The organism is Endozoicomonas sp. SCSIO W0465 (genome assembly GCF_023716865.1).
In the GTDB taxonomy this organism is placed as follows: Bacteria; Pseudomonadota; Gammaproteobacteria; order Pseudomonadales; family Endozoicomonadaceae; genus Endozoicomonas.
This window is the reverse complement of sequence record NZ_CP092417.1, coordinates 2,288,786-2,346,456: the sequence shown is the minus strand read 5'-3', so window position 1 is coordinate 2,346,456 and position 57,671 is coordinate 2,288,786. Positions and strand designations below refer to the sequence as shown.

The 57,671-nt window shown below is 48.1% G+C and carries 50 protein-coding genes and 2 pseudogenes (2 of these 52 running past the window's edge); 21 read left to right on the top strand and 31 right to left on the bottom strand.

The features are described from left to right. From malQ to lamB, 4 genes are all read left to right on the top strand, one after another. Positions 1 to 415 carry the 3' portion of a 4-alpha-glucanotransferase gene (gene malQ, locus MJO57_RS10165; RefSeq protein WP_252025053.1) on the top strand. 1,802 nt of this gene lie to the left of the window's left edge, so only the last 415 of its 2,217 coding nucleotides appear in the window; its start codon lies off the left edge, out of view; its stop codon occupies positions 413 to 415. A 93-nt stretch (positions 416 to 508) separates the two neighbouring features. Continuing rightward, on the top strand, positions 509 to 2,455 hold the full coding sequence (locus MJO57_RS10160; protein ID WP_252025051.1) for a hypothetical protein: 1,947 nt from the start codon (positions 509 to 511) through the stop codon (positions 2,453 to 2,455). Positions 2,456 to 2,660: 205 nt separating this feature from the next. Then, positions 2,661 to 3,152 carry a DUF2244 domain-containing protein gene (locus MJO57_RS10155; protein ID WP_252025049.1) on the top strand — a complete coding sequence of 164 codons (492 nt, stop codon included), beginning with the start codon at positions 2,661 to 2,663 and terminating at the stop codon, positions 3,150 to 3,152. Between the two features lie 360 nt (positions 3,153 to 3,512). After that, positions 3,513 to 5,120, top strand: a complete 1,608-nt coding sequence (gene lamB / locus MJO57_RS10150) for a maltoporin LamB (protein WP_252025047.1) — start codon at positions 3,513 to 3,515, stop codon at positions 5,118 to 5,120. A 187-nt stretch (positions 5,121 to 5,307) separates the two neighbouring features. On the opposite strand, the gene ltrA is transcribed toward lamB, so the two are convergent. From ltrA to amrS, 5 genes are all read right to left on the bottom strand, one after another. After that, on the bottom strand, positions 5,308 to 6,702 hold the full coding sequence (gene ltrA, locus MJO57_RS10145; RefSeq protein WP_252024730.1) for a group II intron reverse transcriptase/maturase: 1,395 nt from the start codon (positions 6,700 to 6,702) through the stop codon (positions 5,308 to 5,310). An 824-nt stretch (positions 6,703 to 7,526) separates the two neighbouring features. Next, positions 7,527 to 7,955 (bottom strand): YkgJ family cysteine cluster protein, encoded by a 429-nt coding sequence (locus tag MJO57_RS10140; RefSeq protein WP_252027002.1) that lies wholly within the window; start codon positions 7,953 to 7,955, stop codon positions 7,527 to 7,529. Between the two features lie 38 nt (positions 7,956 to 7,993). After that, positions 7,994 to 8,119, bottom strand: a complete 126-nt coding sequence (locus MJO57_RS32715; RefSeq protein WP_256493266.1) for a hypothetical protein — start codon at positions 8,117 to 8,119, stop codon at positions 7,994 to 7,996. A 44-nt stretch (positions 8,120 to 8,163) separates the two neighbouring features. After that, positions 8,164 to 9,972 carry a hypothetical protein gene (locus tag MJO57_RS10135; RefSeq protein WP_252025045.1) on the bottom strand — a complete coding sequence of 603 codons (1,809 nt, stop codon included), beginning with the start codon at positions 9,970 to 9,972 and terminating at the stop codon, positions 8,164 to 8,166. Between the two features lie 149 nt (positions 9,973 to 10,121). Further along, positions 10,122 to 11,222 carry an AmmeMemoRadiSam system radical SAM enzyme gene (gene amrS, locus MJO57_RS10130; RefSeq protein WP_252025043.1) on the bottom strand — a complete coding sequence of 367 codons (1,101 nt, stop codon included), beginning with the start codon at positions 11,220 to 11,222 and terminating at the stop codon, positions 10,122 to 10,124. Between the two features lie 165 nt (positions 11,223 to 11,387). Here amrS and amrB point away from each other — a divergent pair, with 165 nt between their 5' ends. Together amrB and amrA are read left to right on the top strand one after the other, a co-directional pair. After that, positions 11,388 to 12,167, top strand: coding sequence for an AmmeMemoRadiSam system protein B (amrB, locus tag MJO57_RS10125; RefSeq protein ID WP_252025040.1), 780 nt, complete (start codon positions 11,388 to 11,390; stop codon positions 12,165 to 12,167). Positions 12,168 to 12,364: 197 nt separating this feature from the next. Then, entirely contained in the window at positions 12,365 to 13,144 is a 780-nt protein-coding gene (amrA, locus tag MJO57_RS10120) for an AmmeMemoRadiSam system protein A (RefSeq protein WP_252025038.1), read from the top strand. A gap of 109 nt (positions 13,145 to 13,253) precedes the next feature. Here the strand turns inward: amrA and tyrS are convergent, their stop codons facing one another. Beyond that, the gene (tyrS, locus tag MJO57_RS10115; RefSeq protein WP_252025036.1) at positions 13,254 to 14,561 is read right to left on the bottom strand and encodes a tyrosine--tRNA ligase; all 1,308 of its coding nucleotides are present in this window, start codon (positions 14,559 to 14,561) and stop codon (positions 13,254 to 13,256) included. Between the two features lie 343 nt (positions 14,562 to 14,904). Here tyrS and MJO57_RS10110 point away from each other — a divergent pair, with 343 nt between their 5' ends. The 3 genes from MJO57_RS10110 (at position 14,905) to MJO57_RS10100 (ending at position 18,717) form a co-directional block, all read left to right on the top strand. Next, the gene (locus MJO57_RS10110) at positions 14,905 to 15,831 is read left to right on the top strand and encodes a hypothetical protein (protein WP_252025034.1); all 927 of its coding nucleotides are present in this window, start codon (positions 14,905 to 14,907) and stop codon (positions 15,829 to 15,831) included. Between the two features lie 212 nt (positions 15,832 to 16,043). Further along, positions 16,044 to 17,489 carry an OapA family protein gene (locus MJO57_RS10105; RefSeq protein ID WP_252025032.1) on the top strand — a complete coding sequence of 482 codons (1,446 nt, stop codon included), beginning with the start codon at positions 16,044 to 16,046 and terminating at the stop codon, positions 17,487 to 17,489. A gap of 115 nt (positions 17,490 to 17,604) precedes the next feature. Continuing rightward, positions 17,605 to 18,717: an anhydro-N-acetylmuramic acid kinase gene (locus tag MJO57_RS10100; protein WP_252025030.1), complete on the top strand. Its 1,113-nt coding sequence runs from the start codon at positions 17,605 to 17,607 to the stop codon at positions 18,715 to 18,717. 37 nt (positions 18,718 to 18,754) lie between these two features. Here the strand turns inward: MJO57_RS10100 and MJO57_RS10095 are convergent, their stop codons facing one another. Further along, entirely contained in the window at positions 18,755 to 20,122 is a 1,368-nt protein-coding gene (locus MJO57_RS10095) for a hypothetical protein (RefSeq protein ID WP_252025028.1), read from the bottom strand. Between the two features lie 325 nt (positions 20,123 to 20,447). Here MJO57_RS10095 and MJO57_RS10090 point away from each other — a divergent pair, with 325 nt between their 5' ends. Continuing rightward, positions 20,448 to 21,386, top strand: coding sequence for an L-lactate dehydrogenase (locus MJO57_RS10090; protein WP_252025026.1), 939 nt, complete (start codon positions 20,448 to 20,450; stop codon positions 21,384 to 21,386). A 117-nt stretch (positions 21,387 to 21,503) separates the two neighbouring features. Here the strand turns inward: MJO57_RS10090 and erpA are convergent, their stop codons facing one another. From erpA to MJO57_RS10075, 3 genes are all read right to left on the bottom strand, one after another. Continuing rightward, entirely contained in the window at positions 21,504 to 21,857 is a 354-nt protein-coding gene (gene erpA / locus MJO57_RS10085) for an iron-sulfur cluster insertion protein ErpA (protein WP_252025024.1), read from the bottom strand. 89 nt (positions 21,858 to 21,946) lie between these two features. Beyond that, complete coding sequence (locus MJO57_RS10080; protein ID WP_252025022.1) at positions 21,947 to 22,363, bottom strand: polymer-forming cytoskeletal protein; 417 nt, start codon at positions 22,361 to 22,363, stop codon at positions 21,947 to 21,949. Between the two features lie 4 nt (positions 22,364 to 22,367). Continuing rightward, positions 22,368 to 23,138, bottom strand: coding sequence for a DUF6776 family protein (locus MJO57_RS10075; RefSeq protein WP_252025021.1), 771 nt, complete (start codon positions 23,136 to 23,138; stop codon positions 22,368 to 22,370). A 452-nt stretch (positions 23,139 to 23,590) separates the two neighbouring features. Here MJO57_RS10075 and MJO57_RS10070 point away from each other — a divergent pair, with 452 nt between their 5' ends. Continuing rightward, positions 23,591 to 24,232 (top strand): CDP-alcohol phosphatidyltransferase family protein, encoded by a 642-nt coding sequence (locus tag MJO57_RS10070; protein ID WP_252027001.1) that lies wholly within the window; start codon positions 23,591 to 23,593, stop codon positions 24,230 to 24,232. A gap of 145 nt (positions 24,233 to 24,377) precedes the next feature. Here MJO57_RS10070 and MJO57_RS10065 read toward each other — a convergent pair whose 3' ends face one another. Further along, positions 24,378 to 25,337 (bottom strand): hypothetical protein, encoded by a 960-nt coding sequence (locus tag MJO57_RS10065; protein WP_252025019.1) that lies wholly within the window; start codon positions 25,335 to 25,337, stop codon positions 24,378 to 24,380. Positions 25,338 to 25,687: 350 nt separating this feature from the next. Between MJO57_RS10065 and MJO57_RS10060 the strand changes: the two genes are divergently transcribed. Then, complete coding sequence (locus MJO57_RS10060) at positions 25,688 to 26,746, top strand: transposase (protein WP_252017920.1); 1,059 nt, start codon at positions 25,688 to 25,690, stop codon at positions 26,744 to 26,746. Positions 26,747 to 26,932: 186 nt separating this feature from the next. Here MJO57_RS10060 and MJO57_RS10055 read toward each other — a convergent pair whose 3' ends face one another. The 3 genes from MJO57_RS10055 to ylqF all read right to left on the bottom strand — a co-directional run bounded on the left by MJO57_RS10055 (position 26,933) and on the right by ylqF (position 29,211). Next, positions 26,933 to 27,508, bottom strand: coding sequence for a disulfide bond formation protein B (locus MJO57_RS10055; protein ID WP_252025017.1), 576 nt, complete (start codon positions 27,506 to 27,508; stop codon positions 26,933 to 26,935). 65 nt (positions 27,509 to 27,573) lie between these two features. Further along, positions 27,574 to 28,218 (bottom strand): hypothetical protein, encoded by a 645-nt coding sequence (locus tag MJO57_RS10050; RefSeq protein ID WP_252025015.1) that lies wholly within the window; start codon positions 28,216 to 28,218, stop codon positions 27,574 to 27,576. A 96-nt stretch (positions 28,219 to 28,314) separates the two neighbouring features. After that, positions 28,315 to 29,211, bottom strand: coding sequence for a ribosome biogenesis GTPase YlqF (gene ylqF, locus MJO57_RS10045; RefSeq protein ID WP_252025013.1), 897 nt, complete (start codon positions 29,209 to 29,211; stop codon positions 28,315 to 28,317). A gap of 198 nt (positions 29,212 to 29,409) precedes the next feature. Here ylqF and MJO57_RS10040 point away from each other — a divergent pair, with 198 nt between their 5' ends. Continuing rightward, positions 29,410 to 32,610, top strand: coding sequence for an SET domain-containing protein-lysine N-methyltransferase (locus MJO57_RS10040; protein WP_252025011.1), 3,201 nt, complete (start codon positions 29,410 to 29,412; stop codon positions 32,608 to 32,610). A 16-nt stretch (positions 32,611 to 32,626) separates the two neighbouring features. Continuing rightward, positions 32,627 to 32,770 (top strand): hypothetical protein, encoded by a 144-nt coding sequence (locus MJO57_RS10035; RefSeq protein ID WP_252025009.1) that lies wholly within the window; start codon positions 32,627 to 32,629, stop codon positions 32,768 to 32,770. Positions 32,771 to 32,789: 19 nt separating this feature from the next. Here the strand turns inward: MJO57_RS10035 and MJO57_RS10030 are convergent, their stop codons facing one another. The 6 genes and pseudogenes from MJO57_RS10030 to MJO57_RS10005 all read right to left on the bottom strand — a co-directional run bounded on the left by MJO57_RS10030 (position 32,790) and on the right by MJO57_RS10005 (position 37,459). Next, positions 32,790 to 34,301: a sodium:solute symporter family protein gene (locus tag MJO57_RS10030; protein ID WP_371924875.1), complete on the bottom strand. Its 1,512-nt coding sequence runs from the start codon at positions 34,299 to 34,301 to the stop codon at positions 32,790 to 32,792. Between the two features lie 99 nt (positions 34,302 to 34,400). Then, positions 34,401 to 34,883, bottom strand: a complete 483-nt coding sequence (locus MJO57_RS10025; RefSeq protein ID WP_252026893.1) for an IS1595 family transposase — start codon at positions 34,881 to 34,883, stop codon at positions 34,401 to 34,403. Then, positions 34,852 to 35,340: a transposase gene (locus MJO57_RS10020; protein ID WP_252018121.1), complete on the bottom strand. Its 489-nt coding sequence runs from the start codon at positions 35,338 to 35,340 to the stop codon at positions 34,852 to 34,854. The genes MJO57_RS10025 and MJO57_RS10020 overlap by 32 nt, the downstream gene beginning before the upstream one ends. Positions 35,341 to 35,342: 2 nt before the next feature. Beyond that, positions 35,343 to 36,767 carry an IS66 family transposase gene (locus MJO57_RS10015; protein WP_252025005.1) on the bottom strand — a complete coding sequence of 475 codons (1,425 nt, stop codon included), beginning with the start codon at positions 36,765 to 36,767 and terminating at the stop codon, positions 35,343 to 35,345. Between the two features lie 91 nt (positions 36,768 to 36,858). Next, positions 36,859 to 37,233 (bottom strand): annotated as a pseudogene (locus MJO57_RS10010) (cation acetate symporter); the annotation flags it as partial. 1 nt (position 37,234) lies between these two features. Then, a complete protein-coding gene (locus MJO57_RS10005) occupies positions 37,235 to 37,459 on the bottom strand; it encodes a DUF4212 domain-containing protein (protein WP_252027000.1) in 225 nt (74 codons plus the stop codon). A 217-nt stretch (positions 37,460 to 37,676) separates the two neighbouring features. Between MJO57_RS10005 and istA the strand changes: the two are divergent. The 3 genes and pseudogenes from istA (at position 37,677) to MJO57_RS09990 (ending at position 41,864) form a co-directional block, all read left to right on the top strand. Further along, positions 37,677 to 39,244, top strand: a pseudogene (gene istA / locus MJO57_RS10000) (IS21 family transposase). Positions 39,245 to 39,256: 12 nt separating this feature from the next. Next, the gene (istB, locus tag MJO57_RS09995; RefSeq protein ID WP_252017309.1) at positions 39,257 to 40,012 is read left to right on the top strand and encodes an IS21-like element helper ATPase IstB; all 756 of its coding nucleotides are present in this window, start codon (positions 39,257 to 39,259) and stop codon (positions 40,010 to 40,012) included. Positions 40,013 to 40,574: 562 nt separating this feature from the next. Beyond that, positions 40,575 to 41,864 carry a hypothetical protein gene (locus MJO57_RS09990; RefSeq protein ID WP_252025003.1) on the top strand — a complete coding sequence of 430 codons (1,290 nt, stop codon included), beginning with the start codon at positions 40,575 to 40,577 and terminating at the stop codon, positions 41,862 to 41,864. A gap of 195 nt (positions 41,865 to 42,059) precedes the next feature. On the opposite strand, the gene MJO57_RS09985 is transcribed toward MJO57_RS09990, so the two are convergent. Further along, positions 42,060 to 43,964, bottom strand: a complete 1,905-nt coding sequence (locus tag MJO57_RS09985; RefSeq protein ID WP_252025001.1) for a hypothetical protein — start codon at positions 43,962 to 43,964, stop codon at positions 42,060 to 42,062. Here MJO57_RS09985 and MJO57_RS09980 point away from each other — a divergent pair. Continuing rightward, positions 43,959 to 44,999 carry an IS1595 family transposase gene (locus tag MJO57_RS09980; protein ID WP_252017335.1) on the top strand — a complete coding sequence of 347 codons (1,041 nt, stop codon included), beginning with the start codon at positions 43,959 to 43,961 and terminating at the stop codon, positions 44,997 to 44,999. The genes MJO57_RS09985 and MJO57_RS09980 overlap by 6 nt on opposite strands. Here MJO57_RS09980 and MJO57_RS09975 read toward each other — a convergent pair. From MJO57_RS09975 to MJO57_RS33220, 6 genes are all read right to left on the bottom strand, one after another. Then, on the bottom strand, positions 44,996 to 45,967 hold the full coding sequence (locus MJO57_RS09975; protein ID WP_252024999.1) for a hypothetical protein: 972 nt from the start codon (positions 45,965 to 45,967) through the stop codon (positions 44,996 to 44,998). The genes MJO57_RS09980 and MJO57_RS09975 overlap by 4 nt on opposite strands. Continuing rightward, positions 45,940 to 46,980 (bottom strand): IS1595 family transposase, encoded by a 1,041-nt coding sequence (locus MJO57_RS09970; protein WP_252017335.1) that lies wholly within the window; start codon positions 46,978 to 46,980, stop codon positions 45,940 to 45,942. The genes MJO57_RS09975 and MJO57_RS09970 overlap by 28 nt, the downstream gene beginning before the upstream one ends. A 60-nt stretch (positions 46,981 to 47,040) precedes the next feature. After that, positions 47,041 to 47,595, bottom strand: coding sequence for a hypothetical protein (locus tag MJO57_RS09965; protein ID WP_252024997.1), 555 nt, complete (start codon positions 47,593 to 47,595; stop codon positions 47,041 to 47,043). A gap of 196 nt (positions 47,596 to 47,791) precedes the next feature. Further along, a complete protein-coding gene (locus MJO57_RS09960; RefSeq protein ID WP_252024995.1) occupies positions 47,792 to 48,541 on the bottom strand; it encodes an enoyl-CoA hydratase-related protein in 750 nt (249 codons plus the stop codon). A 73-nt stretch (positions 48,542 to 48,614) separates the two neighbouring features. Then, positions 48,615 to 49,667, bottom strand: coding sequence for a phospholipase D-like domain-containing protein (locus tag MJO57_RS09955; RefSeq protein WP_252024993.1), 1,053 nt, complete (start codon positions 49,665 to 49,667; stop codon positions 48,615 to 48,617). Between the two features lie 65 nt (positions 49,668 to 49,732). Continuing rightward, positions 49,733 to 49,960: a cysteine-rich CWC family protein gene (locus MJO57_RS33220; protein WP_371924812.1), complete on the bottom strand. Its 228-nt coding sequence runs from the start codon at positions 49,958 to 49,960 to the stop codon at positions 49,733 to 49,735. A gap of 158 nt (positions 49,961 to 50,118) precedes the next feature. Here MJO57_RS33220 and MJO57_RS09950 point away from each other — a divergent pair, with 158 nt between their 5' ends. Together MJO57_RS09950 and MJO57_RS09945 are read left to right on the top strand one after the other, a co-directional pair. Next, positions 50,119 to 51,147, top strand: a complete 1,029-nt coding sequence (locus tag MJO57_RS09950; RefSeq protein ID WP_252024991.1) for an efflux RND transporter periplasmic adaptor subunit — start codon at positions 50,119 to 50,121, stop codon at positions 51,145 to 51,147. Beyond that, positions 51,144 to 54,200, top strand: a complete 3,057-nt coding sequence (locus MJO57_RS09945; RefSeq protein WP_252024989.1) for an efflux RND transporter permease subunit — start codon at positions 51,144 to 51,146, stop codon at positions 54,198 to 54,200. Before MJO57_RS09950 ends, MJO57_RS09945 begins: the two co-directional genes overlap by 4 nt. A 70-nt stretch (positions 54,201 to 54,270) precedes the next feature. Here MJO57_RS09945 and MJO57_RS09940 read toward each other — a convergent pair whose 3' ends face one another. The 3 genes from MJO57_RS09940 to MJO57_RS09930 all read right to left on the bottom strand — a co-directional run bounded on the left by MJO57_RS09940 (position 54,271) and on the right by MJO57_RS09930 (position 55,811). Next, a complete protein-coding gene (locus MJO57_RS09940) occupies positions 54,271 to 54,753 on the bottom strand; it encodes an IS1595 family transposase (RefSeq protein ID WP_252026893.1) in 483 nt (160 codons plus the stop codon). Beyond that, positions 54,722 to 55,210, bottom strand: coding sequence for a transposase (locus MJO57_RS09935; protein ID WP_252018524.1), 489 nt, complete (start codon positions 55,208 to 55,210; stop codon positions 54,722 to 54,724). Before MJO57_RS09935 ends, MJO57_RS09940 begins: the two co-directional genes overlap by 32 nt. 325 nt (positions 55,211 to 55,535) lie before the next feature. Continuing rightward, the gene (locus tag MJO57_RS09930) at positions 55,536 to 55,811 is read right to left on the bottom strand and encodes a hypothetical protein (protein WP_252024987.1); all 276 of its coding nucleotides are present in this window, start codon (positions 55,809 to 55,811) and stop codon (positions 55,536 to 55,538) included. 192 nt (positions 55,812 to 56,003) lie between these two features. Here MJO57_RS09930 and MJO57_RS09925 point away from each other — a divergent pair, with 192 nt between their 5' ends. Further along, positions 56,004 to 56,195: a DUF6444 domain-containing protein gene (locus MJO57_RS09925; protein WP_371924672.1), complete on the top strand. Its 192-nt coding sequence runs from the start codon at positions 56,004 to 56,006 to the stop codon at positions 56,193 to 56,195. Here MJO57_RS09925 and MJO57_RS09920 read toward each other — a convergent pair whose 3' ends face one another. Then, positions 56,196 to 57,671, bottom strand: partial view of an IS66 family transposase gene (locus MJO57_RS09920; protein WP_252017330.1) — the 3' portion only. It continues 39 nt past the right edge of the window; only the last 1,476 of its 1,515 coding nucleotides appear in the window; its start codon lies beyond the right edge, outside the window; it ends in the stop codon at positions 56,196 to 56,198.

The window sequence follows — 57,671 nt, the reverse complement described above, 5'->3', positions numbered from 1 at the left end:
CAGGGCATGGTGGAACTGCAGTGATCTTGATTTACGACAAGAACTGGGTATCTACGATGCGGCCAGAACCGCACAGGAAAAGACTGCCCGGCATGAAGACAAGCTGGCTATGCTGAAAACACTGCAACACATTGGCGAAGCGCCTTATGGCATAAACCCCGGTGATTTAAGCTCCATGGGCTATAGCCGGGAACTGATGGAAAAGATTCATTACTACCTGGGCAAAACCGCCTCAAGGATCATTGTGATCCAACTGGAAGATGTACTTGAGCTGGATACCCCGGTGAATGTTCCCGGTACCAGCAGCGAGTATCGTAACTGGAGCCGCAAACTGACCCGTAATATCAACGAGATAGTGACCAGTGAGGACAACCGGGTCTTGTTCAGAAACCTCGGGCTGACCCGAAAAGCCTGAGAGAGCACTCACCACCGGGAACAAAATTTCTTCCCGGTGGTCCAATAAGGACAGAAATTTTATTCCTATATCAAACTTAATACTTTTAAACCAATGACCATCGACGGACCACCACCATCACCCTCATTCAGCCCGCATCATGCGGCAAGATGTAATGAACCTGAAGCGTCAGCCCTGTCATTTCGAACGCTAACCAACCAGGCCACATACTCACTCACCTGCATCTACGATATTGCCAGGTATATTCCTAACCCTGCCTATTATATTACCCGCGCTTTACATTCCTCTCCCGGTGCCTTTCTTACCCTGCTGACCCTGGCGGGCAAATGCGTAACTGCCGTTAATGCCAGCCCTTATACGCCTTCCTCAGTGAATCCGTCGCCAACGTCTGCAGCAACGGCAAGCTCGTCAGCCACCATCCCTTCAGCCCCGCCCTATATTCCCCCTCCCCCCCGGCCTGGCTGGATGCCAGAACTGAACAACAATGACAATCCCCCTGAAAACCCTGCGCACAATGGGGATAACCCAGTTGACGAACAGATCTCACACGCCATAATTGATCGCCCTCCACCAATCGAAAACCGGTGCATTGAAAAAAACTTATTCTTCCCCCCTCCCCGATACAGTATGGTCTGCCTCGGAACGGAATTTCCTGCGCATCAAACCCGAAACTTCCACAGTGAATATCTGTCTTGCAAAAACGCTGAATACACTTATTCCAGACACCCGGACCCGGATGATCTGGCCGTTTGGCGAGCCAGAAAAGACCTTCCCCCGGAAACCGTAACCGACCGATTGCGCCAATCTGCAAATCCACAAAAGTCCGCTACTTTTTCCTATCCCACTGAACTTTTCTGGCGGTGGGAGCAATGTCAACCGATTTTGGATTCCCTCATTTGCGGTACTTACGAGGTATGTGAGGTCACCGAGCGAACCACGCGAACCGGTCGGGGCCATCAGAAACGTGCACAATCCAGAAGATGCAGGAACCTGCCAAGAACCTGTTATGCCGATGTCCCTGTTCTATCACATCAACGTTGTGGTCAGGGCAAAATTGACTTTAGCGTGGAATTTTTAAAAAAAGATCTTCGCCAACATCATCCCGGTTATCAGGGTTACGATGGCATTATGCCTAAGGGCTATGAGCTTTTACCCGGTGAAAAAGAGACGATTGCTGTCACAATCAGCAGTACGTCAGGTCGGCTTTTACCGAAGCTGGATATTACCGACGCCAGGAACCGATACACCCCTTCCCTCAGTGTCAGAGACCCGGAGATTAACAGCCTGCAATGCCGCCAGGATGGTTACGACAGAATTACCTTTACAGTCGAAACCGGTAATCGGATCCTGTCCAATCCGCCCAACATTCTGTCTTTTCCTGACCATTCTGCCTCTAACGCAATCATATGGGGTGGAGAATTGGATGTTAACGGAATGTATGACGCCCGGGGTTACCCCCGGGGCTTAACGTTTCAAACCAGTGGACTGCCAATCTTTGACGCCATCATGGAGTCTGTGTCTGGAAATGCAAGAAATGCGGCGCTTTCAGTCAAAGTTGAACTTTACGAACCGGGCCTTTTATGGGGTGAATGGCTAAGATCAACGGCTTATTTTAATCAACACAACCTGCAATGCCGGGATGGTCATACCAATAGAAGCGAATGGACGTCAATATGTGAGCTCAGATTTGACCAAAGCCCGGGCGATATGATTTTTCACTCTCAGCTCCCCGGAGTCGTTTACCCCCTGATTAATGCATTTTGTTATTTTGTCCCCGGCGGCTGCTCAGATAAAACACCCTTTTTCAGAAACGACCTGATACCTGGCGATCAGTACACATTTAAGGTATCCACCAGTGTTGATCTGCCTTTCTACCATCATGAATCCTTTTCCCGAAATAGCCTGGATATTCCCGTTGAAGCCAACCCGAAGATCGACCTGAGAACATGGCAACCTTTTTTCTGGAATGTGGTTCGCAGCGCTCAATACACCGCATTGTTTGTGGGAGCTTATGGCCTGGTAGCTATCGCCGTTAAATAACAGCTGATCTATGACCATAGCCCGGAAATATCGCCACATTGTCCTCCAGACCCTAAACTCCCATTACAGCGTGGTCAGTTGTTCGAAATGTTTTTTATTGCCGGGCTAGTGAACCATCGTCCAGTACTCTATCTGATTGGCTTGTTCCTAATTGCTATGGACCAATTTAGAGCCTGAAAACGAGTCATAGATGTAGCCAGAAGTTATGGTAACGATCAACTTCGCTCCCAAAAGCAGGGATGGCAGTATATTGCTGCAACCCAATAACTCCATGAGCTGGCGACAGAATCTGCTGTTACTGGGGTTGATCGTTACGGTGTCACTGGCCATCGCTGTCGGCTTCTATCTTGCCGGTGCTAAAGCCATCCTGCCCTTTTCCATGCTGGAAGTCATCGCCTTATCTGCCGGTATTTATTACTGTGCCTGGCAGCGCCAGCGGAAAGAACTGATCACGTTTCAGGAACACCAGGTCACTGTTCAAAAGGGTTTTTATCAGCCGCTGAGCACGCACCATTATCACCGGCTGTGGTGTCAGCTGGTCATTCACGAGGCAGCCCACCCATGGCAGACACCGTCCATTCACATTCGCTCGCATGGTAAGGAGTTGGAGCTGGGCTCTTTCCTGAACCGACAGGATAAGCTGATCCTGCTCGATCACTTGAAAAGACTGCTCAACAACACGCACATTGCGCAATAAATACAGAAAAAAAGTCCATATAGTGAACATTTTTTTGCCCATCTCTAAACCCTGAACTAAATTCTTAAAGGACTCTGGCGCTCAGTCAGGGATAAAAAACCGGGATACCCAACAACCTTTCGTCGAGGCTGTGTTAAGTCGTTCAATGCAGCTCAATTTATACGACGCGCTTATTACTCCTTTTCCTGCACGGAAAGCGGGCCTTGCTTTTTCAACACACATTAACCGATGGCTACCTGCTTTTATGAACGCCCGTTTACCCAGCGTGAAGCGGTTATTTCAACCACACCCTGCCGCTCTGCAAGCGCCAGGATGATAAAAGAGAGCCGGAGCCAGAGCAACACACAAGGTAGGCTAAACATGCTTTCCAGGCATCAATCAACGTCAACCCCAAACACCGGGCTGAAAACATTATCCCAAATGGTTTCATCGGTTTCCCGTCGCTCATGCCAGTATTTTGGAGCAGTTGCCATTGCTTCTGCATCCACCTGTGCAATGGCGGTAACAGGCGATGATATTAATTTCACTGCTTATGTCCGTTCAGGTATTGGCAGCACTGACAAGGGGGGTCAGCAGTTATGCTTTAAAGCAGCAGGCGCCCCCTCAAAGTATCGTTTGGGTAATGAGTGCGAAACCTATGCAGAAATGAGGTTTGGTGCGAATCTTTTTGATCAGGATGGTGTGCAGTTTTACCTGGATACCAATATTGCCTACAAAGTTGCCCAGCAAGATGACTATGAAACCACTGAGCCTGCGGTTCGGGAGATGAACCTGAAAGCCACTGGTGTCTTTGGAGACGCATTGCCCGGTTCAATGTTGTGGGTCGGCAAACGTTTTTATAATCGTCATGATGTCTATATCATTGATTACTACTACTGGAACCTATCTGGACCAGGTGTTGGTATCGAGAACATTGATGTAGGGATCGGCAAGTTTGATGTTGCGTGGGTGAGGAATCAAAATAAAGTGATATACCCTTCCTGGCAGGCCGGTGCTAAAGCATCAGTTACAGTACCTACTGGTGGAGTCACTGGAAATGAAGTAATACCAGTCAATGCTGCAACTTCTCCAGGCTATAAAACAGAAAACATTACCACTAACATAATTGACTTCCGCTGGAACGAAATTCCTATAATGGATAAGCTTAATCTGGAGCTTGGAATTGACTACGGGATAGGCAGCCCTGCCGATAACCTGTCCGTTGGCACTTACCATAAAAGCACCTTTGATAAGAACGGCTGGATGTTTACCGGCGAACTTACCTGGGACGTACTGGGTGGTTTCAATAAATTCATTGTCCAGTACGCCACGGATGCCATGACAGGCCCTGGTACAGGCTCAGCGGGTATGTATCTGCAAACTACCGACTGGTACAAAGGGAACAAACTCTGGCGCATTATGGATCATGGCGCTGTCTCCCTGATGCCTAAACTGGATATGATGTATCTTCTTGGCGTAACAGAAGTTAAGTATGATAAAAATGATTTGTATCCCAATTTTGGCAAGAAAACGACTTGGGTAACAGCAGGTATCAGACCTTCCTGGAATTGGAATGACCTGACTAGTACAACCGTTGAAATTGGTTATGATCAGGTTAAAAACGCCAGCTCTTCTTATGTGGACGGAGCTGATCTTATTAGCAGCGGATTGTTCAAAAGCAAACTCTGGAAATTTACTCTGGCCCAGCAATTCCACCCTCAATTCGGTAACTGGATAAGACCACAAATTCGTATCTTTGCCACCTATGCCAACTGGAACGATGCTCACGGATATATTCAAGGACCGGGGGAACCAACTGCTAACGCGATACCCGACTCATGTAGCGGAAGCAGCAATGCCTCAGAAATTTGCAGCGCACTGGGCCTTGAATATTTCGACACCTTTACCGACGCCCAGCAAATTATGAATGCCTATGGCAGCAAATCTGATGGCTGGACTTACGGTGCCCAGATGGAAATCTGGTTCTAATCCAGCTTAGGTCGGTTGCCCTCCTTCCCTTTCCTCGTTCCCACGCTCCGCGTGGGAATGCATACGGATCTGGCAGCATGAGAAAGAGCCACTGCCTGGTAGGGTTTTCGGGGGCTCCATGCGAGTATGGTACTTGTGGCTGGATCGGGGTGAGTAGACCTGCCCGGTCACCCGGGCAAGCCCCTCCTCAGAACCGGACTTGCGGAATTACCGCATCCGGCTCCCGATAGACCCGTGTCCCCACACATGTTCGGTGAGACCGGAACATTGACACCGTTTTCCAGCTCTCTGGATACGCCAACACTTTAAGAATTTTCACCAGCTTTCCCCAGCTCAAGTATCCTTTTCCTCCCTGACGATTAAGCCATCTGTGGATCGTTCGTTTGCCTTGCAGAATGAACTGCCTGACCCGTCCTTGATTGTCTGTGATCCCATGATAGTTGATCCATCCCTTGATCCCCCGAATCGCTCTCTTCAGCGTTTGCACACGGTCAGAACTCAGGCGCTTCCAGAGGAACTCCCTTAACCCTTTGAGCTTCGATGCAAAACGATCTTTACGGCTGGTGAACTTCAGTCGCCAACCACCTTTTCGCATCTTACCCCAGTAACAGGTGAACCCCAGGAAGTTAAACGTCGAAAGACGCTTACCTGATTGATTGGCCCTCTGAGCTGCAATCCATCCTGCAGGAATTATCTGCGATTTCTCTCTATGCAACTCCAGACCAAACTTCTCTAACCGTTTTGGCAACACTTTATAAAAGCGCTCTGCTTCACTGGCATCCCCAAAAAGGAATACCATATCGTCAGCGTACCTCACCATTTCCGCCCGCCCTTTGATGTGAGAACGGCTTACCTCGGCAAACCATTCATCTATCACGTAGTGCAGATAGATATTGGCCAGCACTGGCGACAGGATAGCCCCTTGCGGACATCCTTCCCGATTGTCGGATACTTGCTTGTGTTCCATCACAGGTGCTGTAATCAGGACTTCTATCAGCCTGAGAAAACGCTGGTCTGATATCTTCATTCGCAAAATCTTCATCAGCTCCCTGTGAGGAATTCTGTTGAAGTACTTGCAGATATCAATTTCTACCACAGCACCATCCCGAATTCGGGAACTGGACTGCAGCAAAGTCCTCAAAGCATCGTGACAACTCAAGCCGGGCCTGAATCCGTATGAGCACGGTAGAAACAGCGGTTCGTATATCTTGCCAAGGATTTGACTGGCTGCAAGTTGCACCAGTTTGTCTTCAAAGCAGGATATGACCAGTGGCCGTTTGCTCCCATCCTCTTTCGGGATTTCAGTGACCCTCGCGGGTTTTGGCCTGTAAGTCCCACGGCGAATGCGCTGGAGAAGGTGTTTCAGATTTTCATCCAGTTTTACGCCGTAAGTCTCCTTTGTCTCACGGTCAATACCTACGGCTTTATTCCCGTTCAACCGATGGAATTGCTCCTTCAGCATGTCAACATTTAGCAGGTGACCAAGGTTATTGAACACCATTTGTCTGTCGTATGCCGATTTCTCACCTATGCGCTCAAGTTTCGTTAACCATGATTGTCCGTCGTTGCTGAGTACGGTCATTGTTTCTCTCTCACGCTCGATCTAACTGCCAGCCCTTCGCTCCACGGTCGTTACCCGCTTCATCACTACTATGACTGACTCCGACTTCCATAGAGCCATCTGTAAAGCCTCGTGTTTTGCACTTGTACTTAACATACTCAATCCTTTGAGAGCCCTATGGATCTCCTGGGTTCAGTCGTATATCTCTATAAACTCGCCGACGCCTGCGACTCCGGAGGGTAGTGCTGTTCGGATTCCCAGATTGACCTTACACAGCACTCTTGGGCCTGCTGCCTGCATAAGAGCATCGGCACCCACAACAAGTGGTATTTCGGAGCTGTCACGTTCACCATTTGGTTTCGGCTCGGATATTTCGCTGTCTACGCTTCATCACTTTCGTTACCTTCAGCAACGCAAGACTCGCTATACGGTGGAGCTGGTTCTCCTTCCGCAACGGGACTTTCACCCGCAAGATATACGCCGCTTATCCCAGCGCACTATGCATTCCCACGCAGAGAGGGTGTCGCAAAACCCTCCGGACACCTCGTTCCCACGCTCCGCGTGGGAATGCATACGGATCTGACAGCAGGAGAAAGAGCCACTGCCTGGTAGGGTTTTCGGGGGCTCCATGCGAGTATGGTATTTGTGGCGGGATCGGTATGCATTCCCACGCGGAGCATGGGAACGAGATGTCCAGAGTGTCCGCAGGGTTTTGCGACAACCTCCAGAGCGTGGGAACGAGATGTCCGGAGTGCCTGGAGGGTTTTGCGACACCCTCCAGAGCGTGGGAACGAGGTGTTCGGAAGGCTTTGCGACAACCTCTCCCCCGTGGGAATGCATACCCGCTACTTTTTCTTCGCCCGCTCCGCTTCAAACTTCTCCAGTCGTTTATCCCAACCTTTAAACCGCTGGCGACAATAATGATCCAGCTCATCATACGTCTGAAAATACAGCTCACAGCCCTCATTGACCGGCGCATCAAACTCACAGGCTTCGTTACTGTGCTCCCGGCAGATAATGGGGCGTCGTTCATAGATGCCACAGCGGTTTTGTGGCAGCAGAAACTCACACCGGGTCTGACAGAGCAAATACCAGCCATTACCATCCTTGAAAATATGCACGCCCTGATGCGCAACCTGCCAGAGCAGCACATCAAACGCCTGCATGCTGCGTGGGGTATCCAGCTCCTGAGTGATGTAAGTGCAACACAGTGAACTGCACTGATCGCACTTACTAATGGAAGTGATGTCTCTGGTTTCGATCCGGTTAACCATATCTGACACGATAAAGCATTAGTCCTGTTATTGATAAATTATTCTACTGAGCGAATACCGGAACAGGCAATGAATAACTGGCCAGCGTCAGTTAAAAAAGCACCGCTTTCTTTTCCCGCCGGACCTGTGGTTTTTGCAACAGACCAGGCCAGTTCTCTTTTCATGGCTGCCCAGAGAAATCAGTTGATAAACCACAAGCCGGTACGCTTCAGTGTGCTGCTCCCCTGAAGCTTTTTCTTAACTTATTTACCGGCGCCGTTAATGCCTTCCGGCCTTTGGGCTGATTATCGGTAAACCTGAGCTGAATCAGCATATCTCGAGCGATGGCGCTGCCATCCAGGCCCGCCTGAGGCACGGCAAATTTTTCATCGATTACCATATATGGTTCCGGGCTGTCGCAAGGGTTAACCGGGAGCTTGCTCATCTGCATGAAGCCCTTCCTGCAATAGAGCGGATGGGCAGTGAAGACTTTAAAGTGGCACTGACCAAACACCGAATCTCCCACGTTGAACTTGTCATTAGAACTGATGGATAAACCCAATTTCACCTTGCCATCATCCGTTTGGCGAACCGTGATGTGCATATCGGCGTCATAAAAATTCCCCTTAACTGAAACGTCTCCAACCTGCCCGGGGAGTGCGTTAACATCAGCAATATGAAAGATAAGTACGTCGGGGTCTCGTTCGGAGGTGATAGTGGTACAGCCCTTGCGTGGTACTATTGTATCTGAGCTGTCGTAAACCATGTTCTCAAGCTGCTCTATCAGACGGGTGGGCTTGAGCCAGTCGTCCTTTTTGGCCACTTCCAGTCGCAACCACTCCCGATCGCTCAGTGCCCCCGGCTGTATCGCTTTCAGTTTGGTGGGTTGCTTTCTGAGGTCACAAATCAACCGATGGCGGGCATCGCAGGCCTCAAGCACACGCAACCTGGTCTCTGTGCTGTCAAGAGCAAGTCGGGTGCTTTGCAACTCGGTCTCTGAGCTGACAAGAGCAAGTCGGGTGCTGTTCTGGTCAGACCGCATTTTTTTAATAATGGCTTTCTGCTCCTTTACTTTATTGTCAAGGTCATCAAACTGTCTTTCTATCGCGTGATCTTCCTCAGCACGATTATTGTGAGTTTCAGCATAAAAATCGACCATATTTTCCAGTCTTTCGGTTAAATAATTCACTAACGGTCGGTATTCGTTGATGAGGGCGACCTGCTTTTCCGGCGGAAGTTTCAGGATATCATCAAGCCTGACCGGGGTATGTTCCGGTAAACATACGCTCTTGTGGCGCATTTTTTGCCCTTTCGTGCCGAAGTAGCTATCACCACAATGATCGCAAGTTACTGCAGTCAGCGTTCGGTTATCAATTCGGGTGTTCAACTTTGTGCATTGGGTTTTATGGGTGGTCAGATAGCTCTCCCGGGGCATCACCTCACGACAGTAGCGACACCTGTGCAGACGCCATTGGCACTGGTAGAGATGATCTTTAAGATGGGGCTTAGAAGCCAGATCTTCACGTTCACAGTAACCAGTAAGTCGCTCTTCGCCATAGTCCACATCAAGTTGAGTAAAAAGCTCCTGCTTGTAAGATTCGGCGTCAGTGAGCGGTCGGTCTTCCCGCTCAACAAACTCACGCAGCTTGCCAAACTTCAGGGTCTGGTCGCAATCCGTGTGATAAGGGCAGTGAATCGTAACCTCGTCCAGCATCTGTGCCGTGTTGCGCAGCCTTATGGGTTTGTCCAAACGCTCAATGCCATAAAGAGACATCGTTGGGTCATCGGTAAATCGCTGTGTGCAGCTGCCACACAGGACACTGTTCTGCTCCACCGTCACCTGGTGAATATCACGGCCAAGATCGTGACAGAAGCTACAGACGCTGGCTTCTAACGTACGTTGAGTCAGTTCGTTGCTCTCCACTGGCTCTACGGGAAAACCAGCAAAACTCCGGTCAGCAGTGCGCTTCCCCGGATAGGAAGCCTCATTGGGGGTGAGAAGCTGAGTATTCGGCGAGGTAGTTAATGGTAAAGTCATAATATAATTCCCTTTTTGATTAGACTTAACTTATTGGACAAAGGGAGGAGGCCAAAAATTCCCCACGCTGGTCAGTAGGGCTAACCACCTTGTCTGCGGTTCTGCGCACTGATACTTGCTCAATAGCAACCTGGTCTGGAGATTGGCGGTCAGGAGACGATGCTAACCGGTACCCGGCGACTGCCCCAAATGCCCGGCTGTGTTTCAAACACACCGGCAACCGGTGTACCACACTGCCGACAGAATCCCTTACCTTGCGAAGCATTAACCCCCCACTCACCCAGCACATACCAGTCACGCTCAATGAGCATGCTGTGACAGTGGTGACAGCGGGTACTGCCACCGTCAGCATCGTGAACATTGCCTGTGTAGGCGTATCGAATACCATGATTCACTGCTATTTGCCTGGCTCTGGTCAAAGTAGCAGCCGGTGTATTGGGGTAATCGCGCATTTTCCAGTCGGGATGAAAGGCGGTGAAATGAATCGGAACGTCCACGCCCAGATGCTCAACAACCCATTGACACAGGTCGTTCAATTCCCGTTCAGAATCATTTTCACCGGGAATCAGCAAGGTGGTTATCTCAAACCAGACAGTGGTTTCATGCTTGAGGTATTCCAGTGTTTCAAGCACCGGTTGCAGAGCGCCACCGCAGATCTTTCGATAAAAGTTCTCACTGAACGCTTTCAGGTCAATATTGGCGGCATCCATATAGCGGAAGAACGCTTCTCTGGGCTGTTCACAGATATAGCCGGCAGAAACGGCCACTGACTTCAACTGTTTTTCATGAGCCGCCCGGGCGACATCAATGGCGTATTCCAGGAAAATCACCGGGTCATTATAGGTAAATGCCAGTGACCGACAGCCCATTTGCTCAGCCGTATCGGCCAGTTGCTCTGGTGATGCCTGGTCAGCCAGGGTATCCATCTCACGGGATTTGCTCATATCCCAGTTCTGACAGAATTTGCAGGCCAGATTACAACCAGCGGTACCGAATGACAGAACCGGGGTTCCCGGAAGAAAGTGGTTCAGCGGTTTTTTTTCAATAGGATCAATACAAAAACCGGAGGAGCGACCATAGCTGGTGAGCACAATCTGGTGACTTTCACAGGCACGGACAAAACAGAGCCCCTGCTGCCCTTCCCGAAGTTTACAGGCCCTCGGGCATACATCACATTGGATTCGCCCATCCCCCAGTGCATGCCAATAGGTTGTTGACACGTTTCCGGAAGGTGTTTTTTCTCTGTGCATAATCCCTCTCCAGACCAGGTTTACGGCCTGATTGTCATCCTGATGGTAGTAACCAAGGCTATAATTATAGGCCCTGCCCACATTATTTGAGCGATGCAAAGAGAGTGGTTTATTTCGCTTAACATGTGTCGGCAGGGCTCAGCCACTCTCGGGGGAGAACCCATAATGATTATTCGCCAACCCGCTGTAGCCGGAACCTTTTACCCAGACTCACCCAGCGCTTTGACCAGCATGGTTAAAGAGATGCTCAGTGATGCCCGCCCCAGGGATTTCTCACCGAAAGTACTGATCGTTCCCCATGCCGGCTTCCTGTATTCCGGCCCTGTCGCCGCCAGCGCCTACCGCCTGCTGCACTCAATGCGCAAGAATATTCACCGGGTGGCTCTCCTTGGCCCCAGTCACAGAGTTCCTCTGCAGGGCATGGCCCTACCGGACTGTGAAGCATTTGCCACACCGCTTGGTAACATCCCACTGGATATTGCAGCCATGGAGGAATTAAAACAATTCAGCCAGATAGAGACCGTCGACGAAGCCCATACCTGCGAACACAGTCTTGAGGTCCAGTGCCCTTTTCTTCAGGAATGCCTGGATGACTTCAAACTGATTCCCATCGTGGTGGGCGACACCAGCCCTATAGCGGTCGCTGAAGTGATTGAGCACCTCTGGGGAGCAGAGGAAACCCTGATCATTATCAGCTCCGACCTCAGTCATTACCACAGTTATGAAGAGGCCTGTTACCGGGATAACCAGACGGTGAAAGCCATTGAACAGCTCAGTGATAATTTAACCGGTGGGCAAGCCTGTGGCTGCTATCCTCTTAACGGTGTATTGAAGGTTGCCCAGCATCGGGGAATGGATGTCATTACGCTTGATGTACGCAATTCCGGAGATACTGCTGGCGATAAAAGCCGGGTGGTGGGTTATGGTGCCTTTGTCATTCAATAGACAGATTATTTAGCAAAACCAGACCCCGGACGGCGTAAAACTGCATAGAGACTTTCAGCCACGGTTAGATGACATAGGAGCTGTCCTGAAATAATTTCCACATTTCTGAATTTCAAAACTACGTTCGTCCTGAGCCTGTCGAAGGGCGTGAACTCCGGCCTCATGTATTGTGCCAATCACCCTTCGACAAGCTCAGGATGAACGGAAATCGAGTTCAAAATGTGCAAATTATTTTGGGACAATTCCAAATTATTTTGGGACAATTCCATAAAGGCGTTGTGCAGAGGCTCCTTTGGGTGACGATAAAAACCGGAAAGAGGCTGACAACTGTATTGACAAACACCGCTGACAAGCGCAGGAAAACAGGAATTTCTACGGTGCAAATCGAACCCACAGAAAGCCAGAAAAGAGAATTATTACGCCTTGCCCGCAAGACCATCAGTGAGGGATGTACGCTGGGCCTGCCACCGGAATCACTACCGGAGAGAAAGGAGAGCGAGGAGAGTGAAGATCGTACCGACTGCTTTCTGCAAAAAGCCGCCAGCTTTGTCACACTGCAAAAGCGCGGGCAACTCCGGGGCTGTATCGGTACAACCCAGGCTTACCGGACACTATTGGATGATGTGATCCACAATGCCTTCGCCAGTGCGTTCCGGGACTCCCGGTTTCCACCCGTTACAGAAAATGAGCTGACCGACATCAAGATCGAAATTTCCATACTGACACCTCAGGAACGGATGGAAGTTACTGACGAGAAAGACCTTTTGCAACAGCTGCATCCCGGCATCGACGGATTATTGATTCGCCACCCTCAATACACCGCAACCTTCTTACCTCAGGTTTGGAAACAACTGCCAAACCCCCGGCAATTTCTGGCTCATTTGAAAAGCAAAGCAGGAATGGCTCCGGGGTTGTGGCCTGAAGGTATGGAGTGCTTTCGGTATCGGTGTGTTAAATTCGAGGAAAGAAGGAGCTGACTGTAGTAAACCGTATGGCCAGCGACTTGATAAAACGGTCAGCGGAACAGGACTGTCCGCTGACTGTAAGCTTTTAACAAGACTTTATAGTAACCAGCCGGGGATTCCATCAAACCACTTCAAACAGGAAGTGATTTTTCTTGCCCAGTTTCACCAGAAAGAATCGATCATACATCGCTTTTTCTGTCGCAAAGCATTCCGGCAGGTTCATATTATCTGCAGCGCCACGGGCTATGCCATTAAAGAACACGGCGTTATTACCCAATGCATCCTTAACCTGCTTGCCTGATTTAACCATGCCCACTTCGGCAAACAGCTGCGTCATCGCCTGGCCTTCCAGCCCGACCCTCTCGATCGTCGCACTGGGCAGACCATCCTGCTTCAACTGCTCCATATCACTTTGGGAAAGCTGGGCAATGTCGCCTGAAAACAGTGCTTCGGTGATGCGCTCCGCCGCCTTGAGACCTTCTTCCCCATGCACCAGTCGGGTAGCTTCACGGGCAAGAATCCTCTGGGCTTCCGGTCTGCCCTGACGTTCAGCATCCGCTTGCTCAATGGCTTCAATCTCTGCCATGCTCAGGAAGGTGAAGAACTTCAGGAAACGATACACATCCGCATCGGCGGTGTTCATCCAGAACTGGTAAAACGCATACTGGGATGTCTTTCTTGAGTCCAACCAGACTGCACCACCTTCCGTTTTACCAAACTTGGTACCATCAGACTTGGTAATCAACGGCACCGTTAGTCCGAAGGCACGAGCTTTATTCTGACGACGGGCAAGGTCAATACCACCAACAATATTCCCCCACTGGTCACTGCCACCAATCTGCAGGGTACAGTCATAACGACGGTTCAGCTCCGCAAAGTCCATGCCCTGAAGCAGTGCATAGGAAAACTCGGTAAAGGAGATACCAGCGCCCTCCCGGTTCAGCCGTTGCTGTACAGACTCCTTGTTGATCATGGCATTCACCGCAAAGTGTTTACCAATATCCCGCAGGAAATCGAGAACGTTCAGGTCACCCGTCCAGTCCAGGTTGTTGGCAACCACCGCTGAGTTATCGCCACAGTCAAAATCAATGAACTGGCTTACCTGACCCTTGATTTTCTCTACCCAACCGGACACCACGTCGGGCGTATTGAGTTGACGTTCAGCTGCCTTGAAACTTGGGTCACCAATCAGACCGGTGGCCCCACCCACCAGGGCAATCGGTTTATGGCCCGCTGCCTGGAAGCGCTTGAGCACCAGCAATGGCACCAGATGGCCAAGATGGAGACTGTCAGCCGTAGGATCGAAACCACAATAGAGCACCCGGGGCTGTTCGCTCAGATGAGCGTCCAGTTCCTCGACGGCAGTGGTCTGCGCGATGAGCTGGCGGGCCTGAAGATCTTTCAGCAACGGGTTTTGACTATCGGACATTTACCTTTTCCTGCGACGATTCGATGATTCAACCGGAATACCGCGTTGGATGCCAGAGGCTCTGACACCAAATCAAGCCGCTCAAAATACAACAAAACAGTGCCAGAACAAATGCCTGACCTGTAAATAAGGTAAATTTCAGTATTTTTACCTTACCAGGCCTTTACCCCATCAGATCGGAACTAACCTTAAGTCCTCACGGTCGAATGCATCCTGAATACTTGCAAATTTCTGATAAATCGGCCAGTGAATGTCTCCTGCCGAAGCTGTCCTACCAGGAACAGTTTCCTATTTCGGCTAAATCTCCACAATACCGGTTTCATCATAATGGAAGGAGAAGTCCTTGGATTATCCGCAACCACTGTCGCAACCACAGTCGCAACCACTGTCGGCACAAACCGCATCAACTTACCCTGAAGCCAACACGGCAACGTCAGCCCCTCTAAAAAAAGCAGAGTCTTTGTCCCAGCCTGAACCGGCGGGTTCAAATTTCTCGGTGGGTGATGCGGCCTGGGTACTCATGAGAACCCTTTCAACAGCCGCCGAATGTCTGAATTTTGCCTGGAGAAAAGTGGTGATTATATCCAGTGTCTGTTTCGGTGGTTTTATCGGGCTGCTTCACTATGCTCACGAGAATCCGGGGAATAGAACGGTGCAAAAACTGCCAGCCGAAGAAAATAGCAGAGTTTACCTGCAGCCCCCTCCTGCCTTGCAAAATCCTCCCATTGAAGAGTACGTAATGGCCAGTGCCAGCAGGTGGAAGCGCTGGGTGGAATCCAGTACAACACCAGAGTCCAATTACAGCTGGATGCAGCTTATCGGTATGGCCGTTTCCATTACCTCATCCGTATGGGTACTGGGTGTAATGGGTTCCCTTATTCTGCATATTCCCGGCCTGCTACTAAAGGCTGAGCCTTATATAACACTGGATGAACCAACGCATCATTCTTATTCTGAATCACTAACCCGACCCGTCTCAATTCTGCCCTCAAACCGGCAGGAACCTAAAGCTCCAGCCATTGATCCGGTGGTTGATGGTCAACCTCACGGCCACGCAATCAATCAGTCCCCACCTCTTATCGAACCAAAGCCCACCGGATTGATTTCCGGAGAATCAGACCAGGGATTATTGGACATCCCCTCAATACCCTCAGCTTCATCTTCGCAGAAAACCGAGAAAGCCGCTGTATATACCCTGCCTCTCAATATAACTTCGCCCACAGGACACAAGGTTCCAACCTCTGTTACTGTTGACGTGCATGGAGTCTAACGCAGACCTTCATTCGATCACTGCTCAATAATTTCATCAACCTCCATCCCTCGGATACAGACAAGAAAATAATTCGTGATCATCAAGACACTCATTAAAAAAATGATAATTACGCTTGTCTTGACGTACCATTTCTGACAGATATGACTTACGGTGTTTTTTACCGTTATAATTTACTCATCAGCAAATTGTAGACAGCGTTAACACCTTAAATGAATAAAGCCATCCCGAGAGGCGCAACACGGATCAACCAGCGCCTGAAACAGTTCCCCATGCGACATCTGCTGCTGGCCAGTACGATTGCTGCCAGTATCATGGGATTGGTGGCGCTTCTCCCTTCTGGTGATGTAGAAGCCAAGCGCAACGAAATTCCAATGTCCATCGACGCTTTCCAACCTCAGGAAGTCGCCATGGAACTGAGCAATAGTACCAAAGAACCTCTGCCTTCCCCGTTTATCGACAATCATGATACCGATAAATCGGCAACATCGATCAACGAGCAGAAAGAGGAAGCAGAAGCCAAAGCACTGGCAAAAGCTGCCTATGACCTGGAGCAAAAGCTGGGCAAATGGCACAATGTCACCATTCAGTCTGGCGATAATTTATCCGTGTTATTTAATAACCAGGGTTTAAATGCCAGTGTGGTTTACCAGGTTGCCAACACACCCCGGTATGGAGAAACGCTGGCCAGTATACGCCCGGGTGAATCTCTGGAATTCCGGATTAATCAGGAGGGAACCCTGACCCAGCTGCGCTACGTCAAGTCCAGGCTGGAAAGTATCTTCTTTAATAAGGTGGACAAGGGCTACCGGGCAGAGCTGATTACCCTGTCACCGGAAATTCGTCCCACCTATGCCAGTGGCAGCATTGAGAGTTCTCTGTTCCTCGCCAGTCAGAAAGCAGGCCTTTCTCAGAATCTGACCATGGAGCTGGCCGGTATTTTTGGCTGGGATATCGATTTTGTTCAGGATATCCGCAGTGGTGACAGCTTTAGCCTGCTCTTCGAAGAGAAATATCTGGAAGGTGAAAAGCTGGGCGATGGTGATATTCTGGTAGCCAGCTTCACTAACCAGGGACAGACGTATACCGCTATCCGTTATACCGACAGTAACGGCGATACCGACTACTATACCCCGGACGGAAAAAGCATGAAGAAAGCGTTTCTTCGTACTCCGGTCGATTTTACCCGTATCAGTTCAAGTTTTAACCCTAATCGTCTGCATCCGGTATTCAAGACCAAGCGCCCGCACAGAGGGGTCGACTATGCAGCTCCGATGAATACCCCCATTAAAGCCGCTGGTGATGGCCGTGTGCAATTTTCCGGCTGGCAAAATGGTTTCGGTAACGTGGTGTTTATTCAGCACCCGAACGATATTGTCACGGTCTATGCCCATGCCAATAAACTGGCCGGTCTGAAAAAAGGCCAGAAAGTTCGTCAGGGTCAGACCATAGCCTATGTTGGCAAAACGGGTTGGGCTACCGGACCTCACCTGCATTATGAGTTCCGTGTCAATGGCGTTCACAGAAACCCGATGACGGTTAAGCTTCCGGATGCAGCGCCCATCGCCAGGGGTGAAATGGCTAACTTCAAGAAAAGATCAGAGCTGATGATGGCCAGGCTTGAAAAGCAGAGCGGGACATTGCTGGCCACTCAGTAACCATTAAAGATCACCATATCCTCCGGGCACACGAGGCACTAGTGTTTTCTTTGTGCCCCGGCGTCTTTACGGTTAACAATAATCGATCCATAAACCTTCCGCCCCGGGGTGAACCATGTCAGATATCTATATAGGGCTTATGTCAGGTACCAGCCTGGATGCCATGGATGCTGCAGCCGTTAACTTTTCTGGAAACAGCCCAACACTCCTTGCCAGCCACAGTACTGAATGGCCCGCCGAACTGAAGGAAAAAATTCAACAACTCTGTCTGCCTGGCCATGATGAAATTCGTTTGCTGGCTGAAGTGGATCCAGCCATCGCTTATGTAGCTGCAGAAACGGTCAATGCACTTCTGGACAAAGCAGGACTCAGGGCAGATCAAGTCAAGGCCATAGGCAGTCATGGCCAGACTATCAGACACATACCAGAGTCAGGCTACACCCTGCAAATCGGTGACCCTAATATCCTGGCGGAACAGACTGGTATTACGGTTATTGCCGATTTCAGGCGCAGGGATATGGCAGCAGGCGGTCAGGGAGCGCCGCTAGTACCCGCCTTTCACCACGCGGTTTTTACCAGCCGGACTTCCTGCCGGGTGATCGTCAATATCGGAGGTATCAGCAATCTATCTATTTTGCCGTCTGAAAATAGTGCGCAAAACTCCGTAACCGGCTTTGATACCGGGCCGGGGAACCTTTTAATGGACTATTGGTGTCAACAGCAATGGGGACAACCTTATGATAAAGGTGGCTGTCATGCAGCCAGAGAACCTCATGACCCGATTCTGCTGGAAACCATGTTGAGTGAACCCTTTTTCCGGTTACCTGCACCCAAGAGCACTGGCCGGGAGCTGTTCAACCCTGCCTGGCTCAACTCAATGCTCGACGGTTTTCGTGGGCTGTCCCCAACCACCATACAGGCAACCCTTTGTCGTTTAACGGCCCGTTGCATTGCCGATGCGATACAACAGCATGCTCCCGATACTGATGCAGTGTTTACCTGTGGAGGTGGTGCCAATAACAACACCCTTATGACAATGCTAAAAGAAGAGATGCCCGGCCGAAGACTGGGTTCCACTTCAGAACTGGGTGTTGACCCCCAGTGGGTAGAGGCCATTGCCTTTGCCTGGTTAGCAAGACAGAATATGTCGCAACTACCTGGCAATCTGCCTGCAGTTACCGGAGCATCGGGTCTGCGTTTACTTGGTGGACGTTATTACCCGTCTTAGCTTAGCCTTTGACAACACCCCACGATCAGTAAATACCTTACACTGTATCATCCCTGGCAAACACACCTTCCGGCGGGCTTACCGGAAATGCATCGATAACTTCTGCAACTGCCTGAACTAACTGTGCTCTCTCTTCATGACCAAAATCAGGGAATGAACGCGTCACCATGTTATTGATTGATTGCCTGACTCTGCCTTCATCTCTGGCGCAAACATCATTGGCAAATGCCTTGAAAGCCACTCTGCTCATTTTTGACAGATGTCTCTTAAATTTCCTGCTCACATCTGGCTCAAGGGACTCAAAGGCACTATTTTCAATAAAATGATAAAGCCTGTCAGCGCCATCCCTTTCCTGTGGATGGAATGCAATCTCATCAATCTCATCAATGTATTCTCCTTCCATCCGCCGGGTAGATGAAGTCCTCTCATTGGCATACCTACCCACCATTCCGAAACGTTTTGATGCAGAAAGCGGTGGCGTGACATCAACTTCAACGGTAATCAAAGTGGGTATAAAAGGCGATGATTCACTTTCATCACTATCATCTGAAGATAAATATTCTGCATTAACCGAGGCGCCGACCCCCTCGGTAAAACAGCCTGCTTTCACATTGTGTGGCGTTGTCAGCACAGGACAACCCCTTACGGATTCAAGCCTCGCGTTTCTATTTACCGCTATTATTTGCTCTGGGGTTAAAAAGTCTTCCATGGCAATGGCATCAGTTTTTTTAACGCCTGGATTATTCCCTGCAGCGCCAGAGCATAATCGGGAAGGACCGGCAGCTTTTTTACTGATCGGGTACGTTTTTTTAGCATCATTACTTTGACAGAAGCGTGTCAGCAAAATACCAAAAAGCCCCCAGGCTATAACTACAACACTGGCAATATAAAGTCCTCCAGCACCAGAAACGCCATTATCATCTTGATGTGAAGCGACTGATGAAGCATTTTGCAATACTTTAGTCAAATTGTTATCACTGGTTAAATTTAAGGACAATGTTGAGTTGGTGGCATTGCCAATTGATGGCAGCTTGTTGGGCGAGCTAAAAACACCACTGCCAGCAAGTGCCAGGAGTGACAGCCCAACAGCAACCAGACAAACCCCTCCACCCATCGCCTTAATAGTCTTGCCAGGTGTTTTACCAAAACAGGCTTCCTGGCAACCCTGTCGGCAAATCCCTCTTTTCGCTATGGGTTTGTCATGCCGGCGGGTAAATTGTTCCATCGGTTCCGTTTTATACTCAAAAATGGCATCTGGTTCAGCCTTGATGACGACTCTGGTTCCGGTAAACCCTTTAGCCTTGGCGGAGGTTTGTGAAGATGGAGGCTTCAGAATACCCGGAATAGAATCAATAGACTGTTGATGCTGTAATTCATTACCTGAAGCTGCGCCTGTAATACCCATAGTAATTTATCTACCTGATTATCGGTTTTATTTTCATGAAATAAGCATCAAAAAAACCAAAATAAAACGTCTGATAAAATATTTATCCACTTACCTATGGAGTTCAAGATAAAGTCTAAAGTTACTTTTCGCCAGTTCCTACCAAATACAACAAAGTAAGACTAGATTAATTCTATACAGCTTTGTCCTGAGGCTGGCTCATATTACAGAGCTACTTTTGGTTTATTATGTATTAGCCACTTCACTCACTCCTCACTTTCCTGATGAATGCGCCCATCTCAGCTTATTGTTGACAGAGCACACTTCAAAGGCACAGGCACTCACCATGAATATGAACAAAATTGGCATTATCGGCACGGGCTTTGTTGGTATGGCGGCAGCCTACTCCCTGTTTCAACAAAAGCTGGCCAATGAAATTGTTCTTGTCGATAAAAACCATGACAGAGCCCATGGTGAAGCACTGGACTTGATGCATGGCCAGCCACTGGTTGGGCGCTGCGAGGTTACCGCCGGTGACTTTTCCAGCCTCAAAGGCGCGGGAGTTATCGTCATCTGCGCCGGTGTCAGTCAGTCCAGCCCGGATGAAAGCCGACTGCAACTGCTGCAGCGGAACATCAAAGTCCTGGAAACCATTGCCAGTGAGCTTGATCAGCACGCACCGGAAGCCATGTTACTGATTGCCAGCAACCCGGTAGATATTCTCACCCATGCCATGCAAAGCCTGAGTCATCGTCCCAATAATCTGGTAATTGGCACCGGAACCCTGCTGGATACCTCCCGTTTGCGAACCCTTCTTGCCGACTACTATGATGTCTCACCCCAGTCTATTCACGCTTATATTCTCGGGGAACACGGCGACTCTGAAGTCACCGTTTGGAGTTCAGCCGCCATTGCCGGACTGGCCATCAAAGGCAATACGATTAATGGTCGTGAATACAACCAGGAAGCTCTGGCAGCTGTTGTCACCAGGGTCATAAGAGCCGCTTACGAGATAATTGCCAACAAAGGCTATACCAACTGGGCTATTGGTCTGGTTATTGCCTACATCATTCGCATGGTACGCAATAATCAGCGAAGTGTTCTCCCGGTATCGGTTCGGCTAAATGGTGAGTACGGCATCAGAGACATCTGCCTGAGCCTGCCAGCCGTGATTGGCAGTGATGGAGTGGAGAATATTATTGCCCCCAAACTGGATGAAGGGGAACTCGCGGGTATTCAACACTCTGCAAACACCCTTAAAGCTTCTATGGACCAGCTGGTATGAGTACCCTTTTTTAAGACCTGTAAACAGCAAAAATGACGAGAAAACACAGGAGAAAGTTTTCCTTTGTATTCTTCGTGCTCTTTGCGGTTGTCCTGACGAATGTTTCAGGCTATTCGTTCATATCGAGAACGATGACCCACAGCCACAGGTAGACTTGGCATTCGGGTTTTTTACCAGAAAACGGGAACCTTCCAGTCCCTCTTCATAGTCAATCTCTGCGCCCACCAGATACTGGTAACTCAGGGAATCAACCACAACGGATGCGTCATCTTTGATAATCAGGGTGTCATCATCAGCAAGACTGCTGTCAAACGTAAAGCCATACTGAAAACCGGAACAACCTCCACCGGTAACATATACCCGGAGCCTTTGATTCTCTTCGGTCTCATCTGCCAGCAATTCACTTACCCTGCGGGCAGCAGCTTCCGTAACACTGATTGGCTCCGGTATCACTGTTTCTACTACGCTCATTGACCCTCCCGTGCCGTTGTCTTATGTCAAGGCAACGACCCGTCATTTACTTTTCAGTCGGCCATTATCTGATTAACCAACTATTACAGTCAACTTTCCACAACGTCAATCACTTCACCTGCGGGCACTTTGTCGTCTGAACGCTCCAGCAGAGGTTGCGGTCCAACAGGCACACCGTTTGCGTGATGCTCAAGATTACCATTCACCTGGGCCCCTTTCGTCATCTCTATGACGTTGTAAAACACATTACCGGTAATCACTGCCCTGGAAGCAAGCTCCAGATGTTCTTCGGCATAAACATTACCACGAACATGTCCATCAACCACCACTCTCTGGACACGAACATTACCTTCCACACTACCGTTGTGAGCAATGGTCAACAGGCCCTGGTCTGCTGAAACATTACCTTTAACACGCCCTTCGATATGAACGGTACCGCAAAAGTGAATATCACCGTCAATGATGGTTTCTGACGATATAAGAGTCGTACTGCCCTGTTTATCCACGACGTTACCCGCTGTTTTGCTCTTGCCGAACATCCGCTAACAGCTCCTTATCCCATAGATAAATTTGTTCAAAACTCTGTCTGATTCCGCTGGTGATCTGCACCACCACCTTGACCTCTGCCGGCTGAAAACCTTCTGGTATAGAGATGTCAAGATACTCTCTGTCACTTGGCAGAGCCTGAAAGTAGCGAAATCCCAAACGTGTGGTGATCTGATCTGACTCTACCAGCTGTTGCAGCGGTAGGGTCTGCACCTTGCCATCTTTCTCGCCAATCAGCGATACCGATAGCGTTCCTTTCAGAAACGGGTTACTTCTCGCCACCTGGGAAATAACCAGTCGAAGCCGGTACTGACCGGATTCATCTCCCTCAAGCAGACTAAAGTCAGCGACCCGAACACCGGTCGACATATCTTCCGGAGCCAGGATGCTCTTGAAAAAGGTCAGCTCTTTATGCAACTGCTCTTTCTCTTCCTCAAGCTTTCTCACTAGCAAGCGGACGTTATTGACCGCTGCACGATCCATCTTGCTGGCACTTTCCAGAATCGCCAAACGCTGCCTGAGCTCGTTATTCTCTTCCTGTAAAACGCTGGCTTTGCTTTCCAGGCTGATATTCTGCTGCCGAACCTGTTCCAGAGTCTGGCCTGCGTGGTTACCACCATACCAATAGGCAAAGCCACCCAGCAAAGCAATAAATATCAATAGAAAAAATCGAATTAACTGATCTCGTTTCGGGTTATGGCGTATAACCCTGAGCTTGCCACTGTCGGGATGCAAAGCTATCCACCCTTTCTTGACCGTTACTAACCGCCACCTTAATTAAAAGGATAAGCCTTATTCTGAATAACTGAACGGCAGGACTATACACAAGCCAAAAAAACATAACAAACAAACAGGCAAACTTTTGCTCCATCCTCAATAAGTCCACTGCCAAACATCTGAAGAAGCTGTTTGGCACAGGGAAAGGCGAGCGGTATGATGCGATCATACCGTTTACAAACACTGCCTTCTAATATTAAGTAGCTGGCCATATGGAATCGAATATTTCTGGCTACTTGGGCTGGTACTATGCGAGGCACAACGGAGGGAGCATAGCCGTAGCTATGTGACCGGAGTTGTAACGAAGCACGACTGCATGGATGCAGGAGCTAGAGCAACGCAGGAGCAGTTGCCGGGAGTGCCGGCACAAGGAGCCAGAAATATATGATTTCATATGGTTAGCTACTTACATGCTCGATAAATGGACAACGCCACTTATTCAGCCAGCGCTGAAGCTCACTGCGTTATGGTTGAAACGTCATGGTATCAAGCCGAACCAGGTAACCATCACCGGTTTTCTGATCGGCATGATAGCACTCCCTTTGCTGGCCAGTGAGTACTACTCACTGGCTTTGCTGCTGATTCTTGGCAACCGGATCATGGACGGTCTTGATGGGGCACTGGCCAGGCTGGCCAGCCCCTCAGACGCGGGCGGATTTCTGGATATTACGCTGGATTTTATTTTCTATTCCGGCATCGTTCTTGGATTTGCCCTGGCGGCACCGGCAAAAAATGCGGTCGCCGCCTGCGTCCTTATTTTTTCATTTATGGGCACCGGAGCCAGCTTTCTTGCCTATGCCATCATGGCTGAGAAACATCAGCTTCCTGACCCAAACTTCAAACATAAATCCCTGTATTACCTGGGGGGGCTGGCAGAAGGAACAGAGACCATTTTCCTCTTTATTCTTTTCTGTTTGCTGCCCGGTTATTTTCCACAACTTGCCCTGGGGTTTGCCGCCATTTGCATGTTAACTGCGGCTCTCAGAGTCTGGTCCGGTTACCACAGTATTGATCAGGCAGAAAAAGGAAAGCTCAAAGACTCAATCACATAAAAGTCTCTGAAAAACAGATTAATTCAACTGTCTTTTCAAAGACACTGACTATTTTAATTACGCTTTTTATGAATTGAACGTCAACGGGGAACTTATTAAAGGTAAACCCTAAGCTCCCCAATCAACTTTAAAAGATATATTTCATCTATTCACTTGATCCATCAGGGGTAGCACTGCTGTACCGGGTAAACTGGTAGAAACTCTTGCTATAGATACTTTCCAATTTCTCCAACACCCTCTTGCATTCATCCAGGTTTTTGATGGTCGATGGAACTCCCATTGTGGGTTCAAACATAACAAACCCATTTGCTGTCCTGGTCAAGGTGAGCATGTGAGATGTGGCTTCGCCTTGTTGAAGGTTACCTACCATTATGCAGATAAAACTTTCACCAACTGCAAGCTGCTCAAGAGGGAAAGAGTCTACAGATTTTACGTTTACTGTTTTCATATGTTCCAGTTGAGACTCTACCGCTCTTTGGGCTTCTTCTCTTGCTTTAGCTGGATTATCGTAAGCACCAAGCTGTTCACAAAGTTTTGCTGGTATTAAAAATCGGTCAATATTTTTAACATTATGCTGTAAAAGGTAATGATTAAAACTCTCCAGGTCTATTTGGAAATCACCGCTTTGGTATCCGGGGTAAATGAGTTTAATCGCCTCTTTAAGCTTGTTACCATCGTATATGTGAGTAACAAGGTCGACTTTTGGGCTTTCCTTAAAAGCGTCAGGTGTAGTCAGCCAAACTGCAGATGTTGCTGCACAAATACCTTGATCCGATGGAATGCCCATTTCTTCTTTAACCATGCTGCGAAGCGACTGGGCGAGTTCAAGGAACGGTTCAGTGAAGCTCATTGGCTTCGTGGCAAGGTAACCAATAAGGGTCGGTAACTGCCATACTGCGTAGTTTAAAAGCGAACGCGGTATGGAACATTGCGTGCCATGGTTCAGGCACTTTGCAACTGCCAAGCCTCCTATGGCAACGGCGGACAACCCTATAAACCGTGGTCCCCACGCCTTTTGGGTGCTGTCTTGATGTGCATCAGTCCGGGGATCTTGCAATGGAGCCGGATCACTCGAACCAGATACAGTTGAAATTTCTGTAATCATATTTAGGACCTATCCATAGTGTGTTGATATTCTAATTCACAATTATCCATTGCCCTTGTTCGCTGGCACTAGTTTCAATTTCAGAACGTACCTTCAGGCAAATGAAAATGATTGGAATTGTCCCTGAATTATTTACCTATTTCCGTTCACCCTGAGTTTGTCGAAGGGTGGTGCCAGCGGACTTCGACAAGCTCAACCCGAACGAAGCCCAAGAGTGAAAACAGGAAAGTTGTTTCAATACAATTCCTACATTTTTTTGACAGGAGCGGGCAGAAAAAGTTCCGTGATCTGGAGGTAGGGTTAGTAACTCAAGTTACGCACCTTGCTGAAAATCAGCCATTATTGGTGGCATGAAAAATGATCTCATAGAACTTTATTCTGACTACCTGTTGTCGTCGTCTGGGAAGACCACTGCAACGGGAGTGTCAGAGCTTTTGGATAATGTCTACAGTCATGACCAATTCACCCGATTGCTTTCAAACAATGAGTTTACCAGTCGTGACTTATGGCTTTACGTTAAACCCGTCGTGCGACAGGTTGAGTGCAGTGATGGGGTTTTGATCTTTGACGATACGATTCAGGAAAAGCAGTTCAGCAAAGAGAATGCCCTGAACACCTGGCATTTTGATCATACAAAAAATCGCACCGTGAAAGGTATAAATCTGCTCAATGCACACTACCATGCCGGAGATGCGTCGATTCCTGTCGCCTATAAATTGATCGAGAAAACCATCCTGTACACCGACTTGAAGACAAAAAAGGTAAGACGATATGCAGAGCAAACCAAAAATGAAATGATGCGGGAGATGCTGATGATTTGCTGCCATAACCAGCTTATGTTCCGCTATGTCCTTGCAGATAGCTGGTTTTGCTCAAACGACAATATGATGTTTATTCGACACGACTGTAATAAACATTTCCTGATGGCGATGAAGTCAAACCGCAAGGTATCCCTCAGTCTGGACGACAAATTACAAGGCCGTTCACAGCGTATAGATACTGTTGATTTTTCAGAAGATAAGCCTGTACAAGGGTGGATAGCAGGTGTCGATTTCCCTGTTCTGCTATACCGTCAGGTCTTTAAAAACAAAGACGGAAGCACAGGCATTCTCTATCTGGTTTGCAGCGATCTTGACTGTGATGCCGAGACTCTCAAGGCAATCTACGAGAAACGGTGGAAAGTCGAGGTCTTCCATAAAACGCTGAAATCGAATGCGTCAATGGCCAAGTCACCGGCGCATACTGTGAGAACACAGAGTAATCATATCTTTCTTTCAATTTACTCAGCCTTCAGGTTGGAAGTATTGTCATTGAAAGTAAATCTGAATCACTTTCAGCTCAGAGCCAAAATCTATATGGCAGGGCTGAAAGCTTCGTTGGGGCAGCTGAGAGAGCTGTTAGCTGCGTAACTTCAGTTAGTAAAACAAGGCCGGGCTATGGTTGAGCTATGAGAGAACCTATGGTGACCGCTCTCTCACAGGTTCTCATGAATAGTGGTGGGAAGACAAAACAGACTGTTGATATCGTTTGATGCTGAGAATCGAGATATCCTCAGGAATGCGGATATTGCTTTCATGGAGTACTTTTACCCCCCCTTATTTTCTTGCGATCGTACAATACAACGAACTGATTATGCAGGTGGCAGCTGCCAGCAGGTAAATTGAGAAAATCATTACCATCCACTCGGCCATATTCAATATCAGGAAAGTCCAGTCATCGGCACCACAGATTCCAGTAGGCATAAACATGGAAGGCCACCACTCATAAAGTGGCAGGTCAAAAGGGAAGACCGGTCGGAAGCTGCAGCTGGAAGTAAACGGATTAAACTCAGCGTAGTCTGCGGTTTGAGCAATGGCTTCCTTCAACCCATACAGTGCACCGACCATCCAGAGACTGTACCCTGAGATTCTGAAAACCAGCCGGGTTGGTGCAATGATGATAACCAATGGAGCCAACATCAACGCCAGCACGGCAAGCCGTTGATAAACACAGCGCTCACAGGGGTCCATGTGCAAAAGATACTGAAAACCCAGGGCACACAGTTCCAGAAAGAGTGCTGTGGCAAACATAATGAGCCAGGTGACCCGTAAATTCTGCCAGCCATGGATGGTTTGCAGGGGGCTGTCTTGCAAATGTTGAAAGAGGCTTTTGGAGTTCTGTTTATCCGTCAATGGTTGAATCCCTCAGAAGTTACCGCTGACTTTCCAATCGGAGACCGGAAAGCTATCGGCCTGATTTATTTTGCGTCTTCCACTGGAAGCCCGGTCAGGTAGGTGATCAGTGCATTCAGATCGTCGTGGGACTTCAGGCTGCCCATATTGATCAGGTAACGGTTATTCACCATAAAGCTGGGAACGGCATGAACGTATTCGCCATACCGGTTCCAGTCCAGCACGGTATTCATCACCATCAGGTTATTCTGGTTCGCCTCGAAGTCAGACTGTTTCAATCCGGCCTTTTCCAGGGTCTGAAAGAATTCCGCATCATTGCGCCAGTCTCCCTTGCGCTCCACATGAATACGACTGAACAGCGCCTGCTTTACCGGGTTATGGCGTGGAGTGCCCTGAGTCATTGCCAGAGCCATAGAGGCCTGTTTGGCATATGCCCCCATAAAGTCCATATGTGCCTGCTTGAACTCGATGTTCTGCTGAGCCAGCCAATCTTTCAGGGGAATCAGTGGCCCTTTCTCCCACTGATAGCACCCCCCGCAGTAAATGGAAAACAGTTTGGTCACGATTGGCCTGGTATATGGGGTTAGCCCTTCAACCACCTGGTAATGGGTTCCTTCCTGAAACCGGCTTTTGGTTTGAGTGCTGTCCGTTGCTTTGGCAAAAGCCATCATCGGAAATGCAAATATCAGTACCAATAATAACTTCTTCATCGGCATTATTTCCTGTAATCCTGTTTAACAGTCTGATTATTGAGAGGTTAACACTCTCTACCGAACACTAACCACAGTGTCTGGTAAAGAGGTCGGTTATTCGTTAGCCTGTTCTGCTTCGCTTGCCTTTTTTGCTGCTTCCATGGCCTTCAGCTGGGCTTCAATCATTTCCGGTGTTTCCAGGCTAATGCGACCCAGCTGGCCATCCCGGAATTCATTGATCAGAATTTCTGCAACTTTATGAGTATCGGCAATGCCTCCCCTGCGCATACAGCCCCGACGCTGACCAATACTATCAAACAGCTCGATACCGGTTTGCGGGATTTCTTTCAGCTGGTAGCGCTGCAGGAGAGCATCCGGGTAATGCCGCATCATGAACTCGGCCAGATACATGGCAATGTCTTCAAACTCAATTACTGTGCTTTTAATGGCCCCACTGATGGCCAGACGATAGCCGCAATCCTCCGGCTCAAGCTTTGGCCAGAGGAAGCCGGGGGTGTCCAGCAAGACCATGTTATTGGGCAGTTTGATTCTCTGCTGCTGCTTGGTGACTGCCGGCTCATTACCGGTTTTGGCAACCGTTCGACTGGCCAGAATATTGATAGTAGTGGACTTACCCACATTGGGAATACCCACAATGATGGCCTTCAGCTGGCTGACATCCAGGTTTCGTTCAGGCACCAGGGCAGGGGCCATATTCAGGATACTGCGAATTTTGTCCGGCTGTTTCAGATTAACGGCAATGGCCTTCATGCCAGAAGTGCGGTTGATGTGGTCTACCCACTGCCGGGTTACCGCCGGATCTGCCAGGTCACTCTTGTTCAAAATCTTGATACAGGGGGTGTCCTTGCGCAGGGATGCAACCATCGGGTTCTCACTGCTGAAGGGAAGTCGGGCGTCCAGCACCTCAATAATCAGATCCATTTTTGGTATCACTTCACGGATCTCTTTTTTGGCCTTGTACATATGGCCGGGATACCAGTTTATTGCCATCGTTGGATCTATCTTTGTCTAACTGAAAACAGCTTACTTTACTATGGATTGGGTGCGCCAAAAACCACCAATTGTAAAACATTAATGCAAAAATTGGCTATCAATCGTATCCCTCATTGAACCATGTTGGTTTTATCTGGTCAGTATCAGTGCCGTACAGGCACCTACAGGCCGTTCAGATAAAAAATCGTGCTCCCTATGTCAACACCCGTATCAAACCACCCTGTTTTCATCACTTCCCCAGCTACCGGTTCCACCGAGCCATCACCGGGCAATAACAGAAAAAACAGAAAGCGCCATTTCTCCGGACATAGAGTTCAACCTGTTGATCGGGAAAACAGGCAAGGTCAAGAGGATTTCAGAGAGCAGTTTTGTGAATCGAAACGGCATCCGAAAAAACGGCAATGTCGACAGCGCGTGAATGCCGGTGAGACGGTTACATCAGCATCAACCGGGCGTACTCCAACTGAACCACTGGTGAGACATGAAGCCAGTGCCTTACACCCTTCGGTTATCGTCTACCCACAGCCAATGGATATTGACCCGGGTGAAGATTCCTCTTCTTTATTTTCTACTGAACACCCGTCAGGGCGACCTGAATCGTTAAGTGTTGATGAGAAACCTGATCACAGCGAAATCATCGCAAAGTTTACCGCCGCTCATCAACATCAAATAATGCCATCCCTGGGTCACCCGGGCGTCAAAGCTGTACTGTCTAACGCCAGCAGACTACTGAAGACGCTTGAAAAAAGGGGGATTCAGTTATCTATGAGCAGAGGCAACCCTCCCCTATCGACTCTCTTTTCAAAACTTGAGCAATTCAATATTGCTACAGAGCATCAGATTTGTTCAGGGTATTTTCAAAAAGCCGATGTGTTTTTTTCGGCTGTGGGCAAAACAATGAAGAACACCGGCTGTTTAACCAGCATGTTGAAGAGCAAAGGCAGTGTAACCCTGTTTACGAGCATGACAGATGGGGATGTAGCTGCAATTGCTGCATGCCCGTGTTTAAAGCAGATTTCCTCCCTATATAATGGCAAAGGCTTACCGGATAAGGCACGAGTGGAAGCTTTCCTGAAGCTGGGGTGCCTGAAAGAGGGATGGCAGGGTAACGACGAGGCCGTCAAGGACAATCCGATCGACCGGACACTGCTCACCAACATTTCCTCCATGTCTTCTGCTAAAGGCTTACCGGAAAAGACGAAAGTGGAAGCCTTCCTGACACTGCCCTGCCTGAAACAGGGATGGCAGGGCATTGACGACGCCGTTAAGGACCAGCCGATCGACCGGGCACTGCTCACCAACATTTCCTCCATGTCTTCTGGTAAAGGCTTTCCGGAAAAGGCGGAAGTTGAAGCTTTCCTGAAGCTGGCCTGCCTGAAAGAGGGATGGCAGGGAATTGATGAAGCCGTTCAGGATAAGTCGCTAGATCGGGCACTAGTCACCAGCATTTCCTCCATGTCTTCTGGTAAAGGCTTACCGGAAAAGGCGAAAGTGGAAGCCTTTCTGAAGCTGGCTTGCCTGAAAGAGGGCTGGCAGGGCATTGATGAGGCCGTTAAGGACAAGCCACTCGACCGGTTTCTGTTCACCAGGATTTCCTCTATGTGTAATGGCAGAGGCTTACCAGAAAAGACGAAAGTAGCAACCTTTCTGAAGTTGGCCTGCCTTAAAGAGGGATGGCAGGGCATTGATGAGGCCGTTAGGGACAAGCCGCTCGATCGGGCTCTGGTCACCCACATTTCTTCCATGTGTCATGGCAAAGGGCTACCGGAAAAGGCGAAAATGGAAGCCTTTCTGACGCTCGGCTGCCTGAAAAAAGGATGGCAGGGCATTGATGAGGCCGTTAAGGACCAGCCGCTCGACCGGACACTGATCACCCACATTTCCTCCATGTGTCATGGCAAAGGCTTACCGGAAAAGGCGAAAGTGGAAGCCTTCCTGAAGCTGGCCTGCCTGAAAGAGGAATGGCAAGGCATTGATGAGGCCGTTAAGGACAAGCCCTTCGATCGGGTTCTGGTCACCAGTATTTCCTCCATGTCTTGTGGCAAAGGCTTACCGGAAAAGGCAAAAGTGGAAGCTTTCCTGAAGCTGGCCTGCCTGAAACAGGGATGGAAAGGCATTGATGAGGCCGTTAAGGATAAGCCGATCGACCGGGCATTGGTTACCAACATTTCCTCCATGTTTAATGGCAAAGGCTTACCGGAAAAGGCGAAAGTGGTAGCCTTCCTGAAACTGTCCTGCCTGAAAGAGGGATGGCAAGGCATTGATGAGGCCGTTAAGGACAAGCCACCGGACCGGACACTGATCACCCACATTTCTTCCATGTGTAATGGCAAAGGCTTACCGGAAAAGGCATCAGTGGAAGCCTTCCTGAAGCTGGCCTGCCTGAAAGAGGGATGGCAGGGCGTTGATGAGGCTGTTAAGAGCGAGCCGTTAGACCGGGCACTGATCCCCCGCATTTCCTCCATGTGTCATACCAAAGGCATACCGAAAAAGGCGAAAGTGGAAGCCTTTCTGCAGCTCGGCTGCCTGAAAGAGGGATGGCAGGGCGATGACGAGGCCGTTAAGGACAAGCCACTGGACTGGACACTGATCAGCTGCATTTCCTACCTGTTTAATGGCAAAGGCTTACCAGAAAAAGGGAAAGTGGAAGCCTTCCTGAAGCAGCGAGCCGAAAATACCCGGGACAATGAGATAATCGTTATAAAGGAAGAGGCAACAGAGTTAATTTCATTGCCTCACCGTATCAACGATCAGGCTCCGCTATGGCTGGCAGAACAATCTGTCAAAAGGGAAGTTGGTGAAAGCAGGCAAAGACCAACAACCTTCTTCAGTCAGATCGACATACCAAATGACAGATCGATCAGAAAAAGCATTAATGAATCCATAGCAAAATATCAAGCGCTGGATGACAAGCAAAGAGAGCAGTATTTAAAAGAGCGAATGTCCGTTCAAAAAAACGATGGATCGATCTTTAGTGAATTAAAAGGGCAGCAAGAGGTTGTCGCCAGCAGGGATATTTCGCAATGGGAGCTGTTGGGGCACTATGCAGGTAAGCAATACCATGACAACACATACCAACAGGGAGCACGTTTCATGGGCGCTGTATTAGCAAATATTGACCGCTATAGCTTTGCTCCAACTCATGGTGTTTTCATCTCAGCGTTCAGAGAAGGCAATATAACGTCGTTAATCAATGCTTTTAGCACTTATGCCATTAGGGAAAAAAATTCCCCGGAACAGAATGTTTCGTTTCTAAGGCACAGAAATCAGCAAGGGCAGTGGGTGGTGTTTGTTATCGCGATAAAACCCATACCCGCTAATGAAAGCCTATGGATTGATTATGGGGAGCAATACTGGCAGGCCGCACGAGAGCCTATAGAAATTGTTGACGACTAACCCTGTTGGCCTGTAAATGGTGATTACTAAAGTCAGTCTTAACCCCATCAACCGTCCATTTAAGTTGGATTTTGCCATCGTATTCACTGCAACAGGGCCTACCAAAATCGAGGCATCAACAAAAAAAGCCGCCTTCACGCTGAAAGCGGCTTATGATTAAGCAGACATAAAGCCCTGAATTATATCCGAACCGTTTCACCCTCCGCCAAAGGCCCTGATACTACGCCATCCCGGCGAGGAATACGAATATCGTCAACCATATCCCGTACTGCTTTGGGTGGTGCTTCGGTAACGTGGCAAACCACCATGGATACTGCAAAGTTAATCAGCATACCCAGAGTACCGATTCCCTCAGGCGAAACCCCGAACCACCACTGATCCGGTGTACCACCCAGGAACTTGAAGTAGATGATATAAGAGGCCGTAAACAGCAGACCGGTCACCATACCGGCAATGGCTCCCTCACGGTTCATCCGCTTGTAGAAAATCCCCAAAAGAATTGCCGGGAAGAATGAGGAAGCAGCCAGACCAAAGGCAAAGGCCACCACTGACGCCACAAAGCCCGGAGGGTAGATGCCTGCCAGTCCTGCCACACCAATAGCCGCTGCAGCAGCAATACGTGCAGCAAGCAGCTCCTGCTTGTCGGTGATGCCCGGCATCAGATTCCGTTTCAGCAAGTCATGAGATATGGAAGTAGAAATGACCAGCAGCAAGCCAGCGGCAGTAGAAAGAGCTGCAGCCAGACCGCCGGCAGCCACCAGAGCTATGACCCAGCCGGGAAGATCAGCGATTTCAGGATTGGCCAGAACCATGATGTCACGATCAACATACAGTTCATTGGCGTTATCCGTCTGGTGATTGCTGACCAGTCGTTCACCACTGTCACCACGGGCTTCAATAAACGATGGTTTGCCTTCAATTGGCGCGCCCGGATGATACTGGATTTTGCCATCGTCATTTTTATCGACCCAGGCCATCAAGCCAGAGTTTTCCCAGTTGGCAAACCATTCAGGCAACTGCTCGTATTCAGCTTCAGAAACGGTCTGCAGCAGATTGATACGGGCAAAGCTGGCAACCGCCGGAGCCGTGGTGTACAGCACAGCAATAAACAACAGCGCATAACCGGCAGATTTACGGGCGTCACGCACCGTTGGGGTGGTGAAGAAACGCACGATAACATGTGGCAAACCCGCAGTACCCACCATCAGAGCCATGGTGATAAAGAACACATCAATGGTGGACTTGGAGCCATCGGTATACTGGGCAAACCCTAGCTCCTGAGACAATCCATTCAGTTTCTCCAACACCGAGAGACTGGTACCCTCAACATCACTACCAAAGCCCAACTGTGGGATTGGATTACCGGTAATCATCATGGAGATAAAGATCGCTGGCACCAGGTAAGCAAAAATCATCACACAGTATTGCGCTACCTGAGTGTAGGTAATACCTTTCATCCCGCCGAGTACGGCATAAACAAAGACAATCCCCATGCCGATCATCACACCAATATTGATATCCACTTCCAGGTAACGGGAGAAGACGATACCAACGCCACGCATCTGCCCGGCCACGTAGGTAAAGGAGATAAAGATAACGTAACTATTCAGCACTGAGCAAAGGCATATTACAGTAATTCCGAACAGCTCTATGAAGTGATTGATATATGTCCATTCCCTGTTTTCTGGCAGACGACAAATAGCTGCGAATCCGTGCAAACATAGAACCACCGTCTGCACTCCTGAAGCAGCCTGAGATTTTCTGCTTGGCTCTTTTCCAATTCCAGACTGCTATGTAACCAGCAAGTTGACTAAGGGCTGAAGAAGACTTTTGCCTCTTCGGCCAATATTATGCAAAAACTCAAAAAAGCCAAGGTAAAGGGGTAAAGCCTCTTGGGATATTCCCCTGTGAGGCCTTAGCCACGAGCGTAGAAGTGACCAAAACCCCTCCATAGTATTAACATGCACCTCGTAAATACCGTCTTTGTCATCATCACGAGCATACTCACCTTTGCCGTGACAGACCGTTTTATGTCTGAAGCCCCAGCTTTCAAGGTCATCATAGATGTTGTATTCATCGGTATAAATCTGGCTCTGTGGGGCTACGTGTTTCTTGATAAATGGTTCGATTGTCGCCTTCTTAACGTTCGACAGCATGTTGATAATGACCTGACCTCCCCTTTGAATCATTCCCAATACCGGCGGTTTGTCTTTTTCAAGAGTCCCACGGCCCGGAGCGCCTTTAAGCCTTCTTTTTCTCGGTGGACGATCCAGATTTTTTTAATGCTTCAGGGTGTCCCTTGTGACCAGCTACAATGTAGACCTCGTCGAATTCAACTTCGCCATCAAGAATCACTTCAGGCTTTCGGTCAACAACACCATTTCGTAAGACTGTGGTCATATGGTGTGCATCACTGACACACAGATCAAGTTCCTGAGCTATCTGGCTGTTGGAGACGTTCAGCCCCATTAAATAGAGACAGGCAATCCAGACTTTGAGTGGTCGGTGGTGTCCTGCGAAAACCGTATTTGTCAGGTCATCGAAGTAGCGCTTACAGGACTTACAGTAATAGTGCTGGCACTCTACCTGCACATTGTCGTGTCCATTCTTTTTGACATTCTCAGAATCACAGTGCGGACAGAGAACAGTGCCATCTGGCCAGCGGTTCTCACGGATCATCTCAAAGCAGGTGTCATTACTGATGAGATCTGAGATTCGGCCTATATTCATGGTCAATGCTGGCGATGGCTAATTATATCCACCAAGGATAGTTCAGCAGTTCGGAATTCGAAAAGAGCCTTCTGCTTTAACTTGGCCATTCGAACATCCCGCTCACTGCCATTGTTATCGAAGGGAATGGTAAAATCTGACATGAAGCGCAGTGTCTCAGCCTTGAACTCAGTGAGTCGTTTGAAGAGATTGTAAGCTTTAGTATTCTTGACTTTCTTGCGCTTAAGCTCCTCTCGTTGCTTCTCCATATAGACGACTTCTTTCATTAGAGCCCGCTGAAGCAACCGGTCATAAATCTTCTCGATTCGTTCACAGACAACACTTGGCATCTGTAGCATACCTATGGTCTTAAAGCCCTTGCAGTAATGCCAGGAAAGCCTCAGTAGCTTCATCAATCGCAACGCCAGTTGATTGCTGTCCCTATCAACAACACCCAAAAGCTCCCTCAGGTGATGGGCATTGCAAAGTACGTGAGTTGCCGCATATGCAAAATAGGATTTCCAATGATCATGAACCAGAACGCCTGCAAATGTTAGCAGTATGCCCATCGTGTCCATGGCCTCACGACCTCGCTTTTCAGACAAGTAGTAGAGCGTCCATTGTTCATCCCGCATAACGTGTAGCCAGTGCAAAGAGCCCTCGGCCCGCATACCCGTTTCATCGGCTCCGGCAACAGACGATTCCCGCAAGGCGTCACGAATAACCTCTTCAGTAGAAGCCAGATTTTCATAGGTTCTGGCCACAAAATTGGCGACAGTGCCTGCACTTACACTCATTTTATAGAGAGTATTAAAATACTCTGACACGCGCTTAAAAGGCAGGAAATGGTATTGGTTAAGATAGACGGCCATAGCCTGTGTGGCTGAGCCATATTGTGCGGCAGCGGTAACACCTTCCGGGAATTCAGCCTGATTCCGACAACCACAAGTGCAGATTTTTACTTCAGCTCTATGGGCCGTTACTTCAAATTCACCCGGTCTCCCTGGTTCAAACACCTGTCGTTCAATATATTTGACCGGCTCACTATCAAGAAGAGACGCCTGACATTTATTGCATTCTTTAACCGGAAGGTACTCAATATAGTCAGGGATATCGACCTGTTTAAGACAAGTGCCCTGATGCCCTTTCTTTCCACCGGCTTTATTACCAGAAGACTGTCTCAGACTTTTAGGATTGGGTTTTTCATCCGATGGATCGGTACCTTTATCTGCGGAAAGGTCGTCAGAATGATCTGGAGAATTACTGTTTTTACAAGGTTTTTGATAACCATCAGACGATGGCGGCTTGCTGCTGTTTTGACTGTTCTTGCCAACCTTTTCTTCCAATTCTCGACATCGCTCTTCCAGACAGGCAACTCTCATCCGCAGCTCTGCATTCTCTTTCAAGAGAATCTCAGCCGACATAGTTGCGGGTAGTTCTGGAATCATGCTGGCGAATATTGTGGAAAAATGGTGCTTAAGAGGATGGTATAAAAATCAGAAAATTCCAGATTTATGTGGGGGTGCTGAACAGTTACAAGATAACACAGATAACTGCCACGACTCGCGCTGTCTGAGAGTAATAGCGCTCGGCCACGAAGTCCGGCACCGTGAACTGGCCAAACTTGCGCAGGTAGGGTGCGAGACACATAGCCAACAGCACATAACCACCGGTCCACCCCATCAGGTACATGGCACCATCACGCCCCATAAAGGAGATAATTCCGGCCATGGAAATAAAGGAGGCCGCCGACATCCAGTCCGCTGCTGTTGCCATACCGTTGGCAACCGGATGAACACCGCCACCGGCCACATAATAGTCTTTGGTTGATCCAGCCCTGGACCAGATAGCTATACCGATATAGAGCGCGAACGATAAGCCGACAAAGAGGAAGATCAGTGTTTGAGTTGCCATCTCACTCTTCCTCCTGAACGTTGTATTTTCTATCCAACCGGTTCATCAACCCGATATAGACAAAAATCAGAATCAGAAAGGTATAGATGGAGCCCTGCTGGGCAAACCAGAAGCCCAATGGAAAACCAAAAAAGCTGAATTGATCCAGCTGCTCCACAAAAAGTATGCCGCAACCAAATGAGACGACAAACCAGATTGCATATTCTGGTAACTCTTGAACACTCATTCTGGTAACACTTGAACACCCATTCTGGTAACACTTGAACACCTATTCTGGTTTCTTTTGAACACTTTTTGATGATTTCCAGAATCACCGTTCAAGCTTCCAGAAACGCTGTTCAACAGACCATAAACCGGTCTAATACAGCTAACAAATATCTTCTTATGCATTGATTTTCCATAACTTTGGCCGTTCTTATCTGTACCAAGAGAGGGAACCGGCCATGACAGAAAACAGGATTACCATGCGTAAGCTACTAGAAATACTCCGGATGCGGTTTGGCAGCCAACTCAGCTTCCGACAAATTTCCCGCAGTGTACGGGTCAGTGTGGGGACGGTATCCAACTACGTTAAGGCCTTTCAGGAATCGGAATTAAGCTGGCCCCTGGCAGAGGATATATCTGAGCCTGAGCTTATTCAGGCGCTGTTTCCCGATGCCTCGATAGCCAATCGAAAAGGGTTGATTGATCCTGACTGGGCTGAGGTGCATCAGGAACTGAAGCGCAAGGAAGTGACCAAACAACGACTCTGGGAAGAATACTGTCAGGCCCACCCCCTCAATGCCTACAGCTATGCCCAGTACTGTCACCGTTACAATCAGTGGCGTGGTTGTCAAAAGCGATCTATGCGACAGCTGCACAATGCAGGTGAAAAGTTATTTGTTGATTATGCCGGGCCAACCATGCCAATCATCAACCCGGACACCGGCGAAATTGCCCACAATGCCCAGATATTTGTGGCAGTGCTGGGAGCGTCCAACTATACCTACGCTGAAGCGACTCTGTCACAAAAAACAGAGGACTGGCTGGGGTCTCATGAACGGGCCTTTGAGTTCTTTGGTGGGGTGCCAGAAATTGTTGTGCCAGACAACCCAAAGTGCGCAGTTATCAAAGCCTGTCGGTACGAGCCGGATCTCAACCCATCATACCAGCACCTGGCTTGTCACTACCAGGTGGCAGTCATTCCGGCACGCCCCTACAAACCCAAAGACAAGGCCAAAGCAGAAGTCGGTGTACAGGTAGTGGAGCGGTGGATACTGGCCAGGCTTCGTCATGAAATGTTCTTTACCCTGGCAGAGCTGAACCTGCGGATACGTGAGCTGTTAATCGAACTGAACCTGAAGCCCTTTAAGCAGTTGCCAGGAACGCGACGTAGTGCGTTTGAACAACTGGATGAACCAGCCCTCAAGCCACTGCCGAAGCAATCTTTTGTGTTCGCTGAGTTTATCAAGGCCCGGGTGAATGTGGATTATCATATTATCTGCAAGGGGCACGCCTACTCGGTTCCCCATCAGCTTGCCAGGCAGGAAGGCAGGAAGTAGAAGTACAGGCGACTGAGCACTGCGTCACGATCTACGCTAACGGTAAAGTGGTGGCCAGCCACGCTCGCAAGCACACACGTGGATTTACGACGTTAGCAGTTCATATGCCGGAACGACATCGTCACCATCAGGATTGGACGCCTGAGCGTTTACTTAACTGGGCTAACGACATTGGTCAGGAAGTCTATTGTTTTATTCAATCACTGCTGGATAGCAAGGAGCATCCTGAACAAGCCTATCGAGCTTCATTGGGGCTGCTAAACCTGCAGCGGGAATATGGAACTGAACGACTCAACAACGCCTGCGCCTGCGCCCATGCCAGGAACATCGGGGGTTATCGGTTAAAAAATGTCCGATCAATCCTCCAGTCAGGCAAAGACCTGATGCCATTGGAGCCACAGTTAAAACAAACGACAGGTCCCTTGCATGATGATCACGAAAATATTCGTGGCGCTATTTGCTATCAATAACCGGAGGCGAACATGATCAATGAAACACTGGCTCGCCTTAGGTCACTGCGACTGACCGGAATGGCAGATGCCCTCAATCAACAGCTGGACCAGCCGGGCACCTACAGTAGCCTTAGCTTTGAAGAACGACTGTCGTTGCTTACTGAGCAGGAAGAAACAGAGCGAAACAATAAACGTCTGGCTCGGCTGCTCAGAAGCGCCCGGTTTAAACTGGCTGCCCGGATACACGACATTGACTATGAACACCCCAGAGGTCTCAAACAGAACCAGATGGCCAGCCTGTCTGGAGGAGGCTGGCTTGACCGGTACAGGAACCTGTTGATCACCGGACCTTGTGGTTCCGGTAAGAGCTACCTGGCCTGCGCCCTTGGGCACATGGCTTGTCTGAAAGGCTACAGTGTCCGGTACTATCGGATGTCCAGGCTACTGGATGAACTGATCCTTGCCCACGGTGATGGCAGCTACAGCAGGCAGTTGAAACAACTGGCAAAAGTAGACTTGCTGATTCTGGACGACTGGGGCCTGGAACCACTGACGCAGCAACAAAGGAACGATCTGCTGGAAGTCATGGATGACAGGCACGAGCAAGGTTCCACGTTGGTTACCAGTCAATTGCCCACCCGGAAGTGGCATGCCAGCATTGGTGATGAAACTCTGGCCGACGCCATTCTTGACCGGCTTATGCACAATGCCCACCGGATTGAACTCAAAGGCGAATCCATGCGCAAAAAGCTTGGAAAATTGGACGCAGTTGAACACCTGGTCTAAAAATCACACTGGGCAATGTGTAAGGAGTTCAGGGTGTTCAAATGAAACAGAATAGGTGTTCAAGTTAACCAGAATACGCACTATCGGTAGACATGTATAGAGGCTCCTGAAATTATTATTGTTTTTCTACTCTTCAGCCCCTCAGGACTGTGTGCGGATACCACAGTAACAAATGTGTAAACAGGAGCATCTTAGACTTTAGGCTAATAGCTTTTGGGATATGACCTACTTTCGCCCCACTTCAGGCCTAATGCATCCAGCGTCCACCTGACCAAACGTGGAGGAGTAGCCAGGCCGCCCTATTTCGCTACCACTGCGATTACAACAAAAAAAGACGCAGGGTCAGGTTCTATTGAATGAAAGAGAGACTTGTGAGGTAAGCCCTATTGATGGGAAATAACCTCTATTGATATTGACTTATCGTCCTGCCATCTGCAAAGGGGAGTCACATCTGATTCTGTCAGAATGAGTGTTCACGGTTAGCCAGAATGTACGCTCTTGTTAGTGATTCTTAAAAAAACATTATATTTAATTATTAAATCATTAATAAAGAGATATTAAGATGAACATCGGCATACAACAGATTGATTCTACTCAAACTGAAAATCTCCCCCCATTGCCTCCTGTACAAGCGGAAACCACCCATAAGCTTATCGGTCGTAGTATTTCTACCGTTTCAGTCTCTGGCAATGAACTTGGCGAGCCTGTTGTTCACACTTTTGACAAGAAAGATCAGCCAGGTTTATTGGCAAAAGAAATATCAGTTAATGACCCATCTGTCGGTAACATAACAAAAAATGGTGCGTCCTTTGCGGAGTGTGGCGCAGGTAATAAACTGGCTTCCAGCCCTTTTGTCATCAACCCTGAAGATGCACCATTTACCAGTGGTATTACCCTTGATATGTTGACCATGCCACCCGAGCTGGCATCGTTGACAATACGCTCAAAGCCCGATGGCTCCCTTGAAAACCCGACTACAGAGCCTTTTCGATCATTTCCCAGTCAACCATTTGATCTCGCTGGCACTATTGCTGAGCGATTTGATCAAGTGGCAAGCTGGGAGGAAGAAAAAAATGATCCAACAACCATCATCGCCGGTGGCGTTGGACACAACTCTTACTTAACCTTTTGCCAATTTATTTTTGAGGACGGTGATACAATGACTCCGTCAGATATATTACGATCCTCGTATTATCTGGCACTTAACCGACCAACGATTTCTGCTTCATGTGCCAGCATTGAAGTAGACAAACCCAGAATGGGATTCTGGTATCCTTTTGGTTATATATATCAAGTTCCGTCAAAAAATATTTTTGCCGCATCCCCTCATGATGCCAATATTCGCATGCTGGGCAAGTTGGGCTTTGAGCTGCCGAAAATGCCTGATGAAGAGATATTCAGGTCCATCTACCGGTCACCCAATCCACTTTCCAGCACTGAAGTTAATGCAACATTTGATGAAGCAGCAAAAGAATTTAACTACCCAAATTATAAGAGTGTTAAAGCTATTGATCATTTTGCTGTTTACTGTAAAGCCGTGGATAAGCGTAAAGAAGAGTTACGGAAACGTGAAACATTTGGACCAATAGACAAGCATTGTTGTACTCGGGAAGAAATTGGCGAATGCTCATTTTTAAATGAAATTGCTTTTTATCCCAATGTTGTTCATGAGGGTAAACGTAGCCAGGCAAAAATTATTGGCATTTTTTTCGGTCATGGTCATCATCTTTATATACCAAAACCAAAAGATCCTGATTCTGAAAAATGGCTATTGATAATGCAGCAAATAGCAAAAAAATTACATCTGCCAATTCTGGATCTGCGAATAAGGCATGATAAATCCTCGTTTTAATATCTCTTGGCAGTGGTGCATTGCTTAATTTTGCTGTAGCTGCCTGCGAAGGGAAAGAAACCGGGGAATAAGCCTTGCTAATGAAACTGCACTTCCATCTGCAGGATGGCAACATTTTGTTAGGAGATGCGCACTTTGAGAACTACTTCCTCCACAGGAAGTGAGCTTAAGTCAGTGCCATTGGATTAAAGCAGGCTAATTGCCAGCACTATTCTCAGCCTGCTCCTTAAGATACCTTTCAGCAACTAGCATAACTGCAGTCATTGATTTATCAGAACGATGCTCTGGTAATATCGATGATAAGTATGCATGCATAGCCGCAGTTTGCATCCATTGCTTTTGATATGAATTAATACTTTTTGAAAACATTTGTCTGTCCAGAAAATTTTTTAACCCATTTTCAGTACCAGAAAGAGAACAGACTTTATCGATCAACAACTTAAGCAACTTGATTTTCCCATGTACGGTTCCAGAAAAAAAAGTTGTATTAATTCTTTCACAAGCCATTAAATATCGAACAGCCCTGTACTCTTTTCTCGTTTCACACACCCTTTTTTCGATACTCTGACTTTCAGGCAACCCAGAATCACCCGGCATTTCAGGCAGTGTGGGAAACTCTCCTGGCCTTAAGTCACAACTACCTCCATTCACAACCCTACTATCCATTTTTTCAGTATTCTTGATAATAAAAATTCTTGCTGCGGTGACAATAGCCAGAGGTTCATTAACAGCCTGCTCACCAGCAGCGCATAACAATTGAAAAAGATAATCAAGCCCCAAAGAAATCTTCAGGACTGCCTTTTGGGTTTCAGTCAGACCAGGAAGACCCAAAATATTCCTGCGCTTCTTGTACTGATCAAAGTCATTTCTACTTCTGGAAATCTCACAGATTTTCTGGATTGCTTCTTTGATAATCTTTAGTTTATAACCAGCTTTCATGTTGCCTGTTAAATCCAGTATCCATGTACCCTTGACTGCCATGGAAAGCAACTCGAATGCAACCCTGCATTCATCTTTTTCAATAATTCTTCTTATTGATTTTGCCTGCCCAACGATATCGGATACTACAGAATCACCAGACGGCAACACTCTATTTGGCCTATTTGGCAACTTTGGTACAAAATAACTAATATTTCCCTTAACTTGATTGGGCTCTGACGATTTCTCAAGGACCGCATTGAAAGACTGACGCTCAGCATGAATATTTGGCAATAATCGTTGTTTCTTTATCGAAGGGGCCAATAAATCGTTTTTCAATTCAGTTCGCTCTCTTTTTAGGGGGTGCAACCCCTGAGTTCTACCACTATGAACCACTTCTGCATCCTTGAAAGCACTTTCATTTTCAGCAGCTGTTAACAGTAAGGGTTTTGGAAAAGTCATGACAATCCTGTTAATTCGTCCGGGATCAGTCAAAGACTGTTTAATTTCAGTCTTGATATAGAAATATTGAGTACCTCTATAATTCTGCTTTCCCACAAACGAAGCTACAGGCAAGCTGTTTGGTTCTCTGTAGATGCTTTCACCAACGTGAAAGGGAAAGTCAGACCGCCCGGTTTTTCGCAATAATTCCAACCGGGCGTCAAGCCGTTCAATCACATAGCCAACATCCCGCCGAACCCACAGCCTTTCCACCTCAGAATCAGAATTTAGGTTATTATTTAAAAACTGACACCAGCACCACAGCAGTCGATTCACATCGGTAGTCAAAGCATTTTGACTTATTCCCTTCAGCCAAAGCAATAACTCATTACTTTGATTCCACCACATTAACAAGGCATCCTCAGAATATGAATCTAACTCCGCCTCCATAGTAACAAAGCTTTTGTATAGCTTTAACATTGCCAAATCATTATCATTAATTTTGATAGCTAAATGCATCGAGTTATCTAACCAGCGATTCACTGAACCCTTGGTAGTTTTATCAAAATCAAACTCTAAAATCCGGATAAACAATGGTGTAAAATTTCTGATCATATCCTTCCATAAGGCAAAAGCTTTACTATTTTTATAGAAGGATGCCAGATTAGCGGCTAAGTTACCGTTAATGGTTGAATCAGCTAAACTCCCATAAAATCTACGTTGTAGGGGAGTGATATGCAATCTGAACTCTTCCAGAATTTTATTGATTCCATTTCAACATTAACCAGTGAACAGCGAGACATTCTTAACAACTCGCTCCTTAGTACTCAAATAGAGGTTACCGAGGTAGTAGAAACCACTGACTCTGAACCTGTTTACAGTGAATCTATACCCAATAACGATAATGCAACACCTGACGTAGAAAAGAGCATACTTGCCCAATTTGCCGAAAACCCCAGGTGCCCCAAATGCAAAAGCCATAGCGTTGGTCGCTGGGGCATACGAAATGGCCGACAGCGCTACCACTGCAAGACTTGCGACTCAACGTTTAACGCCTTTAGTGGAACGCCTTTGGCAAGGCTCAGGCACCCTGAAAAATGGAACAAGTACCTCGCAGGTATGACTCACTCTATGGTCTTGCGACCAGCTGCTGCTGAGAATGCCATTGACTTGAAAACTGCGTTCCGCTGGCGTCACCGCTTTCTTGAAGTGATTAATAATGATCAAGCAGAAGAGCTTTGTGGCATTACTGAGCTTGATGAAACATTTTTCCGTGAATCCTTCAAAGGGCAAAGAGAAGGCCTTCCACGGCCAACCCGAAAGCGGGGTAATGATCCCAACAAAGCCCGAAAAGTCCCGGTAATGGTGGCTCGGGACCGTAATCGAAATACCGTTGACGGTGTATTAGAAAACGAAAGTGCTAATGAATTGTGCAGGCATTTAAATGGCCGCATATCGATACAGGCCACGGTCTGTGCGGATGCACACCTCGCTCACGAAAAACTTGCTGACAAGCTTGGATTTGTCTTCAAGGAGCTGGTGACATCAGCAGGTCAACATGTTGTTGAAGGCATCTACCACATCCAGACTGTAAATTCTTATCACAGTCATTTAAAACGCTGGATTGGCGGCGTATTCCAAGGGGTTGCAACTCGTTACCTTCCCCATTATCTGGCCTGGAGGCGAGAACTGACGGCAGCAAAAAAATTAACTGTTGGCCGGTTGATCAGCAGAATTACTGAACATTGGTGCTTCCAACCATTAACGGTAACTTAGCCCAGATTAGCAGTGGTATCCGTATCCTTATCCAGAAAAGCATACCGTTGGTAATATTGCTCCAGCGTTAAATTTTTGGCATAACTCACCAGCGTTTTTTTTTGGCCATCAGAAAGATCATCCTGACATCCTTGATAGAACTTCAGCAGAACAGCAGGCAATGATGTTAATGGTACAGTCCCCAGCTTTATATTTTTCAGAAGCATCTTGCCTTTTTTAGCTTGCTTAACCAGGCCTTCTGTTTCAAAAGCCTGATAATCAACCAGTACTTGATTTGTATAACCATCCCTCACCAGTTGTATAAAAAAAGGATCAAGTCCGTTGCGCACTTTATCAAAAGCCAATAATACTTTAAATGCCGTTATTGAGCAGCTGTGATAATCTGTCTGCAGATACTCGGAAGTCGGCGTGGTCAAAAAATGCAGGCTTGTATCTTGGCTATTTTTTTCAACACCAGAAGATATGCCATTAATGATAAAATTTCTTGTCTCCGTGGCCTCAGGGCATCCTGAATCAATCGTTTCATGCAAATAGACAACCATTATTCGCCCTGCCTGAATAAATCTGACAGCAATCATATGTGAAATTGAAACATTCACAACCAGTAAACTGAATGCAGCCTTACCTCTTCCATTGACAACCATGCCAGAGACATATTGTTTTAACGATTTTAATGCGCTTTTATCATTGACACGGCCACAATAATAAACAGCTGGGCGGGTTCCGGATTTTCTTTTCAGCACAGAGAGATCCTGAATCGCTCTAACCGGCAGATGATACTCCCCATTACTGATCGTTCCATGGTTTGAATCCAGTCGCTCCTGAAGCAGAGGGTTCATTTGAACCATTCGATCTTCATGATGATAACCAGCCACTTTATCCCAGTAGGGCAACCTCTTATCTAATATCTTATACTCCAACACCACACCTTCGCCGGGGGCTAAGTTACCGTTAATGGTTGGAAGCACCAATGTTCAGTAATTCTGCTGATCAACCGGCCAACAGTTAATTTTTTTGCTGCCGTCAGTTCTCGCCTCCAGGCCAGATAATGGGGAAGGTAACGAGTTGCAACCCCTTGGAATACGCCGCCAATCCAGCGTTTTAAATGACTGTGATAAGAATTTACAGTCTGGATGTGGTAGATGCCTTCAACAACATGTTGACCTGCTGATGTCACCAGCTCCTTGAAGACAAATCCAAGCTTGTCAGCAAGTTTTTCGTGAGCGAGGTGTGCATCCGCACAGACCGTGGCCTGTATCGATATGCGGCCATTTAAATGCCTGCACAATTCATTAGCACTTTCGTTTTCTAATACACCGTCAACGGTATTTCGATTACGGTCCCGAGCCACCATTACCGGGACTTTTCGGGCTTTGTTGGGATCATTACCCCGCTTTCGGGTTGGCCGTGGAAGGCCTTCTCTTTGCCCTTTGAAGGATTCACGGAAAAATGTTTCATCAAGCTCAGTAATGCCACAAAGCTCTTCTGCTTGATCATTATTAATCACTTCAAGAAAGCGGTGACGCCAGCGGAACGCAGTTTTCAAGTCAATGGCATTCTCAGCAGCAGCTGGTCGCAAGACCATAGAGTGAGTCATACCTGCGAGGTACTTGTTCCATTTTTCAGGGTGCCTGAGCCTTGCCAAAGGCGTTCCACTAAAGGCGTTAAACGTTGAGTCGCAAGTCTTGCAGTGGTAGCGCTGTCGGCCATTTCGTATGCCCCAGCGACCAACGCTATGGCTTTTGCATTTGGGGCACCTGGGGTTTTCGGCAAATTGGGCAAGTATGCTCTTTTCTACGTCAGGTGTTGCATTATCGTTATTGGGTATAGATTCACTGTAAACAGGTTCAGAGTCAGTGGTTTCTACTACCTCGGTAACCTCTATTTGAGTACTAAGGAGCGAGTTGTTAAGAATGTCTCGCTGTTCACTGGTTAATGTTGAAATGGAATCAATAAAATTCTGGAAGAGTTCAGATTGCATATCACTCCCCTACAACGTAGATTTTATGGGAGTTTAGCTGATTCAACCATTAACGGTAACTTAGCCTTCGCCGGGTGATAAGGTAATGGGCTGCCCATCCCTGCAGTGAAGATTGGTCTTCTTGTGAGATGCATCATATGGGTGATAAACCCCAAGATAGCTGCCCTCCTTCAGTTGTTGGTTGGTCAGGCATTTAACGTCTTTTTCATTGGCACGGGTGACGCTTGAATCAAGTACAACGACCACTGACGTAACATCAATATTTTCCAACGTTTCTCTGTCTTCCGGTATTGCTAAACCAGGCTTGCCTGCCATTATCGGTTTAAGATGAAATCTTAATTCAGATTTATTTTTTTGGTCCAGCACTGAGGACATTACTCGATCGATAGGCAACAAATGTTTCGTGTAATGATCGATATAAGTTATTCGCCCAACAGAGTGCCGTTGCTCTAACTTTAATAAAGGTAAAGGAGGCAGCAGTGGATCCCGAATGGCATCAGGAAGCTGCAAAACAGAACGCAACAAACCGTCAGTCACATAACGGGATTGAAATTTCCCGATGTATGGCCTTAAAAAAGTCTCATCCGCCAGAACAGCCTTTTCCAGGGCTGTCATGGGCTGAATAGCTAGGTCAACAGGCAAAACGCTGAGGCTCCCGAAACAGTATTGAACACAACATAACTTAGAGAAGCCATTTGTCGATTAGTTCATTTTGAACGGGTTGATCGATTTTTCACCGGTTGAAACTTTTCTCAGCAAGTCTCAGCAAGTCTCAGCAAGTCTCAGCAAGTCTCAGCAAGCCCTGGCAGGATTAACCAGTGAAAAAGGCTTCCATTACCTGCCGGGCCTCTTCAGAAACCATTCGCTCACCAAAGAGGATACCTTCATCATCAATGCGCTGTTGAACATCACTACGACGGGCCCTGGTAATTAGCTGCTTGGTCAGCAACAGTGCTTCCCGGGGTTTTGCTGCCAGCGCTTTGGCCTTTGCCAGGGCATACTCAAACACTTCTTCATTGGCAATGACGGCATTGACAATCCCATATTCACGGGCACACCGGGCATCAAAAAAATCACCCAGCATCAGCAACTCTGAAGCCCGCTGTCGCCCCATTATGTCTGGCAACAGCAAACTTGAAGCCGCTTCCGGCACTACTGCCAGATTCACAAAGGGCAAACGCAGCCGGGTGTTTTCACCTGCATAAACCAGGTCACAATGAAGCAGCAAAGTCACGCCAATACCCACCGCAACACCGCTGGCAGCAGCCACCATCGGTTTTTTCTGGACCGCAAGCTGACGCAGCATTTTCATGGCTTCTGGCTCTTCAGCACTGTCCTGAGCCAAAAAGTCCTTAAGGTCATTGCCCGCAGTAAACATATCGGGCTGGCCAGCAAAGAGAATAACCTTGACACTATCATCCTGATCAGCGGCAATCAGTGCTTCAAGAATGGCAGCGTACATCGCCGTGGTCAGCGCATTCTTTTTATCCCTTCGGTTGAAGCGGATCGTCAGGATACCATCCTGCTGTTCGATCAGGACATGATTCTGCTGATCTGACATGGGTCAAGCTCCCTGAAGCTCTGTTATAACTCTCTTATAACTCTGTTGTAATTATTTTGTCATTTAAATTCTATTACAGCTGTTGCTCAATTGGCAGCATGGAGAGAATGACAATGCCCATTCGGGTCAACACTGAACTCTCCGGGTCATTATTGCTGATGGCCCGACAGTCCGGATTACAGTCAAACCATTGAATACCATTTTCTGCCAGTTTTAATTCCCAGAATCCTCCACTGTCCAGCCGACGTAAACCGGAGATAAAGTCTTCCGCCATCTCAGGGGCGTCATAGATCGCGCCTATTTCGGTATTCAATAGTGCCGACCTTGGGTCAAGATTTGCCGAGCCAGCGAATAGATAGCGCCGGTCAATAATAAAGAATTTGGCATGTAACGTGGCCCTGCTGGAGCCGGTAATGGTTTTATGGACTCGGCCCTTTTCGGCCTGAGTCTTCACCTCAATAAGGCGAACACCCGCCGCTAATAAATCTTTGCGGTATTTGCTGTACCCGGCATGGACAATAGCGACATCAGTTGATGCAAGGCTGTTGGTAATCAATACCACCCTGACGCCCCTGTTGACCAGGCGAGCAAAGAAATTCACCCCCTCTTTTCCCGGCACCAGGTAAGGGGAAAACATCACCAGTTCCCTGGTGGCACTGTCTAAGTAGGGTAATAGCCGGGGAAACAGATGGGTTGACCGGTCTGAAACCGGGGCCAGAATTTTCCCCGGTTCATCAGCATAAACAGCGACATCTCCCCAGTACCAGTGGGTCCATCCACTGGCAATATGTTCAAGCAATGAAGACTGCTTAAGACGACTGATGTATTGTTGTCCTGCAACCGAATCAGCCGCTTTGGTCAGCGCATTCTTGAGCTGTTGTCTATCTGCAGAAGTTATCGCTCTTATGATGATTGATTCAGCCGGATAACTTAGCGGGCTGTTCCAATAGCGGTCAAATTCATGGGAAATTTGCGCAACCACAGCCCCCCTGTGGATCATATCAAGGTCGGCAAACTCAACGGCACTGTTGCGATAATATTCATTGCCAATATTTCGGCCACCCAGAATAGCCAGCTGATTATCAACAATAAAGCTTTTGTTATGCAGTCGTTGTTTCCAGAGCATGGGATGGTGCTGCTCGAAAGTCGGATGGCAAACTGGTACAAGCTATCAAATTAAACATTAACAGACTAACCAGCACCGCTTTGAGCACAACCCGATTCCTTCTTTACTTTTTCCAGACAGCGCGCACAGTAACAACTGGTCTTCTCTTTTGGAATAGGGAGCAATACTGGAGTTTCCACTTTACTTTCAGGTGCCAGAGACTGCATACACCAGCAACTTTCCGATGGTTTCCCTTTTGCATAAGCACACTGGTTCGGCTGACCACACTGCGGACAACTATTGACCTCAGTCATTGACATTCATTCCTCGTAATACCCGCACCATCAGGGAAACATTCATACGACATTTTTTTGATACCATATACCCAATAATGACCAGAAACGCCATGCACGGAGTAAGGATGAAGCTTAATCAGAAGTCTTTGGGAAAAATAATAGTAACCGCTCTGACCATGTGTTTTATTTCGGGGTGTAACCAGGCGCAGCCTGAACCGGAAGAACTGCTCCGACCGGTTCGTTCCATTATTGTTAACGCCCCTGAATCCGGTTGGGTGAAAGAGTTTCCGGCAACCGTTGATGCGGTACAGAAAGCCAGGCTCAGTTTCCGCGTTGCCGGAAAACTCCGGGATATTCTGGTCAGGGAAGGTGAGTTCGTTAACGAAGGGGATGAAATTGCCAGGCTCGACCAGGTGGATTTTGACATCCAGTTAACAGACCGGCAGGCCTCCTACGAGGTCGCCAAAGCGGATTATGACCGGGCCAGAAAGCTGATCGAAAAAGGCGCCATTGCCCGTGCGGAACTGGACAACCTGAAAGCCAAGGTAAGCACCGCCTCCTCACAACTTCAGGCAGCACAGCAGGAGCTGGACTATACCATTCTGCGGGCGCCTTTTAACGGACGTGTCGCACGACGTTATATTGATAATTATGAAGAAGTGTCGGCCAAACAGGAAATCATTTCACTACAGGACACCTCCGCTCTGCTGGTAGCAATGGAACTGCCCGAAAGCGTCCTGGTCCGCTCCAGAAACCACAAAGACGATTACACTTTTCATGCCCGCTTCAGCTCCATCCCGGGTCGCCTGTTTCCGCTCACCCTGAGAGAAACCTCAACCCAGGCGGATGAAAGCACCCAAACCTATACCATGACTTTTGTCATGCCAGCCATCGACAATCACCTGGTATTGCCGGGGATGTCGGTGGTGGTCAGGGCTGAGCAAAAGTCCCCCCGCAGTGACATTATCCTGATTCCTGCCTATGCCGTTATGGAAGATAAGCATGGTCGTTTCGTCTATGTAGTCAATGATGAAGGCGACGAAACCGGCCGCATCGCCCGTCAAACCGTCACCACAGGCCAATTGTCAAAACAGGGCATGATTGTGGAGTCCGGGCTTGTTATTGGTGACCGGGTCGTCACTGCCGGCATGAGCCAGATGAGCGAGGGCATGAGAGTCCGACTCCAGGAAGGAGCCGCGCGATGAACATTACCCGAGCGACAATAAACAATAACCGAACCGCCCTGGTACTGATTTGTGTGCTGATCATTGCTGGCCTTCAGGCCTACAAGAACTTGCCAAGAGCCTACGATCCCGGGTTTATCATCCGGGTCGCCAAAGTCATTACCCACTTTCCCGGAGCCAGCCCGGAGCGGGTTGAGCAGCTGATTACCGACAAACTGGAAAAGGTTATTCAGGAAATACCTGAACTGGACTTTGTCAAAAGTACGTCACGAACCGGGGTATCCATTATCACGGTCAGCATTCAGGAAAGTTACACCAACATGCGCCCTATCTGGGATAACCTTCGGCGCAAAATCGACAGTGCTGCTAAAGACATGCCCGATGGCGTCATCGGGCCTGAGGTTAATGATGAGTTTGGGGATGTTTTTGGCATTGTGGTGACGCTCACCGGCTCCGAGTTCAGTTACGCCGAACTGAAAGACATCGCTGATCAGGCCAGAGATGAGTTTCTCCGGGTTCCGGAAGTGTCCAAGGTGGAAATCTACGGTGCCCAGGAAGAGCGTATTTTTATTGAATACGACAATGCCCGTCTTTCAGAACTGGGACTTTCTCCTACCCAACTGATGCAAATGCTGGAGAACCGCAATATTGTAGTTCCCGGTGGTGCCATTACGCTGGATATGGAGCGTATTGAGCTGGAGCCCAGCGGTAACTTTGAGTCAGTGGATGATATTCGCCATACTATAGTCTCCATCCCCGGCAGCAACCATGTCGTTTACCTGGAAGATATTGCCACTGTCAAGCGCGGCTACGTTGATCCTGCCTCTGCCAAAGTCCACTCCTCTGGCCAGCTGGCCCTGGGGCTGGGTCTTTCCATGCGCGAAGGTGGTAACAATATCCGCATGGGAGATCAGGTCAGGGAAGTTCTGAATTACCTGAACCAAACCTACCCCATCGGGATTGATTTCAACGTCCTTAACTTTTCCCCAAAAGAGGTAGAAGACAAGGTTAATGACTTTGTCAGTAATCTTGTGCAGGCGGTTCTGGTGGTTGCGACCGTTATGCTGGTTGCCCTGGGGCCTCGTACCGGACTGATTGTTGCCTCACTGATCCCCATGAGTATGATCTCAGCCATGCTGGTGATGTCGTTTTTCGATATTGGACTGGATCAAATCTCACTGGCCGCATTGATTATCGCCCTGGGCATGCTGGTCGATAATGGCATTGTCATGGCCGAGAGCATCATGGTTCAGATGAACCATGGCAAAAAGCCAGTGGATGCGGCCATTGATTCAGCCAGTGAGCTTCGGATTCCCCTGCTGACGTCCTCCTTAACGACAGCCGCCGCTTTCTTACCCATTTACCTTGCGGAATCTGCGGTGGGTGAATTTACTGCCTCTCTGTTCCTGGTGGTTACCATTACCCTGCTCTGCTCATGGCTACTCTCCATGACCCTGATACCACTGTTGTGCGTTCAGTTTCTGCAACCCAAGAGGAAGAACACCGACTACAACCGTGGTGTTTACCAGAAATACCGCAGGCTGCTGACCTGGTTTTTGCAACACCGGGTAATTTCCCTTGCTGCCACGGCGGTGTTATTTGCACTGGTTATGAGCGGTTTCAACTATGTGCCGAAAATCTTTTTCCCCCCTTCTGATCGCCTCTATTTCAAAACCGAGCTGGAACTTCCACTGGGAACTGCAATAGAACGAACAGTAACCCTGGTTGAACAACTTGAAGCGTTTATAAAAGAAGAATTGCTGGTCAATGCTGACCGCACCGAAGGCGTCACCAGCTGGATCAGCCATATTGGCAACGGTGGGCCACGGTTTGTGCTTCAGCACAGCCCTGAACCGGCCAGCCCCAACTATGCAATGATGGTCATTAATACCACCTCCTCAGAAGTCATTGATGACATGATTAATCAGCTGGACCGTTACGCCTTTGACCACTTTCCCGACCTTCAAATCACCAGCCGCCGTATCGAGAGCGGCGTATCCATTACCAACCCGGTAGAAATACGGCTCTATGGCAAAGAGACTGACCCGTTGTTCTCGCTGGTTGAGCAACTGAAAGCGGAAATGTCCCAAATCAGTGGGCTGAAAAATATCAGCGATGACTGGGGTCAACGGATCAAGAAACTAAAAGTGGTGATTAACCAGTCCAGGGCCCTCAGAGTGGGAGCCACCAGCCAGGATATCGCCATATCGCTGCAAAGTGGTCTGAGCGGACTTGAGCTAACCCAGTACCGGGAAGGTGAAGATGCCATTCCGGTACTGCTGAGATCGGTAGAGGCCGACAGGCAGGATATCGACAAGCTGGAAACCCTCTCGGTATATATCCAGTCCACCGGAGAGTCGGTCACCCTGAAACAGGTTGCGGATATTGAAGTGGTCTGGGAGCCGGCACAAATACTGCGCCGTGATGGCCTGAAAACCGTATCAGTGGGGGCACAACTGACCTCCGGTATGACGGCATCTGACGGCTTTGCCAAACTGCAGCCCTGGCTGGATGAACAGTCAGTACAATGGCCGGCCGGCTATCGCTATGAACTGGGCGGTGAAGCGGAGAGTTCCGGTAAAGCTAACCAGTCCATCGGTGAGAAACTACCCATGGCGGCCTTTATTATCCTGATTCTTCTGGTGGCCCAGTTCAATTCCCTGCGTAAGCCCGCCATTATTCTCGCTACCATTCCACTGGGTTTGATTGGCGTGATCATCGGCCTGCTGACTGCACAGTCCTTCTTCGGGTTTATGACCTTACTGGGCGTCATCTCTCTGGCCGGTATTGTGATCAACAATGCCATTGTTCTGCTGGAACGGATCAGACATGAGATCAACGACAATGGTCTTGGTGCTCAGGAAGCGATTATTGTCGCAGCCCAACGTCGGCTACGCCCGATTCTGCTGACAACAGCAACCACCGTTCTTGGCATGATTCCGTTGTACCTGGGAGGGGGTGAGATGTGGGAGCCTATGGCAGTAGCCATTATTGCCGGATTGCTGTTCTCAACCCTTTTGACGCTGGGACTGGTGCCGGTGCTCTATTCGTTGTTTTATCGTATTAAGTTCTAAAAACACAGGGCTCTTGATGGGTCCTGTTCCCTATTGTATTTAATTCAGGCTCTTTTCCAATTCCAGACTGCTATGTAACCAGCAAGTTGACTAAGGGCTGAAGAAGACTTTTGCCTCTTCGGCCAATATTATGCAAAAACTCAAAAAAGCCAAGGTAAAGGGGTAAAGCCTCTTGGGATATTCCCCTGTGAGGCCTTAGCCACGAGCGTAGAAGTGACCAAAACCCCTCCATAGTATTAACATGCACCTCGTAAATACCGTCTTTGTCATCATCACGAGCATACTCACCTTTGCCGTGACAGACCGTTTTATGTCTGAAGCCCCAGCTTTCAAGGTCATCATAGATGTTGTATTCATCGGTATAAATCTGGCTCTGTGGGGCTACGTGTTTCTTGATAAATGGTTCGATTGTCGCCTTCTTAACGTTCGACAGCATGTTGATAATGACCTGACCTCCCCTTTGAATCATTCCCAATACCGGCGGTTTGTCTTTTTCAAGAGTCCCACGGCCCGGAGCGCCTTTAAGCCTTCTTTTTCTCGGTGGACGATCCAGATTTTTTTAATGCTTCAGGGTGTCCCTTGTGACCAGCTACAATGTAGACCTCGTCGAATTCAACTTCGCCATCAAGAATCACTTCAGGCTTTCGGTCAACAACACCATTTCGTAAGACTGTGGTCATATGGTGTGCATCACTGACACACAGATCAAGTTCCTGAGCTATCTGGCTGTTGGAGACGTTCAGCCCCATTAAATAGAGACAGGCAATCCAGACTTTGAGTGGTCGGTGGTGTCCTGCGAAAACCGTATTTGTCAGGTCATCGAAGTAGCGCTTACAGGACTTACAGTAATAGTGCTGGCACTCTACCTGCACATTGTCGTGTCCATTCTTTTTGACATTCTCAGAATCACAGTGCGGACAGAGAACAGTGCCATCTGGCCAGCGGTTCTCACGGATCATCTCAAAGCAGGTGTCATTACTGATGATATCTGAGATTCGGCCTATATTCATGGTCAATGCTGGCGATGGCTAATTATATCCACCAAGGATAGTTCAGCAGTTCGGAATTCGAAAAGAGCCTTAATTCATAATGTTCGCTTTAGTAGAAAAAACGTCGACTGCTTACTGCTGAAAATGACCCAGGAAACTTTTTACTGTCTTTATTGTCTTACTAATTAGAATAATAATTGCTTATTAAAGGAGTCAATAATATGGATATTTCACAGAATTCGCCTTATTCATCCTCAACTGGTCATAATTCGCAAAGCTTTCAGCAGCTTCAACCCCCGCAAAATGACTATTCCGGGGACCTGTCATATGAACCTTGGCGCCAATATCATGTTAAAGCAGTTTCAGGGGGCTGCAAACAAGACGGCTTATCGGTCAGAAATATGTCTGATCCATCAACCATTACCGAAACTGCCGCTGTTTCAACAAATAGTGGAAGTAGGGTTAAATCACTCAAAAGGGCATCAACTGACAACACAGAGGCTGAATTTGTAACCCGAAAAGTGGTTAATAAAGAGCCTTCCACTATTAATGAAAACATTGCCACCGAAACTCCTATCGAATGGTTTCCTGTGCCAGCCTGCCCGTCTTCTGTACATGACATCCCACAGGGCAACCTTGGTCATGAACTAAAAGAGTTACTGACAAGCGTTGTCAATTGTGGAGACAAGCAACAACCATTGCCCGTCAGTGACTATAAAGCATTTGTAACTGTTCAGCACCCCCACATAAATCTGGAATTTTCTGATTTTTATACCATCCTCTTAAGCACCATTTTTCCACAATATTCGCCAGCATGATTCCAGAACTACCCGCAACTATGTCGGCTGAGATTCTCTTGAAAGAGAATGCAGAGCTGCGGATGAGAGTTGCCTGTCTGGAAGAGCGATGTCGAGAATTGGAAGAAAAGGTTGGCAAGAACAGTCAAAACAGCAGCAAGCCGCCATCGTCTGATGGTTATCAAAAACCTTGTAAAAACAGTAAGTAACTATTCAGCACTGAGCAAAGGCATATTACAGTAATTCCGAACAGCTCTATGAAGTGATTGATATATGTCCATTCCCTGTTTTCTGGCAGACGACAAATAGCTGCGAATCCGTGCAAACATAGAACCACCGTCTGCACTCCTGAAGCAGCCTGAGATTTTCTGCTTTAACTTGGCCATTCGAACATCCCGCTCACTGCCATTGTTATCGAAGGGAATGGTAAAATCTGACATGAAGCGCAGTGTCTCAGCCTTGAACTCAGTGAGTCGTTTGAAGAGATTGTAAGCTTTAGTATTCTTGACTTTCTTGCGCTTAAGCTCCTCTCGTTGCTTCTCCATATAGACGACTTCTTTCATTAGAGCCCGCTGAAGCAACCGGTCATAAATCTTCTCGATTCGTTCACAGACAACACTTGGCATCTGTAGCATACCTATGGTCTTAAAGCCCTTGCAGTAATGCCAGGAAAGCCTCAGTAGCTTCATCAATCGCAACGCCAGTTGATTGCTGTCCCTATCAACAACACCCAAAAGCTCCCTCAGGTGATGGGCATTGCAAAGTACGTGAGTTGCCGCATATGCAAAATAGGATTTCCAATGATCATGAACCAGAACGCCTGCAAATGTTAGCAGTATGCCCATCGTGTCCATGGCCTCACGACCTCGCTTTTCAGACAAGTAGTAGAGCGTCCATTGTTCATCCCGCATAACGTGTAGCCAGTGCAAAGAGCCCTCGGCCCGCATACCCGTTTCATCGGCTCCGGCAACAGACGATTCCCGCAAGGCGTCACGAATAACCTCTTCAGTAGAAGCCAGATTTTCATAGGTTCTGGCCACAAAATTGGCGACAGTGCCTGCACTTACACTCATTTTATAGAGAGTATTAAAATACTCTGACACGCGCTTAAAAGGCAGGAAATGGTATTGGTTAAGATAGACGGCCATAGCCTGTGTGGCTGAGCCATATTGTGCGGCAGCGGTAACACCTTCCGGGAATTCAGCCTGATTCCGACAACCACAAGTGCAGATTTTTACTTCAGCTCTATGGGCCGTTACTTCAAATTCACCCGGTCTCCCTGGTTCAAACACCTGTCGTTCAATATATTTGACCGGCTCACTATCAAGAAGAGACGCCTGACATTTATTGCATTCTTTAACCGGAAGGTACTCAATATAGTCAGGGATATCGACCTGTTTAAGACAAGTGCCCTGATGCCCTTTCTTTCCACCGGCTTTATTACCAGAAGACTGTCTCAGACTTTTAGGATTGGGTTTTTCATCCGATGGATCGGTACCTTTATCTGCGGAAAGGTCGTCAGAATGATCTGGAGAATTACTGTTTTTACAAGGTTTTTGATAACCATCAGACGATGGCGGCTTGCTGCTGTTTTGACTGTTCTTGCCAACCTTTTCTTCCAATTCTCGACATCGCTCTTCCAGACAGGCAACTCTCATCCGCAGCTCTGCATTCTCTTTCAAGAG

Bases quoted from the DNA above. Each gene is read 5' to 3' on its own strand.
- MJO57_RS10160 (WP_252025051.1), top strand. From the start codon at position 509: ATGACCATCGACGGACCACCACCATCACCCTCATTCAGCCCGCATCAT.
- MJO57_RS10155 (WP_252025049.1), top strand. From the start codon at position 2,661: ATGGTAACGATCAACTTCGCTCCCAAAAGCAGGGATGGCAGTATATTG.
- lamB (WP_252025047.1), top strand. From the start codon at position 3,513: ATGCTTTCCAGGCATCAATCAACGTCAACCCCAAACACCGGGCTGAAA.
- ltrA (WP_252024730.1), bottom strand. From the start codon at position 6,702: ATGACCGTACTCAGCAACGACGGACAATCATGGTTAACGAAACTTGAG.
- MJO57_RS10140 (WP_252027002.1), bottom strand. From the start codon at position 7,955: ATGGTTAACCGGATCGAAACCAGAGACATCACTTCCATTAGTAAGTGC.
- MJO57_RS32715 (WP_256493266.1), bottom strand. From the start codon at position 8,119: ATGAAAAGAGAACTGGCCTGGTCTGTTGCAAAAACCACAGGTCCGGCG.
- MJO57_RS10135 (WP_252025045.1), bottom strand. From the start codon at position 9,972: ATGACTTTACCATTAACTACCTCGCCGAATACTCAGCTTCTCACCCCC.
- amrS (WP_252025043.1), bottom strand. From the start codon at position 11,222: ATGCACAGAGAAAAAACACCTTCCGGAAACGTGTCAACAACCTATTGG.
- amrB (WP_252025040.1), top strand. From the start codon at position 11,388: ATGATTATTCGCCAACCCGCTGTAGCCGGAACCTTTTACCCAGACTCA.
- amrA (WP_252025038.1), top strand. From the start codon at position 12,365: ATGAACGGAAATCGAGTTCAAAATGTGCAAATTATTTTGGGACAATTC.
- tyrS (WP_252025036.1), bottom strand. From the start codon at position 14,561: ATGTCCGATAGTCAAAACCCGTTGCTGAAAGATCTTCAGGCCCGCCAG.
- MJO57_RS10105 (WP_252025032.1), top strand. From the start codon at position 16,044: ATGAATAAAGCCATCCCGAGAGGCGCAACACGGATCAACCAGCGCCTG.
- MJO57_RS10100 (WP_252025030.1), top strand. From the start codon at position 17,605: ATGTCAGATATCTATATAGGGCTTATGTCAGGTACCAGCCTGGATGCC.
- MJO57_RS10095 (WP_252025028.1), bottom strand. From the start codon at position 20,122: ATGGGTATTACAGGCGCAGCTTCAGGTAATGAATTACAGCATCAACAG.
- MJO57_RS10090 (WP_252025026.1), top strand. From the start codon at position 20,448: ATGAATATGAACAAAATTGGCATTATCGGCACGGGCTTTGTTGGTATG.
- erpA (WP_252025024.1), bottom strand. From the start codon at position 21,857: ATGAGCGTAGTAGAAACAGTGATACCGGAGCCAATCAGTGTTACGGAA.
- MJO57_RS10070 (WP_252027001.1), top strand. From the start codon at position 23,591: ATGCTCGATAAATGGACAACGCCACTTATTCAGCCAGCGCTGAAGCTC.
- MJO57_RS10065 (WP_252025019.1), bottom strand. From the start codon at position 25,337: ATGATTACAGAAATTTCAACTGTATCTGGTTCGAGTGATCCGGCTCCA.
- MJO57_RS10060 (WP_252017920.1), top strand. From the start codon at position 25,688: ATGAAAAATGATCTCATAGAACTTTATTCTGACTACCTGTTGTCGTCG.
- MJO57_RS10050 (WP_252025015.1), bottom strand. From the start codon at position 28,218: ATGAAGAAGTTATTATTGGTACTGATATTTGCATTTCCGATGATGGCT.
- ylqF (WP_252025013.1), bottom strand. From the start codon at position 29,211: ATGGCAATAAACTGGTATCCCGGCCATATGTACAAGGCCAAAAAAGAG.
- MJO57_RS10040 (WP_252025011.1), top strand. From the start codon at position 29,410: ATGTCAACACCCGTATCAAACCACCCTGTTTTCATCACTTCCCCAGCT.
- MJO57_RS10035 (WP_252025009.1), top strand. From the start codon at position 32,627: ATGGTGATTACTAAAGTCAGTCTTAACCCCATCAACCGTCCATTTAAG.
- MJO57_RS10020 (WP_252018121.1), bottom strand. From the start codon at position 35,340: ATGAATATAGGCCGAATCTCAGATCTCATCAGTAATGACACCTGCTTT.
- MJO57_RS10015 (WP_252025005.1), bottom strand. From the start codon at position 36,767: ATGATTCCAGAACTACCCGCAACTATGTCGGCTGAGATTCTCTTGAAA.
- MJO57_RS10005 (WP_252027000.1), bottom strand. From the start codon at position 37,459: ATGAGTGTTCAAGAGTTACCAGAATATGCAATCTGGTTTGTCGTCTCA.
- istB (WP_252017309.1), top strand. From the start codon at position 39,257: ATGATCAATGAAACACTGGCTCGCCTTAGGTCACTGCGACTGACCGGA.
- MJO57_RS09990 (WP_252025003.1), top strand. From the start codon at position 40,575: ATGAACATCGGCATACAACAGATTGATTCTACTCAAACTGAAAATCTC.
- MJO57_RS09980 (WP_252017335.1), top strand. From the start codon at position 43,959: ATGCAATCTGAACTCTTCCAGAATTTTATTGATTCCATTTCAACATTA.
- MJO57_RS09970 (WP_252017335.1), bottom strand. From the start codon at position 46,980: ATGCAATCTGAACTCTTCCAGAATTTTATTGATTCCATTTCAACATTA.
- MJO57_RS09965 (WP_252024997.1), bottom strand. From the start codon at position 47,595: ATGACAGCCCTGGAAAAGGCTGTTCTGGCGGATGAGACTTTTTTAAGG.
- MJO57_RS09960 (WP_252024995.1), bottom strand. From the start codon at position 48,541: ATGTCAGATCAGCAGAATCATGTCCTGATCGAACAGCAGGATGGTATC.
- MJO57_RS09955 (WP_252024993.1), bottom strand. From the start codon at position 49,667: ATGCTCTGGAAACAACGACTGCATAACAAAAGCTTTATTGTTGATAAT.
- MJO57_RS33220 (WP_371924812.1), bottom strand. From the start codon at position 49,960: ATGACTGAGGTCAATAGTTGTCCGCAGTGTGGTCAGCCGAACCAGTGT.
- MJO57_RS09950 (WP_252024991.1), top strand. From the start codon at position 50,119: ATGTGTTTTATTTCGGGGTGTAACCAGGCGCAGCCTGAACCGGAAGAA.
- MJO57_RS09945 (WP_252024989.1), top strand. From the start codon at position 51,144: ATGAACATTACCCGAGCGACAATAAACAATAACCGAACCGCCCTGGTA.
- MJO57_RS09935 (WP_252018524.1), bottom strand. From the start codon at position 55,210: ATGAATATAGGCCGAATCTCAGATATCATCAGTAATGACACCTGCTTT.
- MJO57_RS09930 (WP_252024987.1), bottom strand. From the start codon at position 55,811: ATGTCATGTACAGAAGACGGGCAGGCTGGCACAGGAAACCATTCGATA.
- MJO57_RS09925 (WP_371924672.1), top strand. From the start codon at position 56,004: ATGATTCCAGAACTACCCGCAACTATGTCGGCTGAGATTCTCTTGAAA.